47 protein-coding genes and 1 pseudogene (1 of these 48 running past the window's edge) are annotated in these 57,671 nt (G+C 50.2%); 24 read left to right on the top strand and 24 right to left on the bottom strand.

The window, feature by feature from the left end:
- Positions 1-506 carry the 3' portion of an alpha/beta fold hydrolase gene (locus tag AB1757_13665; protein MEW6128082.1) on the top strand. Its footprint begins 442 nt before the window's first position, so 506 of the gene's 948 nt are visible here — the last part of the coding sequence; its start codon lies beyond the left edge, outside the window; its stop codon occupies positions 504-506.
- Positions 507-789: 283 nt separating this feature from the next.
- Here the strand turns inward: AB1757_13665 and AB1757_13660 are convergent, their stop codons facing one another.
- The 4 genes from AB1757_13660 to AB1757_13645 all read right to left on the bottom strand — a co-directional run bounded on the left by AB1757_13660 (position 790) and on the right by AB1757_13645 (position 6,210).
- A complete protein-coding gene (locus tag AB1757_13660) occupies positions 790-1,956 on the bottom strand; it encodes a hypothetical protein (GenBank protein ID MEW6128081.1) in 1,167 nt (388 codons plus the stop codon).
- 240 nt (positions 1,957-2,196) lie between these two features.
- Positions 2,197-3,492 (bottom strand): hemolysin family protein, encoded by a 1,296-nt coding sequence (locus tag AB1757_13655; protein ID MEW6128080.1) that lies wholly within the window; start codon positions 3,490-3,492, stop codon positions 2,197-2,199.
- A gap of 187 nt (positions 3,493-3,679) precedes the next feature.
- A complete protein-coding gene (locus tag AB1757_13650) occupies positions 3,680-5,005 on the bottom strand; it encodes an ankyrin repeat domain-containing protein (protein ID MEW6128079.1) in 1,326 nt (441 codons plus the stop codon).
- Between the two features lie 26 nt (positions 5,006-5,031).
- A complete protein-coding gene (locus AB1757_13645; protein MEW6128078.1) occupies positions 5,032-6,210 on the bottom strand; it encodes an acetyl-CoA C-acetyltransferase in 1,179 nt (392 codons plus the stop codon).
- Between the two features lie 239 nt (positions 6,211-6,449).
- On the opposite strand from AB1757_13645, the gene AB1757_13640 reads away from it, so the two are divergent.
- Entirely contained in the window at positions 6,450-7,481 is a 1,032-nt protein-coding gene (locus tag AB1757_13640; protein ID MEW6128077.1) for an NDP-sugar synthase, read from the top strand.
- A 37-nt stretch (positions 7,482-7,518) separates the two neighbouring features.
- On the top strand, positions 7,519-8,688 hold the full coding sequence (gene waaF / locus AB1757_13635; GenBank protein ID MEW6128076.1) for a lipopolysaccharide heptosyltransferase II: 1,170 nt from the start codon (positions 7,519-7,521) through the stop codon (positions 8,686-8,688).
- A 12-nt stretch (positions 8,689-8,700) separates the two neighbouring features.
- Here waaF and AB1757_13630 read toward each other — a convergent pair whose 3' ends face one another.
- Together AB1757_13630 and AB1757_13625 are read right to left on the bottom strand one after the other, a co-directional pair.
- Positions 8,701-11,838, bottom strand: a complete 3,138-nt coding sequence (locus AB1757_13630; protein ID MEW6128075.1) for a hypothetical protein — start codon at positions 11,836-11,838, stop codon at positions 8,701-8,703.
- A gap of 112 nt (positions 11,839-11,950) precedes the next feature.
- The gene (locus AB1757_13625; protein ID MEW6128074.1) at positions 11,951-12,205 is read right to left on the bottom strand and encodes a UPF0175 family protein; all 255 of its coding nucleotides are present in this window, start codon (positions 12,203-12,205) and stop codon (positions 11,951-11,953) included.
- A gap of 169 nt (positions 12,206-12,374) precedes the next feature.
- On the opposite strand from AB1757_13625, the gene AB1757_13620 reads away from it, so the two are divergent.
- Complete coding sequence (locus AB1757_13620) at positions 12,375-13,607, top strand: cysteine desulfurase-like protein (GenBank protein MEW6128073.1); 1,233 nt, start codon at positions 12,375-12,377, stop codon at positions 13,605-13,607.
- A gap of 457 nt (positions 13,608-14,064) precedes the next feature.
- Here the strand turns inward: AB1757_13620 and AB1757_13615 are convergent, their stop codons facing one another.
- Positions 14,065-14,430, bottom strand: a complete 366-nt coding sequence (locus AB1757_13615) for a response regulator (GenBank protein ID MEW6128072.1) — start codon at positions 14,428-14,430, stop codon at positions 14,065-14,067.
- A 10-nt stretch (positions 14,431-14,440) separates the two neighbouring features.
- Entirely contained in the window at positions 14,441-17,005 is a 2,565-nt protein-coding gene (locus AB1757_13610; protein ID MEW6128071.1) for a PAS domain S-box protein, read from the bottom strand.
- 466 nt (positions 17,006-17,471) lie between these two features.
- On the opposite strand from AB1757_13610, the gene AB1757_13605 reads away from it, so the two are divergent.
- The 14 genes and pseudogenes from AB1757_13605 to AB1757_13540 all read left to right on the top strand — a co-directional run bounded on the left by AB1757_13605 (position 17,472) and on the right by AB1757_13540 (position 32,760).
- On the top strand, positions 17,472-18,638 hold the full coding sequence (locus AB1757_13605; GenBank protein ID MEW6128070.1) for a Gfo/Idh/MocA family oxidoreductase: 1,167 nt from the start codon (positions 17,472-17,474) through the stop codon (positions 18,636-18,638).
- Positions 18,639-18,701: 63 nt separating this feature from the next.
- On the top strand, positions 18,702-19,085 hold the full coding sequence (locus AB1757_13600; protein ID MEW6128069.1) for a GxxExxY protein: 384 nt from the start codon (positions 18,702-18,704) through the stop codon (positions 19,083-19,085).
- Positions 19,086-19,147: 62 nt separating this feature from the next.
- Positions 19,148-19,918: a ThuA domain-containing protein gene (locus AB1757_13595; protein MEW6128068.1), complete on the top strand. Its 771-nt coding sequence runs from the start codon at positions 19,148-19,150 to the stop codon at positions 19,916-19,918.
- 61 nt (positions 19,919-19,979) lie between these two features.
- Complete coding sequence (locus AB1757_13590; protein ID MEW6128067.1) at positions 19,980-20,219, top strand: hypothetical protein; 240 nt, start codon at positions 19,980-19,982, stop codon at positions 20,217-20,219.
- Positions 20,219-20,556: pseudogene (locus tag AB1757_13585) on the top strand (type II toxin-antitoxin system PemK/MazF family toxin). Before AB1757_13590 ends, AB1757_13585 begins: the two are co-directional and overlap by 1 nt.
- A 9-nt stretch (positions 20,557-20,565) precedes the next feature.
- Positions 20,566-21,687 carry a galactokinase gene (galK, locus tag AB1757_13580; protein ID MEW6128066.1) on the top strand — a complete coding sequence of 374 codons (1,122 nt, stop codon included), beginning with the start codon at positions 20,566-20,568 and terminating at the stop codon, positions 21,685-21,687.
- Between the two features lie 99 nt (positions 21,688-21,786).
- Complete coding sequence (locus AB1757_13575; GenBank protein ID MEW6128065.1) at positions 21,787-23,106, top strand: amidohydrolase family protein; 1,320 nt, start codon at positions 21,787-21,789, stop codon at positions 23,104-23,106.
- 316 nt (positions 23,107-23,422) lie between these two features.
- Positions 23,423-26,758 carry a TonB-dependent receptor gene (locus AB1757_13570; protein ID MEW6128064.1) on the top strand — a complete coding sequence of 1,112 codons (3,336 nt, stop codon included), beginning with the start codon at positions 23,423-23,425 and terminating at the stop codon, positions 26,756-26,758.
- A gap of 243 nt (positions 26,759-27,001) precedes the next feature.
- Positions 27,002-28,402, top strand: coding sequence for a Gfo/Idh/MocA family oxidoreductase (locus tag AB1757_13565; GenBank protein MEW6128063.1), 1,401 nt, complete (start codon positions 27,002-27,004; stop codon positions 28,400-28,402).
- Between the two features lie 269 nt (positions 28,403-28,671).
- A complete protein-coding gene (locus AB1757_13560; GenBank protein MEW6128062.1) occupies positions 28,672-29,112 on the top strand; it encodes a nuclear transport factor 2 family protein in 441 nt (146 codons plus the stop codon).
- 26 nt (positions 29,113-29,138) lie between these two features.
- Positions 29,139-29,588, top strand: coding sequence for a nuclear transport factor 2 family protein (locus AB1757_13555; GenBank protein MEW6128061.1), 450 nt, complete (start codon positions 29,139-29,141; stop codon positions 29,586-29,588).
- A gap of 106 nt (positions 29,589-29,694) precedes the next feature.
- A complete protein-coding gene (locus AB1757_13550; protein ID MEW6128060.1) occupies positions 29,695-30,756 on the top strand; it encodes a histidine kinase in 1,062 nt (353 codons plus the stop codon).
- A 382-nt stretch (positions 30,757-31,138) separates the two neighbouring features.
- Positions 31,139-32,023 carry an MBL fold metallo-hydrolase gene (locus tag AB1757_13545; GenBank protein MEW6128059.1) on the top strand — a complete coding sequence of 295 codons (885 nt, stop codon included), beginning with the start codon at positions 31,139-31,141 and terminating at the stop codon, positions 32,021-32,023.
- Between the two features lie 11 nt (positions 32,024-32,034).
- The gene (locus AB1757_13540; GenBank protein MEW6128058.1) at positions 32,035-32,760 is read left to right on the top strand and encodes a LytTR family DNA-binding domain-containing protein; all 726 of its coding nucleotides are present in this window, start codon (positions 32,035-32,037) and stop codon (positions 32,758-32,760) included.
- Between the two features lie 14 nt (positions 32,761-32,774).
- Here AB1757_13540 and AB1757_13535 read toward each other — a convergent pair whose 3' ends face one another.
- The gene (locus AB1757_13535; protein MEW6128057.1) at positions 32,775-33,437 is read right to left on the bottom strand and encodes an outer membrane beta-barrel protein; all 663 of its coding nucleotides are present in this window, start codon (positions 33,435-33,437) and stop codon (positions 32,775-32,777) included.
- 609 nt (positions 33,438-34,046) lie between these two features.
- Here AB1757_13535 and AB1757_13530 point away from each other — a divergent pair.
- On the top strand, positions 34,047-37,340 hold the full coding sequence (locus AB1757_13530; protein ID MEW6128056.1) for a hypothetical protein: 3,294 nt from the start codon (positions 34,047-34,049) through the stop codon (positions 37,338-37,340).
- Positions 37,341-37,569: 229 nt separating this feature from the next.
- Here the strand turns inward: AB1757_13530 and AB1757_13525 are convergent, their stop codons facing one another.
- Together AB1757_13525 and AB1757_13520 are read right to left on the bottom strand one after the other, a co-directional pair.
- Positions 37,570-38,484, bottom strand: a complete 915-nt coding sequence (locus AB1757_13525; protein MEW6128055.1) for a hypothetical protein — start codon at positions 38,482-38,484, stop codon at positions 37,570-37,572.
- Positions 38,485-38,727: 243 nt separating this feature from the next.
- Complete coding sequence (locus AB1757_13520) at positions 38,728-40,320, bottom strand: choice-of-anchor tandem repeat NxxGxxAF-containing protein (GenBank protein ID MEW6128054.1); 1,593 nt, start codon at positions 40,318-40,320, stop codon at positions 38,728-38,730.
- Between the two features lie 276 nt (positions 40,321-40,596).
- Between AB1757_13520 and AB1757_13515 the strand changes: the two genes are divergently transcribed.
- From AB1757_13515 to AB1757_13495, 5 genes are all read left to right on the top strand, one after another.
- On the top strand, positions 40,597-41,151 hold the full coding sequence (locus AB1757_13515) for an RNA polymerase sigma factor (protein ID MEW6128053.1): 555 nt from the start codon (positions 40,597-40,599) through the stop codon (positions 41,149-41,151).
- Positions 41,148-41,783: a hypothetical protein gene (locus AB1757_13510; protein MEW6128052.1), complete on the top strand. Its 636-nt coding sequence runs from the start codon at positions 41,148-41,150 to the stop codon at positions 41,781-41,783. The genes AB1757_13515 and AB1757_13510 overlap by 4 nt, the downstream gene beginning before the upstream one ends.
- Before the next feature lie 50 nt (positions 41,784-41,833).
- Positions 41,834-42,457 carry a DUF4252 domain-containing protein gene (locus AB1757_13505; protein MEW6128051.1) on the top strand — a complete coding sequence of 208 codons (624 nt, stop codon included), beginning with the start codon at positions 41,834-41,836 and terminating at the stop codon, positions 42,455-42,457.
- An 18-nt stretch (positions 42,458-42,475) separates the two neighbouring features.
- A complete protein-coding gene (locus AB1757_13500) occupies positions 42,476-43,108 on the top strand; it encodes a hypothetical protein (protein ID MEW6128050.1) in 633 nt (210 codons plus the stop codon).
- A gap of 188 nt (positions 43,109-43,296) precedes the next feature.
- Positions 43,297-45,627: a DUF5916 domain-containing protein gene (locus AB1757_13495; GenBank protein ID MEW6128049.1), complete on the top strand. Its 2,331-nt coding sequence runs from the start codon at positions 43,297-43,299 to the stop codon at positions 45,625-45,627.
- 204 nt (positions 45,628-45,831) lie between these two features.
- Here the strand turns inward: AB1757_13495 and rtcA are convergent, their stop codons facing one another.
- The 13 genes from rtcA to AB1757_13430 all read right to left on the bottom strand — a co-directional run bounded on the left by rtcA (position 45,832) and on the right by AB1757_13430 (position 57,534).
- Positions 45,832-46,851, bottom strand: a complete 1,020-nt coding sequence (rtcA, locus tag AB1757_13490; GenBank protein MEW6128048.1) for an RNA 3'-terminal phosphate cyclase — start codon at positions 46,849-46,851, stop codon at positions 45,832-45,834.
- A 147-nt stretch (positions 46,852-46,998) separates the two neighbouring features.
- Positions 46,999-49,809, bottom strand: coding sequence for an EAL domain-containing protein (locus AB1757_13485; GenBank protein ID MEW6128047.1), 2,811 nt, complete (start codon positions 49,807-49,809; stop codon positions 46,999-47,001).
- A gap of 755 nt (positions 49,810-50,564) precedes the next feature.
- On the bottom strand, positions 50,565-51,146 hold the full coding sequence (locus AB1757_13480; GenBank protein MEW6128046.1) for a DUF4291 domain-containing protein: 582 nt from the start codon (positions 51,144-51,146) through the stop codon (positions 50,565-50,567).
- Between the two features lie 77 nt (positions 51,147-51,223).
- Positions 51,224-51,586 carry a DUF5615 family PIN-like protein gene (locus AB1757_13475; protein MEW6128045.1) on the bottom strand — a complete coding sequence of 121 codons (363 nt, stop codon included), beginning with the start codon at positions 51,584-51,586 and terminating at the stop codon, positions 51,224-51,226.
- Positions 51,583-51,873 carry a DUF433 domain-containing protein gene (locus AB1757_13470; GenBank protein MEW6128044.1) on the bottom strand — a complete coding sequence of 97 codons (291 nt, stop codon included), beginning with the start codon at positions 51,871-51,873 and terminating at the stop codon, positions 51,583-51,585. Before AB1757_13470 ends, AB1757_13475 begins: the two co-directional genes overlap by 4 nt.
- A gap of 230 nt (positions 51,874-52,103) precedes the next feature.
- Positions 52,104-52,880, bottom strand: coding sequence for a slipin family protein (locus tag AB1757_13465; GenBank protein ID MEW6128043.1), 777 nt, complete (start codon positions 52,878-52,880; stop codon positions 52,104-52,106).
- A gap of 295 nt (positions 52,881-53,175) precedes the next feature.
- Positions 53,176-54,645, bottom strand: a complete 1,470-nt coding sequence (locus tag AB1757_13460; GenBank protein ID MEW6128042.1) for an RtcB family protein — start codon at positions 54,643-54,645, stop codon at positions 53,176-53,178.
- Positions 54,642-54,983 (bottom strand): hypothetical protein, encoded by a 342-nt coding sequence (locus AB1757_13455; protein ID MEW6128041.1) that lies wholly within the window; start codon positions 54,981-54,983, stop codon positions 54,642-54,644. Before AB1757_13455 ends, AB1757_13460 begins: the two co-directional genes overlap by 4 nt.
- Positions 54,984-55,199: 216 nt before the next feature.
- Positions 55,200-55,802, bottom strand: coding sequence for a hypothetical protein (locus AB1757_13450; GenBank protein MEW6128040.1), 603 nt, complete (start codon positions 55,800-55,802; stop codon positions 55,200-55,202).
- Between the two features lie 158 nt (positions 55,803-55,960).
- Positions 55,961-56,311 (bottom strand): DUF5615 family PIN-like protein, encoded by a 351-nt coding sequence (locus AB1757_13445; GenBank protein ID MEW6128039.1) that lies wholly within the window; start codon positions 56,309-56,311, stop codon positions 55,961-55,963.
- A 6-nt stretch (positions 56,312-56,317) separates the two neighbouring features.
- The gene (locus tag AB1757_13440; GenBank protein MEW6128038.1) at positions 56,318-56,674 is read right to left on the bottom strand and encodes a DUF433 domain-containing protein; all 357 of its coding nucleotides are present in this window, start codon (positions 56,672-56,674) and stop codon (positions 56,318-56,320) included.
- Positions 56,675-56,808: 134 nt separating this feature from the next.
- Positions 56,809-57,111 (bottom strand): hypothetical protein, encoded by a 303-nt coding sequence (locus tag AB1757_13435; protein ID MEW6128037.1) that lies wholly within the window; start codon positions 57,109-57,111, stop codon positions 56,809-56,811.
- A gap of 15 nt (positions 57,112-57,126) precedes the next feature.
- Positions 57,127-57,534: an EVE domain-containing protein gene (locus AB1757_13430; protein MEW6128036.1), complete on the bottom strand. Its 408-nt coding sequence runs from the start codon at positions 57,532-57,534 to the stop codon at positions 57,127-57,129.
- Positions 57,535-57,671 lie beyond the last annotated feature (137 nt).

The raw sequence follows: 57,671 nt of genomic DNA, 5'->3' as shown, positions 1-57,671 counted from the left end.
AGGCGCACCCGGAGCGCGTCGAAAAACTGGTGCTCGTGGGCGCAGCGGGTTACTGGCCTAAAATTAAAGGCGTCGAGGAACTGACCCGTGAACAACTCGCATTATTGAAAGTGTCGTCGCTTGCGGCTTACAGAGAAACCCTGAAGTGGATGTTATACGACGAGCAGATGATAACCGACACTTTGGTTGAAGACCTGTATGCGGCGCAACTCAAACGCAAGGATGGGTACACCATCGACCAGTTCATCGAAGCGGTTTTGCGAGGCGAAGACCGGCTGAGTGCTAATCTGCAAAAAATCAAAGCCCCGACCCTGATTATCTGGGGACGCGAAGATGAAGTGACGCCGCTTGCCATCGGTGAAGCGTTGGCGCAGGAAATTCCCAACACCCGAAAAGCCTTGATTGACGGTTGCGGGCATCTGCCGCAATTTGAATGCGCGGGCGCGTTCAATGCCGCGTTGCTCAAATTTCTCGACAACCCGTTGACCACGGCGGCGGGAAGATGAAGCGGTGAAAAGATGAGTGGGTGAAGCGATGCAATTATCTTCTCTTAAAACTCAAAGAGATAAATTAGAGCGGTTTGCGATTGAGTTTACTCAGCCTCGGTTGAGGAAGCGGTCTTTGACCGCGTATGACGGGAAACGCGGTCAAAGACCGCCTCCTCAACTTGAGTAAATCGTTTTGCAAACTGCTCTAGTGGTAAGGTGAGCCGCGCCGAGTCAATCAGCTTGAGCGGGTAATGCGAGAAGTTCAATCACCGCTTCACCTCATCACTGGCTCACCTGTTCATTAAAAATTCTTCGCTTCCCAGATGAGTTCATCTTTCCAATGATTGGTTTTCAAAAATGCTTGATACTCTTTCTGCCCTTTCAGGTAATAACCCAGGAAAGCGATGCTGTAGGCGTTGATGATTTTGTAAGTCGTATCCATCGGCAGGAATTCAAACTCCTCATTGCTGTCGCGGCGTTTGCCTTTACCGATGCCATCGCCGAATTGCTTGGTGATTTTGAACATATCGGTAAACGAAAAGTGTCCGCCATTTTTGAGTTCAAGCAAAAACGCCGGACCCTTGTGAATCTCGTGGTTGTGACGAATCAAGGCATTGCCCGCAACGCCTAACGTGCGGTCTTCTGTGCCGAGCATTCTCAAGGTCGGCACGGTAAGGTTGGTATGGGTTGGCGGCGCGCCGCTCATCGCCACGACGGCTTTAAATCGCGGGTCGGCGTCCGCTGCCCAGTGCGATGTGAACGACCCGAATGACATTCCCGAAATCGCCGCGCGGGTAGTGTCAATCTTGCCCGCAAAGCGTTTATCCGCGCCTTTATCCCATTCAATCATTTTGGTAAGCAGGAAACTGACATCCAGCGGACGGTCTTTGGCTGACTGCATGCGCTCGCTGTTTTGCATAGGGATAACTTTATCGTTAATGATGGTCATCCGCGCATTGCCTGTGTGGTCTGCCGAAACCACGATGTAACCGTGTGACGCGAGATAATCGCACCAGAAAGTGTTTTGATGGCGGGTGCCGCCGTTGCCGTGCGAAAAGACGATGAGCGGAAACCGCCCTTGCCGGATGTTGGCATTGCGCACCGCTTCATCTGTGAACACTTTGTCGAGCGCGGCAAGCGGAATGCGGTACATATTTTTGAGTTGCGTCTCGATTTCCGGAGTGATGGTGGTCGGAATGAAATCGGAATATTTATTCCTGGGTTTGCCGCGCGCCTCATCGGTTGCCGGATACCAGATTTCGGTAACCAGGGTGCGCGGTGCTTTGGTGATATTGTCTGTGCGGCTCTTATCAACAAACACCGTGGTCATTACGCCTACGGGAAATGGCCCTTCTGCCATTGGGTCTAAAAAAGCGCTGTTTTTCGGGGCTTTTTCCGCCGATGCGATGGGCGCAAACAACGCCGCAAGCAAAAGGGATTGTAAGGTCAAGGTGAAAATTTTTTGCATGTCGTCGTACTCCTCAATTCATTCAGGTCAATGATGATTTATGAAAACGGAATCAGCGAGGCAGACCAACCGGACGAAATTTATGCTAACTAACCCCTCAGGGCTTTTCAAGCGAATGAAAGATTGCTCGCGGATGAATCGCTTTCAGGCAATTTTTACCGAAATCCAATCGGAATATTTGGTCTTTCATTGGTTGCGCGTTGCGACCAATACCCAATGCTTCGCCGGAAACAGGCGTCTTTATCGGGTTTGAATAGATGAAACCAAAACCTGATTCACGCGGTTTCGATCCATTCCTAAAATTTCAAAGCGCAACCCATCCCATTCAAAAATATCTGCAACGGCAGGAATGCGTCCGAGATGCAGCATAATAAATCCTGCCAGCGTTTGATAAGTGCCACGGTCTTCGCCGGGCATTTTTCGCACAGAGAAAAGCGCTTTGAATTCATCTATGGGAATCGCGCCGTCCAACAACCAGGCGCCGTCTTCGCGCTGAACGGCATAGGTTTTCGCCTGTTGCGAAGCCAGTGCGATGTCGCCGACAATGGCTTCCAAAATATCGTTCGTGGTGACTAATCCTTTGATGCTTCCATGTTCATCGATAACCAGAGCCAGATGCGTGTGCGCATGTTTGAAGGTTTCGAGAGTTTGCAAAGCCGACCGGTTTTCAGGAACAAAAAGCGGCTGTTTTACATAACGCATCAAATCGAACTTTTCGTCTGACAACAGCAAATCTCTGGCTTTAACCATGCCAATGATTTTATCCAGACCGCCCTGACAAACCGGAAACCGCGAATAGGGACTGGCGATAATCTTTCTTTTAATTTCTTCTTCGGATGCCTGGTTATCTAACCAAATGACCTCTGGTCGCGGGGTCATCAGCGAACGGATGCGTTTGTCTCCCAGTCGCAGCACGCTTTCCAGTAAGTCCTGTTCTTTTTCTTCAAAAACGCCTGCCCGGGTTCCCTGCTCAATCATGATTTTGATTTCTTCTTCGGTAACCGCAGGTTCAGATGAGGGTTTGATACCGAATAACTTGAAGACGGTTTGCGTCGAAATACCGAGAATGTAGACCATCGGATAAGCGAGGGTGGATAGCCAACGCATCGGTTTGGCAACCAGCGCCGCGAGTTTTTCGGGATTGGTGAGCGCCAGGCGTTTCGGCACCAACTCGCCGATAACCAGTGAAAGATAAGTAATGCTCAAGACGACAACCGCGACGCTGATGGCTTCACTGTAACGAGCGATGGCAGGCATGGTTTTCAAGCGCAGGGAAAGCTGTTCGGAAATCGTTGCGCCGCCAAAAGCGCCCGCCAGTACGCCAACCAGCGTGATGCCAACCTGCACGGTTGACAGGAAGCGGTCTGGAGAAACCGCCAGTTCGAGCGCCGCTTCTGCCCGGCGGTTGCCTTCCGACGCCCATTGTTGCAAACGGGTTTTGCGCGCCGAAACAATCGCCATCTCCGAAAGCGCAAAGATGCCGTTGGCGATAACCAGCAGAATGATGAAAATAATTTCAAAAGTGATTTCACCCATTGACTTTTGCCCTTGAAAAAATTGGCGCAGACCGTTGGTTCAAGCCTACGCCAAATTTTTGTTTGAATTGAAAAATACTTTTTAAATTCAGCCGGTTGAACTTCAATTCAAATTCAACGCACCATCCAAACCCGAAAGAAATTTATCGCTCAACTGCTTTATTCTTCGTCTAAGGTTACAAATAACTTTACTTCCTATTCGCTTCAGCCTGCTTTAGTAATTGAACGACTTTATCTTGATTAGTTTCACGCGCCCACATTAATGCGGTTTTACCTTCAAGGTCTTTTATGGTTGGGTCTGCGCCTGCGTCAAGCAGCAGTTTGATTTTGTCTTCGGAGTAATTATTCATTGCGGCATAAATCAATGCAGTTTTACCTTTGCTATCCTTGGTATTTACATCCGCTCCGTTTTTCAACAGGAATTCCACTATATCCTCAGTATCTATGACAATGGATGCCATCATCAGAGCGGTCATGCCTTTATCCGTCTTTACGTTTACGTCTGCGCCCTTTTGAATTAACGCCTGAGCGGTTTTAAAGGAACGTTGCAACACCGCATCCATCAAAGGTGTAACGCTGTGCTCACCTCTGATATTAGGATTCATTCCTGCCGCAAGAAATAACTCTACCGCTTTCAGGTTGTCTCTTCTGATGCGCTCAAAAAAAGCTTGTTCGCTGAACTCAATGCCCATTTTTTGTAAAGCTAAACGCGCTCTTTCCTGATCTTTTATTTCAAAACCCGTTGATGGGTTGGATTCCGCCTCAGAAACCAATCTCACGATTAAATCGGTTGGTTTTTCTGAAAACTGAGCGTTTAGTTTCGGTTCGATTGCAACTTGCCCTTTCAACTTGAATTCAAGCTGCCAAAGCCCTTCGGGGATAGCAATCGAAATTCCTTCTTCTCTGATACTGATTCTGGGAATGCCGCCCTGACCAACCATATCGCCCCACGAGTTTCTGGTTTGTATCCAAAGATTTTTCAATTCGTCTTTATTACGAATGAGATTCCCGGTTTGATCTTGTAGTTTCAGAATAAACTGAGCGTAGCGAATTTGTAGAGGAACATCGCCTACATCTACCGCTTCATTTTTCTTGATTAGAATTTTTTGACCGAAAAATCTGGAATCTTTCTTTGCCAGTTCCAAATCATAAGGCGGACCCAATAAAACCTTATCGACGTGAAAACCGGAATCTGCCAAAGCCTGAGATGAGACAAACAACAATCGTTCTTCAGTTTCAAGTTGAGAGGCATCCTCAATTCGGAACTTTCCCTCTCCATCGGTCTCGAACATTTCCCCCGTACATCCTACTAAGACCCAGGTGTTCTCAATTGGAGGAGGCAATATCACTATCAAAGCATTGGCTACCGGCTTGCCGGTTTTATCAATGACTCTGCCTTTTACGACATACTTATATTCCTCATCCTGATATTTGTACTCTTGCGCTCGGATTGCAGATGCGCCACAAGTAATTCCAGTTAGAAAGAGAAATATCGTGACCAATACCCGGCTCATAAAACCTCCCTGGCAATCAATTATTTCTATCGCTCAACTGCCATCGCCACGGCATTGCCGCCACCTAAACAGAGCGCCGCGAGTCCGCGCCTCACATCACGGCGTTTCATTTCGTGAAGCAGGGTGATGAGAACCCGTGCGCCGCTTGCGCCAATCGGATGACCGAGCGCGACGGCGCCGCCATTCACGTTCAACTTCTCAGGGTTCAAGCCAAGCTCGCGGGTGATGGCGACCGCCTGTACCGAAAAGGCTTCATTGAGTTCAATCAAATCGACTTCGGCTAAATCCCAACCGGCGCGTTCCAGAGTTTTTTGAATGGCAATCACCGGAGCCATCATCACCATCTTAGGTTCCATGCCGCCGGTCGCCTGCGCGACGATGCGCGCAATCGGCGTTTTGCCTAAACGATTCGCCACTTCTTCGGAAGTAACCACCAGCGCCGCCGCGCCGTCATTGACCCCAGGCGCATTGCCAGCGGTCACCGTGCCATCTTTTTTGAATGCCGGACGGAGTTTGGATAAGGCTTCAAGGGTGGTGTCTTCGCGGGGTCCTTCGTCTGTGCGAATGACTAACGACTCGCCTTTACGTTGCGGGATTTCAACGGCAACAATCTCTTCATCGAAACGTCCGGCTTTCATTGCGGCTACGGCTTTACAATGCGAATTCAACGCGAACTCATCTTGTTCTTGCCTTGAAACCTGATATTTTTCGGCAACCACTTCGCCGGTGTTGCCCATATGCCAGTTATCGAAAGCGCACCACAAGCCATCGCCAATCATTGAATCGACAAGTTCGCCATTGCCCATGCGATAACCTTGCCGGGCATTCTTTAAAAGATAAGGCGCGGCAGTCATCGATTCCATGCCGCCCGCCAGCGCGATTTCGATTTCGCCGGTTTGAATGGCATTTGCCGCAAGCATCACGGCGCGCAGTCCCGAACCGCAAACCATATTGACGGTGAGCGCCGAAACTTTATCGGGAATCCCTGAACGCAAAGCGACCTGCCGCGCCGGGTTTTGCCCGTTACCGGCTTGCACGACATTGCCCATAAACACTTCGTCAATGAGGGCGGCTTCAATGCCTGCGCGTTCGAGCGCCGCGCGCGCCGCCACCACGCCCAAATCAATGGCGCTTAACTCTTTGAATTGTCCGAGTAATTTTCCGATGGGCGTTCGCGCGCCCGCTAAGATAACTGCATTGGTCATAATCATGGCTCCTGATGATGAATAATAATTTCCGAACTTTTAAATAGAAATTCTACTCTTTGCGATGGCGCTAAAAAAGCGGGCGCGAAGGTTTGTTGTGAAAATGTTATAAGACAATTTCGTATAGTCGGTTTTTACTTCAGGGTGGTACACTTGAACAACTATAACGCGTGCAGCAATGCAAAAAAGTTCATCAATGTCCCTGGGGATGACAGACCAATTCAGGAGTAATTACACGAATGCAATCATTAATTCTCGCAGGTGGTAAAGGCACAAGGTTGCGCCCGCTGACCATGCACACCCCGAAACCGATTGTGCCGATTGCCAATCGCCCCTTTCTGCTTTATCAAATCGAATTGCTCAAACGCGCCGGCATTCACGATTGTATCCTGTCGCTTTCCTATCAACCGCAACGCATCGCAGACAAGATGGGCGACGGGTCACACCTCGGCTTGCGCATCGATTACACGGTTGAAACCTCACCGCTCGGCACTGCCGGAGCCTATCGCCATGCCGAAGCTTTAATCAAAGATTCAACCCTGGTTTTCAACGGTGATGTCTTAACCGACATCGATTTGAATGAGGTCATCAAATTTCACAAAGAGAAAGAATCGCTTGCGACGCTGGTGCTCGCCCCCGTAGCCAACCCTTCGGCTTACGGTCTTGTGGAAACCGCCGAAGACGGACGCATTCAACGCTTTCTGGAAAAACCCAAACCCGAAGAGATTACCTGCAACACCATCAACGCCGGCATCTACATTCTCGAACCGCGTGTGCTCGATTACATTCCCGAAGGCGAACCGTTTATGTTCGAGTACGGCGTGTTTCCCAAATTGCTCGAAAATAAAGAGCCGTTCTATGCCTACATCTATAACGGCTACTGGCGCGACATCGGAACCAATGCCAGTTATTTGCAAGCCAATCTCGATGTGATGGCTGGTAAAGTTCGCATCATGGATTTGCCGGAAAAAATTCGCGGCGAAAAATTCGACGTAGCGGCGGAAATTGATGCGCTTTCGGTAGTCGATGAATCATGTACCATCAAAGCGGGCGCGCAAATCATCAATTCATTCATCAGCCGCAATTGTTACATTGGCGAAAAAGCCCGCATTGAAAATTCCGTGGTGCGCGGCGGCACACGCGTTGAAAACGGCGCATCCGTCAAAGATTCCATCATCGGCAAAGGTTGCCACATCGGACGCTCGGCAATCGTCGCACACGGCGCAGCCCTCGGCGATAAATCCGTGATCACCGATTACAGTCAAATATAAAGTCTGGAGTCCTGAATCTGGAGTCAAAACGAAAACGTTGTCTGAAAACCAAGCATACCAATTGAACACCAATACTGAAATGTCGGACACCGGACACCAGATTCAAGACTCCAGACTCGCCCCAAAAATTATGATTCGCCTGCCGAACTGGGTCGGCGATGCGGTGATGGCTCAACCGGCTCTTCGCGAATTGCGGCGCATTTTCACTGATTCGCATATCACCTTTGTCGCGCGCAACTGGGTCGCAGGTTTGTTTGAAGGCGAAGGTTTATGCGACAGCTTCATCGCTGTTCAAGAGCGGCGCGGCGTTGCGGGACTGTTCAAAGATGCGCAGCAGTTGAAGCCGGAAAAATTTGCCAGAGCGATTTTGCTCACCAATTCTTTCGCTTCAGCACTGACGGCGCGGTTGGCAGGAATAGCTGAGGTTACAGGCTATGCGCGAGATGCGCGGCGGGTGCTGCTTCACAGCGTCATTCCATTTGAAGAAAATCACCAGACCCGTCATCAGGTTTTCTACTATCTCAACATTGCAGCCGAAGTTGAAAAAAAAATGAGCGGCACAAGTCGCGTTGACTTATCGCAATCCGCGCCGCGCCTGCATGCAACACCATCAAGCGTCGAACCCATCAAATCATTACTTGAAAAGTTGAGCAGTCAATCAAACCAGCAACCGGATTCCGCAATCCGCAATTTAAAAATTTTAGTAGTGAATCCCGGCGCGACCAATTCACGAGCGAAACGTTGGCTCGCTGAACGCTTCGCTGAAACCGCCGACAGGCTTGCTGAACAAACCGGGTTGCAGACAGTGATTGTCGGCGCAGCAGGTGACAGTGAAGCGGCGCAGCAGGTCGAAAATCATATGCGCACCCGCGCCCTTAACTTGGTAGGGAAAACCACCATTGCCGAACTCAAAACGTTACTGGCAATGGCGCGGCTGACGATTTCCAATGACACTGGGGTGGCTCACGTTGCGGCGGCAGTTGGTACACCGACGGTTGTCATCTTCGGACCAACCGAACATTTCGTTACCCGACCGTTTAATGACTGCGCCGTTGTCGTGCGCCGGAATGTGGATTGCTCACCCTGCATGCACCGTGATTGTCCGATTGACCATCGTTGCATGACCGGCGTGCAGGTCGATGAGGTTTATCAGGCGGCGGTGCCGTTATTGAATGCCGGAAAAGGTGGCAATGTCTTTGACGTATGAAACCGGGTGCGCCTATAGAAAAGTGTTAAAAAAAATCCGGCGAATCTGTGATGTATGACAGGCATATTCCTGCTCGAATTCTTCGATTGAATTTAATGATAACGCCTTGCACAAATCATTCATCGCAAGATGCGAAGCCGGCAGCAGGGAAGTCGGACGGTCAAGTAAAATTCGCATCCAATGGTCAATGCGTCTGAGGAAGGTGTAACCGGCAAAAAGCCGATGCGCTGAATCGTTGTCAAGCGCGCCCTGCTCACCGAGGTGTTGAATCAACGCGGCAGTGCCCTGTTCGGTAGGAAAATAGAGGCGGTCACGCAGTTGCAAAAAGCGCGTGATGAAATAAACATCGGTCATGCCGCCTGCGCCCCATTTGATGTCACGTTGCTGATTTTTGGCTTTTTCATTTTCCAACCGTTTGCGCATGGCAAAAAGCTCAGCTTTGAGCGTTCGGTTTTTTGATGCGGCGTTGAAAACGGTTTCACAAATTGCCTCGCGAACCCGCGCGCCAAAGCTTAAATCGCCCGCGACTTCGCGAACTTTTAAATACGCCGAATGCTCCCATGCCGAGGCGCGTTCAGAAAGGTAAACCAGCAATCGCTCGAATCCTTGCGCCAGTTGTCCGTTTTTGCCTTCCGGTCTGAGTCGCAAATCAACCCGATAAATAAAGCCTTCGCGGGTAATCGTTGACAAAGTGTTTAACAACTCGGCGGTAAATTTGGCATAAAATTCCTGCGCCGTGCCAACTCCCTGTAACGTTGGATTTTCAAGTTTCAATTTTTCCCACTCAACTGCATCATCAAAGACAATCAATAAATCGAGGTCGGAACCATAATCCATGCCGGCGTGTCCGAGCCTGCCAAGCGCCATCACTGCAAACGGCAAATCGTGTGGCGCGCCAAACGCTTCAAGCGTCAGTTCAGTCGTCAATCTGAGCGAAACTTCAGCGAGCGCCGTCTGTTCGCGGTTGCTCTCGCGCAGTCGTCCGTTGATGAGTGATGAGTGATGAGTGATGAGTGATGAGGAGTTTTCTGACAATATGGAGTTTGTGTCAGCTTGACTATTTTCTGCTGAATCCTGAATCCTGAATCCTGAATCCTTTTTCGACTCCAGACTTTTTACATTCGCTAAATCGCAGTAGCCGATGCGAATAATCGCTTCGTGCCAGAGGCGACGCAAGCGGTCGGCTTTTGCCGGCAAGTCTTCGAGTGAACTGAGTGCCCGACGAAAAATTTGGGTGAAGCTTTCAACCGTTTGTTCGGTTTCAGATTGCATCAATGCTGCGGTGAGTTGCGGGCGCGATACCAGAATGCTCGATAGATATTGGCTGCTAAAAGTGGTGATGAGCCGCGCAAAAAAGCTTTGCAAATCGCCCTGCATGATTTCTAACACGGCGCGAATATGTTCTTGATTGTAAGTTGAAAAAGATTCCGCCCAGGCAATCAGATTTTTCAAAGCGCGCGTTGGATTGATAGTTGATGGCAGCGCGCGAGTGATGAGATTTTCGATAAATTGTCCGTCAAGCGGGCGCGCATTTTGCCAGTCGGTCGGCTGTGAAGCGATAAGCCGGGTGAGCGCCGCTCCGGCTTGATGAATGTATCGCAGGTTTTCTTCGTCGAACGGATGGCGAGGCGGTTTTTCAAGCGAAACGGCTTCACTGGCAGTTGCTTGAATGAGCTTTTGATTTTCAGCAAATGAGCCGTTGGCAAAAACCCGTTGATAAATTGCCCGCACATTCGCCGCATGCATCTCTGTGTCACGTCTGAAAGCGATTGCCGCATTGTGGGTTTCGGAAAGCACTTCATGTTTTGGCGAAAAAATATCGCTCGCCGTTTGATAGCCGCACCGTCTGGCTAAAAGTTCTAGTCGCTCTTCGGCAAGCGGCAGCGTGTGGGTTTGCGCGCCGTGTTCCATCTGTAAACGATGTTCGACCATTCGGAAAAATGCGTAAGCCGATGAGAGCGCCGCGCGTTCCGATTCGCTGAGAAACCCTTTTTCGGCAAGTCTCGCCAGCACGATCAAGGTTTGCGCAGCCCGCACCCAGGGTTCGCGTCCGCCGTGCTGAAGTTGTAAGCCCTGGGCGATGAATTCGATTTCGCGAATGCCGCCGATGCCTAACTTGACGTTGAATCCGCCGGTCTGTTTGGCGATTTGCCGATCAATTTTTTCTTTGGCGCGACGGACATCCATTAGCGCATCGGGCGCAGGTTCATTGCTGAAAACCCGGTCGCGTACCCGTTCAAAAAACTGCGTGAAAACCGCTTCGCTACCCGCCGTAGCTCTGGCGCGTATGAGCATCTGGCGTTCCCAGCTTTCGGCTTTGTTGTGGTAATAATCGGCGGCGCGTTCGATTTCCCACACCAAATCGCCATCGCGCCCGTAAGGTCTGAGTCGTAAATCAATGCGATAGACCGCGCCTTCGCTGGTCAGTCCGCTGATCGCTTTGATGACGTGTTGCGCGACTTTGATAAAGAAATCCTTGTTGTTGATTGAAGCATAAGGGTTGCGCCCGTCGCCTGCGGTTTCGCCACTCCCGCAGTAGAGAAACATCAAATCGATGTCGGAGGCATAATTGAGTTCGCGGCAGCCGAGTTTCCCCAAAGCGACGATGGCGAATTCCGCCTGCGTGATGCGCCCGCGTTCATCGCGCAGTTGCGGCGCGCCATGTTTATTGATGATTTCCTGCATGGCGATTTTCAAAGCGTATTGCAAAATCACGTCTGCAAGGTTGGATAACTCTTCGGTGACTTCGGCTAAGGTGGCAAGGTTCAGACAATCGCGCAGGTAGATGCGCAGAAATTCGCGGTTGCGGAATCTGAGCAGCAAAGTTTTTTCATCAGCGTTGAACATGCGCGTCAGGAAGCGGCTGAGGTCTTCCGACATCTGTTCAGTGGTTTTTACAAAGCCGAAGCCGCGTTGCATTTCGCGTTCAAACCAGTCGATGTCATCCGCGTGACGCAATAAATTTTCGGCTAAAAACGGACTGTAGGCGGCAATCGTCAGCAAGCGCGAAAGCAATAAAGGATGGCGACGACATTTCGCAGCATGTAAGGGTTGCTCAGTTTCGAGTCGCTGCAAAAACACCCGCGCGGTTTGCGGGTCAGGCAAAGAGAGAATCAAGGCTTCGATGTTGCTGCGATTACGATTAGTCATTAGATGGAAAATATAAACTAAACTGCCGCTATGCGGCAGTTTGAATTTAGGTGAGCATTTAGGATTTTCAGAGATGACGTTACTGCGAGGTTAATAATCGGGGAAGTATTGCTTACAACAATCCCAGCGATTTTATTTCCTTCAAGGTTTCAAGGTCTTTTTCAAAATCTCTGACCTCATAATGTATGGAAATCTCGCGGCTCGCTAACAATTTTTGAAATTGGAATTGATTTAACTTTGCCAGCTTGCCAGCCTGCCCGATAGTCAGTTTGTTTTGTTGGTAGAGGTAGACAGCAATCTCCTGTTGAAATTCATCATCTGACATTCCAACGGATTCTAAAATTTCATCGGAAATCGTTACACTCATATAGCCTCGCTATCAGTTCATCAAAGTAAGACTACTTTATCACCATAGTGCAAGGTCGCCATAAGGGTCATGGGGTCGCTTGCGAAGTGTTATTCTTTTCGACTTTCGCTGTCGGACATTTATAATACCCGCGAACTTTTGATGACCCTCAAGGAGATTGAATACTTATATGCAAAATGATACGCAGCGCGTCAAAACCGTTGAAGAAATACGCGCCGAGTTTCCCGCGCTTGAACGCGAGTTTAACGGATTTCCCGTCGCCTATTTTGACGGTCCCGGCGGCACACAGGTTCCGCGCGCCGTAGTCGTTGCCATGACCGATTATCTTTATCATCACAATGCCAATACCCATTGGGCTTATCCGACGAGCAGCGAAACCGATGCGATTCTGGCAAACGCCAGACAAGTCATCGGCGAATTTTTGAACGCTTCGGCTGATGAAATCGCCTTCGGGCAAAACATGACTTCGCTTACCTTTCATCTGGCGCGTGCCTTGGGCAGAAAATTCAAATCCGGCGATGAAATCATCGTCACCGAATTAGATCATCACGCCAACATTGATACCTGGCGCTCACTTGAAGTCGAACGTGGCGTTTGTATTCGCCAATTGCAACTCGACACCGAAAGCGGCCAGATTGATTTAAATGAACTGAGAAATTTATTGAACGACAAGACGCGACTCGTGGCTATCGGCGCAGCCTCGAACGCGCTCGGCACGATTAATGATGTGCGTCGCGCTGCGCAAATGGCGCGTGAGGCGGGCGCGCTCAGTTTCGTTGATGCGGTGCATTTTGCGGCGCACCATTGCATTGATGTGCAAGACATCGGTTGCGATTTTCTCGCCTGTTCGGCTTATAAATTTTATGGTCCCCACATCGGCATCCTTTACGGGCGCAAAGAGCTTTTGCAGGCAACCGATTTTCCGAGGCTCAGACCCGCGCCCGATTACGCCCCGGAAAATGCTGAAACCGGAACTCAAAGCCACGAATCGATTGCCGGAGCCGCCGCCGCGGTTGATTTCTTAGCGTCACTCGCAGAAGGCAATTCGCGCCGCGAACGGTTACAGGTGGTTTTCGATGAACTGCATCTCAGACAAAAAACTTTGACCCGAAGGTTGTGGGAAGGTTTATCGGAAATCAATGGTGTGCGCGTTTACGGGCTACCGCCCGATGCGCCGCGCACTTCGACGGTTTCGTTTACCCTGAAAGGTCACACCTCCGAAGCGGTTACCAGAGCTTTGGTAGAACGCGGGGTGTTCACTTCACACGGCGATTTTTACGCGATGACCGTGGTTGAGCGTTTAGGCGTTGAAGGCTTGGTGCGCGCCGGTTGCGCTTGCTATACAACGATGGATGAAGTCGAACGTTTGATTGAAGGCGTCAAAGACTTGGCGCAAGGATGATGCGTTTTGTTCACATTGGTGTTGGCAAAACACGCTTTAAGGAAGATAAAAATGGCCAATCATCCGCCGTTTCACTGTCGGGAGTGCCCGCCCAACTTTAAAGCCGCCAACGAGATCGCGTAAGCGGGTCACGAAAACGGTTTCAAGGCGTTTGCCGGGGATGTCTGTGGTTCACCTGGCGAATCCCGGACTCGAAAGTGCTTCCTCGTTGGTGTCGCCAATTTTCGTCTTTTCCGGCTGCGATTTACGGGTGTCTCTATTGACGGGCGTTCTCCAATGTATCAATTAAGTTTGCCGGGTCGAGTTTAAGGCGGCAATTTCAATTCAGGTTTACTGTCGCTCACGCCGAGGGCACACCTTGATTGACTCATGCAAGCCTGCCTGTGACATCTCGGAAAGCGATATTCTGAATACCCTCCAAGATAGTGCGCTTTTGTCAGCGCGATTGCAGCTCAGGCTATTTTAGAACTCTGTGAACCGTTTCTAGAAGTACAGCAAGAGGGAAGGGCTTTGCCAGAATCTCATGAGCACCAAACTTTTTCGCCACCGGCAGGTAAGAATCAGGCGATACCCGACCGCCGCCCGACATCGCAACAATCTTGACTTGGCGGTCTTTACGGCGGAGTTCGAGGATCGCCGATAGTCCTTCTCTGCCTGGCATTATCAAATCGGTAATGATGAGATCAAAACGATGGTGCTCGTGCAGCCGGAGCGCCTCATTGCCTTCACTCGCTTCCTGAACCCGAAAGCCACATTGTTGGAGGAAGGTCGACAACAGGGCGCGAAATTGTTCATCATCGTCAACAAGTAGAATATCCTTCATGATGTCCTTTCTATTTTTCTAGTGCGCGACTGACCGCGGCTCCCAACAATTGCCGAGTGACAGGTTTCATCACAATTTCTCGAATGCCGACCGTTTGAGCCTTTTCCGGCGTGATGGTTGGGTTATACCCAGTCACCAGAATAATCGGCAGGTCTGGGCGAAATTGTAAGAGATGCTTTGCCAGTTCACAGCCGTCCATCCCCGGCATCGTAAAGTCCGTTATCACCAGATCAAAAAGATGCGGCTTGGCGCGAAAGGTTTCCAGCGCCTCGTGACCGCAACTTTCCGTCACTACGGCGTATCCTTGACCTTCGAGAATCTCTTTGCCAATGCGAATCAATGGCTGTTCGTCATCAACAAACAGGATGCGCTCACCATCGCCTCGGCGAATCGGATATTTGTTCTCCTGTAGCGTAACGCAATCCCCAGCCAGTGCCGGAAAGTAAATGTTGAAAGCCGTACCCTTTCCTGGTTCGCTGTAGACCAGGATGCGACCTTCATGTTTTTTAACAATTCCGTGAACCACCGATAACCCTAGCCCAGTACCTTTGCTTTGATCTTTGGTCGTGAAAAACGGTTCAAATATGCGCTCGACGGTTGCCTGATCCATGCCATGCCCGGTATCGCTTACCACCAGGCGTACATAATGACCTTCCTGAAATCCAATGTTGCTGCGCGTGAAGGCTGCGTCGGCGTAAAAGGTCGTCAAGCGGATTGCCAGTACCCCGCCTTGCTCATTCATGGCGTGCAAAGCGTTGGTGCCCAGATTCATCATGATTTGATGAATCTGCGTCGCATCGGCAAGGACAGTCGGCACCTCCGCGTCAATTTCTAGACGAATCTCGATGGTTGCCGGTATCGATGGACGCAGCAGTTCAAAGGATTCCTTGATCACCGCTTGCAGCGAGGTCGGCCGGCGCTCTTGTTCCTGTTGCCGGCTGAAGGTCAGGATTTGGCGCACCAACTGTGTCGCCCGGTCACCTGCTTTGTGAATCTGTTTGAGGTACTCTTGCACGCCGTGTGTCGCTGGCAGGGCGGTTGCGGCTAATTCGTCGTAGCCGATAATCGCTGCCAGAATGTTATTGAAGTCGTGTGCGATGCCCCCGGCGAGCCTGCCGATAGCTTCAACCTTCTGCGACTGACGAAGTTGTTGCTCCAATCGCCGTCGCTCGGTTACATCGGTTGCCACGCCGAGCACCTGAATGGTGCCGCTCGAGGTGAGCAGGGGAACTTTGATGACTTGTAGCCAGCGGGATTGGTTGGCTGCGTTTGTCACTTTCTGCTCGTCAATCACCGTCGGTGTCTGCGTGGAGACAACCTCCCGGTCAATCGCTAACGAATCCTCGACCGCCTGCGCATCGGTATTGAGGTCGCTTTCGCGTTTGCCGATGATGCCGTCAACTGTTGTTCCATAAAGTTCGGCAAGGGCGCGATTGGCTAAAACATAATTGCCAGTGCCATCCTTGACCCAGATTAGGTTAGGCGAGGTATCGATGACCTGACGGAGAAATTCCCCCTGCGCTCTCAATCGTTCTTCCGACTGTTTGTGCAGGGTAATATCGGTGCAGGCACCAATAAACTTCGTCAGCTTGCCGTTTGAATCGCGAATCGGCAGACCGCGGTCTAAAAAGAACAGGTAGTTCCCGTTCTTATGGCAGATGCGATACTCTTCGTTGAAGGGTTCGCCGATGCGCAATGACCTGGCATAGGCTTCGACAACCCGTTGGCGATCCTCTGGGTGAATTAAGCGCCGTCGTTGCGAAGTCGCGGAAATTCCACCGGCTTCATAACCGAGCATTTTATCGAGATTGCCAAACCAGGTGATCTGATTCGAGGGTAACGTTCTGATGTAAAGCAGGTCACTGGCATTGAGTGCCATTAGCCGGAACTCCTCTTTGTTTTCCCGAACCGTTTCGGTCTGCTGTTTCGCCATGTCCAGGGCATTCCGGTAGGTATGACTGACACGAATCATCTGACGACGCGTAAACCATGCGAGCGCGCCACCCAAACACAAGGTCAACCCCCAAACCGTTGCCGTCGTTCGCCTCGTTGCCTGCTGAGTCGATGAGTTTAACTCATCGCGCAGCGCTTCTTCGGACTGGATAAAGAGGGTGAAGTTGTTACGCATATAGTCCATCACCTCTTCGCCGCGCCAGTTATTCTCATAGCTTTGGTACGCGCCTCCCTGACGACGCATCTCGATCAACTCCTGGCTCAAGCGATTCCATTGTTCAAAATCCTTGCGTATTGCCTGAAGCCGGCGCAGTTGCAGGTCGTTATCGGAAACGGCAACCGCCAGAGCATTAAATGAAGAATCAATCTGTTGACGTGCCTGATTCGTTGGATGGAGAAACACCGGCGCGCCTGTCAGCAGATAGCCTCGCAAACCGGTTTGCACATCCAACAGCAGCTTGTGAGTGCTATTCGCTTCGGCGATCACTTTATTGGCGCGGTTGCTCCATTCCGATAATGAAAGCAGCGTATTAATTTGCCAGAAGAGAATCAGCGCCAACGTGGTGACCAAAATTAGCGGTAGCGTGATAGTCTGGATCAGGAGACGTTTGAAGGTAGACAATCGAATGTTTTTCAGGTTCATGGGACACAAGGATTTGTCTGGTTCGCAGGCGCAACTTTTCTATAAGGACACGCTTATGTCGTGCCGGCAATAATCGGTGTTTTGTCGTCGGAGGGGCTAAGTCGAGTGTACGATTCTGAAAGCCTTCGTTACTCGATGCGATCCTAACACACGCAGAAAAGGCGATCTATAATCGTCGGGAAATTTAACCGAAATTTAAAATCAGCGCGGTGAATGTAACAAACTTCACCAAAGCTAAAATCAGCAATTCAATGATGGGTACGCTGCATATCAAAAAGAAGCCGTATTTATCGACCTGCTCGCTCTGCTGAGTGTACCAATGTCCGGTTTTCTGATTTGCAAAATCAATCTCCGAAAATCTAAATTGCCAGCTTTGGGCATCGAAAAGAACGGTCTATAATGCTTCGACCGTTCCGACTATTACAATCATTTTATTGAGGGACTTATGAAGAAAATTCGTGCTGGAATTATTGGCGCAGGTTTCGTCGGCCCGCTGCACATGGAAGCGGCGCGGCGTCTCGGTTATGTGGATTTTGTGGGCATTGCGACTTCCAAGCTTGCATCAGCGGAAAAAAAAGCCGCGCAATACGGCATCGACATTGCTTATGAAAATTATCAACACCTGCTCGAAGACCCCACCATTGATGTCGTCCACGTCTGCACGCCGAACAATTTGCATTACCCGGTGGTGATGGATGCGGTCGCCGCAGGCAAACATGTCATCTGCGACAAACCGCTTGCCGTGAGCGCCTCAGAAGCGCGTGAGATGCGTGACGCCGCAGCCAAAGCCGGGGTGGTCAATGCCGTCACCTTTAACTATCGTTTTAATCCGGTCGTGCAACACGCCCGCGCTATCGTTGCCAAAGGCGAACTCGGCGCGGTGCGATTCGCGCATGGCTATTATTTGCAGGATTGGTTGTTGTATGAAACCGATTTTTCCTGGCGACTTGAAGCCGATAAAGGCGGCGCGACCTCTGCCGTCGGCGACATCGGTTCGCACTGGTGCGACACCGCGCAATTCATCACCGGACAGAAAATCTCGCGTGTACTTGCGAGCCTTTCAACCATGATTCAGGTGCGCAAAAAACCGAAAGGCTCACGCGAAGCTTTTGCCGCAGCCGGTGGCGAAGAGGAGTACGAAGATTTTCTGGTGACCTCGGATGATCTGGGTTCGGTATTGCTTGAATTTGAAAATGGCGCGAAAGGTTCATTTTCGGTTGGGCAGGTTTGTCCCGGTCATAAAAACGATTTGCAGATAGAAGTGAACGGCGCGACTGGCTCGCTCAAATGGGTACAGGAACGCCCTGACGAATTGCATTTCGGCTATCGCGATAAGCCCAATGGTTTGTTGCTGCGCGACGCCAATCTCCTGGATGAAAGCGCGCGTTGGAGCGTCAACTTGCCGGGCGGTCACGGCGAAGGTTGGGCGGACGCTTTTAAAAATTTAATGGCGAGCGTCTATTCATTCATACGCGACGGAATGACCCCGGCGAGCGATGCGGATAAAATTAAATTCCCGACCTTTGAAGACGGTTATCGAATGAACGCCATCATTGATGCCATCATTCGCTCGAATCAAAACCGTTCCGTTTGGACGGAGGTTGATTATTGAAATTAAAGGATAAATTCACCACAGAGGCACCGAGACACAGAGAATTTTTTAGGGAGAGGATAAGTGGATAATTTTTCTCAGAAAGACTTATTGACGGAAAAGATTATCGGCTTTGCCATAGAAGTGCATCGCGCGCTTGGTCCCGGTTTATTGGAATCTGCGTATGAAGAATGCCTTTGTTACGATTTATCGCAAGCTGGTTTGAGAATAGAGCGACAAGTTCCTTTGCCCGTTGTTTACAAAAGCGTGAAACTGGATTGCGGTTATCGTATGGATGTTGTTGTTGAGGATGAAGTGGTCGTCGAGTTAAAAACGGTTGAGCATTTATTGCCGGTTCATCAGGCGCAGTTAATAACTTATCTGAGACTTGGCGGCTATAAAAAAGGCTTGCTGCTGAACTTCAATAATTCGGTATTGAAAAACGGCATTAAACGAATCGTTCTCTGATTTTATTTTCTCTGTGTCTCTGTGTCTCTGTGGTGAATTTTCTTTCTGAATAGGAATCGATTATGAAACGTAAATTACTAGGGCTTGGTTGTCTTGGCGCATTGCTAACGTTTGCGCTTGTTTTACCCAATACTTCGGCGAATAACGCTTCGGTGATTAAAAAACACAAAGTGCTTTACCTGACCCATTCCGCAGGGTTCAAGCATCAGGTGTTGCCCGAAAGCGAAAAGATTATGAAAGAGCTTGGCGAAAAATCCGGCGCTTTTGAAGCCGTCACCACGCAGGATTGTTCATTGATTAACCAGGAATCGTTGAAACAATTCGACGCGGTGATTTTTTATACGACCGGCGAGTTGCCGATTTCCGATGAACAGAAACAGGCGTTTATGGCGTTCATCAAATCGGGCAAAGGCTTCGTCGGTATTCATAGCGCCACCGATACCTTTTATAAATGGGCGGAATACGGCGACATGATTGGCGGTTATTTCGACCAGCACCCCTGGCATCAGGAAGTCACCGTCAAAGTGGAAGACACGAAAAGCCCGGCGACCAAACATCTCGGCGCGTCTTTTAAAATCACCGATGAGATTTATCAGCATAAAAATTTCTCACGCGACAAGGTTCACGTGCTGCTCAGTCTCGATGTCAATTCCGTAGATTTAACCAAACCCAATGTCCATCGCGCCGATAAAGATTTCGCGCTCGCCTGGTCGCGCAGTTTCGGCAAAGGTCGCGTCTTTTATACGGCGCTCGGACATCGTTCGGAAGTCTGGAACGACGAACGCTTTCAAAAATTGTTGATCGGCGCAATCAAGTGGGCGATGGGCGATTGACGATGAAGGGGTGACCTTGCAAACCTTGTCGCAGTAGAAAAGGCGGATTACACTCAAAGCCATGAAAAAGACTGCAATATCAATTTCTGACACGGTATTTTATCAGGCAGAAGAAAGCGCGCGGAGGTTGAATATGTCGCGCAGCGAATTCTACACCAAAGCAATTCTTGCTTACCTGCAAGAACACCGTGATGTAGATGTGACTGCCAAACTCAACGAAGTTTATGCCCAAAATTCGTCAGCAATAGACAAAGAATTGAGCAAAGTTCAAAACACCATATTAGTCGAGGAACATTGGTGATGCAGCGTGGCGAGATTTGGTGGGCGGATTTGCCAGACCCGGTTGGTTCGGCTCCGGGCTGCCGTCGTCCTGTTTTGGTTATACAGTCCGATTTATTCAATCGCAGTCGCATTCAAACAATCATTATTGCGGTTATTACGAAAACCTCGACCTGGCAGAAGCGCCTGGCAATGTGCTGCTGAGTTCACGTCGCAGTCGCTTGCCTGTAGATTCTGTCATCAATGTTTCGCAGGTTCTCACGATAGACAAAAACTTGTTGACCGAATAGGTTTCGACATTGACGGACAAAAAAATGAATCAGGTGGAAATCGGCTTACGGCTTGTGCTTGACCTCTAATTTTCAAGGATGAGAGTTTCCCCAATCAGAACCTTCTTTGCCCCCGGGCGCGTCAACCTCATCGGCGAACACACGGATTATAACGAAGGCTTCGTGTTGCCGATGGCGATTGAATGCGGCACCTTCGTTTCAGGTCGCGCGCGGGAAGATAGAACGGTGCGCGTCTTTTCACATTATTTAAACGAAGATGCCACGTTCGATTTAGACGCCGACACCCCGCCGCAACGCGGCATCTGGTTGGATTTTATCGAAGGCATCACCAGCACCCTTGAATCGGAAGGCTGTCGTTTGCGCGGCGCAGACCTTGAAATCAAAAGCACGGTGCCGATTGGCGGCGGGCTTTCTTCTTCAACCGCGCTCGATATGGCAGTGGCGCTTGCCATGCTCAGGCTTTCGGAAATTGAATTCGATAAACGCAGGCTCGCGCTCATGTCGCAAAAATCGAATCACACCTACGTCGGCACACGCGGCGGCTTGATGGATCAACTGACCATTCTTTTCGGACAGCGAAATCATGCCTTGCTCATAGATTGCCGCTCGCTTGAAATCAAGCCGATTCCATTCGCTACTCAAAACGTCGCGGTGGCGATTTGCAACACCAATGTGAAACACAATCTCGTCGCTTCCGAATACAATGCGCGCCGCGCCGAATGCGAAACCGGCGTTGAACGTTTGAAAAAATATCTGCCGCATATTTGCGCCTTGCGCGATGTCAGCGTCGAGGAATTTGGGCAGTATGAAAATGCTTTGCCGGAAATTATTCGTCGCCGCGCCCGTCACGTCATCACTGAAAATGTGCGAACCCTTGCAGCAGCCGGGGCGCTCGGCGCAAATGATTTTGAGAAGATGGGCGAATTGATGTACGCTTCGCACGCTTCTTTGCGGGATGATTATGAAGTCAGTTGCAAAGAATTGGATGCGCTCGTGGAAATCGCTTCGCAAACCGAAGGGGTCATCGGCGCGCGAATGACCGGCGGTGGATTTGGCGGTTGCACGGTAAATTTAGTGAAGCGCGAGGCGCTCGCGCAGTTTCAAAAGCGTGTTGCCCGTGAATACGAAAAAGCCACCGGCAGTCGACCGATGATTTTGATTTCCGAGGCGAGCGCCGGCGCAAGCGAGGTTGAAAGCTAAAAGTAAAAAGTAAAAAGTAAAAAGTAAAAGGGCAAAAATAAGCCAGTTTTATTGAGTTTCTGCATTCTATCCACTTCCGTTTATCTAAAAAGGAGACCTATGAAATATATGCGATTGATTTCCGGCTTGCTCATTCTCGTCTTAATGTTGGTTTGCGGGGTGTCCTCGACCATTACCCACGCGCAAGCCAGAGACATTGTTTTAATCAAAGCCGGACAGTTGGTTGATGTGAAGAGCGGGCGCGTGCTCGCAAATCAAGCGATTCTCATTGAAGGCGACCGCATTAAAGAGGTCGGCGACGCGGCGACGGTGAGTTCGCGCGCCCCCGCAAATGCCCGCCTCGTTGATTTATCGAACGCCACAGTGTTGCCCGGACTGATTGATTGTCACACTCATTTGACATTTGAACTCGGCGGCATCGCGCAAGGCTTCATGATTTCGATTCCGCGTCAGGCGCTGATAGGCGCGCGTTACGCCAAAGTGACGCTGGAAGCCGGTTTCACGTCGGTGCGCAATGTTCATGCCGCCGGTTATTCCGACATTGCGTTGCGCGATGCCATCACTGCGGGTGACGTTCCGGGACCGCGCATTTCGGCTTCAGGTCCAGCCATTGGGCCAACCGGCGGTCACGCCGATGAAAGTTCGCTGGCTCCCGAATTTCATCATCGCGCCGATGGCATCGCCGATGGTGTCCCGGCAGTGATTGCCAAAACCCGTGAAAATATTAAATACGGCGCGGATTGTATCAAGATTATGTCAACCGGCGGCGTGCTCTCGAAAGGCGATTCACCGGAAGCCGGACAGTACAGCGACGAAGAGATGAAAGCCATCATTGATGAAGCCCATCGGCTGCATCGCAAAGTTGCAGCCCACGCGCATGGCGCATCGGGTATGAAGCAGGCAATCCTGGCGGGCATCGATTCCATCGAACACGGTTCATATATCGATGAAGAGAATATGCGATTGATGAAAGAGCGCGGCGTTTATCTGGTGCCGACGCTCTTTCTCACGGACTGGTTTATGGAAAATTACAAACGCATCGGCGTGCCGCAATATATGGTTGATAAAGCCAATCAAGTGATGCCGGTGATGCGCCAGAATGTCGGGAAAGCGATTAAATCGGGCGTGAAAATCGCTTTTGGCACGGATGCGGCGGTCTATCCTCATGGACTCAATGGCAAAGAGTTTGCCGTTTATGTGAAACTCGGAATGACGCCCATGCAGGCAATGCAAACGGCAACCGTGAATGCGGCGGATTTATTGGGCTGGGCAGACCGCGTCGGCTCAATCGAAACCGGCAAATTCGCGGATCTAGTCGCCGTCACCGGCGACCCCACCAAAGATATAACGGTGCTGGAGCGCGTCGGTTTCGTGATGAAAGGCGGACAGGTTTTTAAAGACACCCTCACGAAAAAATAAGCGCACTTTGTAAGGGGCAGGGAATGTCTCTGCCCTTACTTGATAAGAGATTCGGCTATCCTGATTAATCATCTCCTTTGCTTTTCATCTCTCGTTTAATCATTAAAAATTCACAAGCTGTTCACACGCCTTTAACATCGCATTGTTATAAATCTTCATTCGCTATCTATCGAAGTAATTCCTGAGCGGTTTGACTCGCAACGGTTCTTTGTGATTAAAAAAGCACAACTGCGTTGGTGCCGATAAACGTCCTGCAATTATTCAAGGGGTCAAGCCGCAAGGCATTAAAAATCTTTGTCAAAATCTGAGGAGGCTTATGCTTAAAAGACTCGTTCACCTACCGGCTGTTTTTTTAATTCTTTCGATGCTGGCAAGCCTTACGGTTTTTGCGCAGGTCAGCACCGCCAGTCTCACCGGACTGGTCACCGATTCACAGGGCGCAGCGGTTGCGAATGCTGCGATTAAAGCCACTAACAAAACCACCAATTTCTCTCAAACCACCACCACCAATTCATCCGGCTACTACACCTTCGCTACTTTGCCCATCGGCAGTTATTCATTGACCGTCGAAGTGCAGGGCTTCAAGAAAGTAACCAACGAAGGACTCACTTTGGAAGTCGGGCAAAAAGCCCGCATGGATTTTTCACTTGAAGTCGGCGCACTTTCCGAAACCGTTTCGGTAACCAGCGACGCGCCGCTACTGACCAAACAGGAAGCCACGACCGGCGGCGTCATTGAAAATCGTCTGGTGCGCGATTTGCCCCTGAGCATTCGCAACTGGGATGATTTGCTCGGACTGGTTCCGGGCGTGCAGACCGACCGCTACACCGAAGAAGGCGGTGGCACTGCCGCAGGGCGAACGGGCGGCGCAAATGTCCACGGGGTGCGTTCATTGCAAAATAATTTCGTGCTCGACGGCGTCGATAACAATTCGATTTCCACCAATGTACAGGAACTGACCACTCAGGTGGCACGCCCTTCGGTTGATTCGATTCAGGAATTCAAAGTCAGCACCAATCCTTACAATGCCGAAAATGGGCGCAGCCCCGGCGCGCTCATCAGCGTCACCACGCGCGGCGGCACGAATGAATTTCACGGCACGATTTATGAATTTCATCGCAATCGCATTTTCGATGCCACCAACTTTTTCCTCAATCGCACAGGGGTTAAAAAAGGGCAGAATATTCAAAATCAATTCGGCGGCAATTTCTTTGGACCTATCATTCGCAACCGAGCTTTCTTCTTTTTCAACTATGAAGGCACGCGCATTCGCAAAGGAACCCTGAGACCCGGCAACGTGCCGCTGGCGAATGAACTCACCGGCGATTTTTCTGCCGCCGCTGCCGCAAAAAACCGCACCACCTACGCGACGTTGGTTGACCGCGTCGGCGATTGCGTCGGCAAAAATAATCCTTTCCCGAACAATCAAATTCCGGCGCGGTGCATCGACCCGGTAGCCGCAAAAATTCTCGGACTGTTGCCCGCCGCCAATGTTGTGCCGGGCACCGGTCCGTTGAATGCGCTTAACTTCATACGGGTTCCCAATATCATTGATGATACCGACAGTTTCACCTGGCGCGGCGATTATCAACACGATGCCAACAACACCTTTTTCATGCGCTACACTTACACCGACCGTTTTCGCTTTGTGCCCGGAACTTTTGGCGGCATCGTTGATGGCACATCGACCTCGGCATTCGGGCGTTTATTTATGAAAGCCCATTCGGCGGCAGTCGGCTGGACGCATATTTTCAGCCCGCGACTGGTCAATGAATTTCGCCTGGGTTGGGGGCGCAATGAATCGCACGGCAATCAAGACCCGTTCGGGCAGAACACGCTTGCCGATTTCGGTATCAAAGGCGTGAGCGATTCGCCGACCTTTAGCGGCGGTTTGCCCGGCATCGTCGTGGATGCGCGTGGCGGCAGTTTAAGACTTGGCGGCACGGCTGGCGGAACCGATAGACTCGGCTCGCCCGACTTTCTGCCGAAGTTTCAAATCACCAATCAATTTCAATGGGTCGATTCGCTGAGCTATACGCTGGGCGCTCATCAAATCAAATTCGGCGTCGATTTGCGCGCCCCGATGCGCAACATCTATCTGGATGTACCGGGACTGCGCGGTTCGCTCACCTTTGACGGACAACGCACAGGCATCGGGCTTGCCGACTTTTTGCTGGGCTATCCATCGGCGGCGCAGTTATCGAATCTGGCAGTAGTTGACCAACGTTTGTGGATGTATTCCAACTTTGTTCAGGATGATTGGAAGATTACGCCGAAACTCACATTGAATCTCGGATTGCGTTACGATTTCGCCACCTGGCCCTATGAAGGCGCAGACCGCATGGCGAATTTCGACCCGACAACCGGCACACGCTTTACGCCTGAAAATTCACCCTATGGCAGAAGCTTGATTAAAGCCGATAAAAATAATTTCGCGCCGCGCATCGGCATCGCTTATCAACTGACGCAAAAGACCGTGATGCGCACAGGCTATGGCAGATTTTATATGCTGCTCGAACGCGCCGGCAGCGAAGACCAGTTGGCTTTGAATCTGCCTTTTCTGGTGAACAATGTTGTGAGCGCCACTTCGACCGGCACAACCGTAAACAATATGCGACTGAGAACCGGATTCAATCTGTCGCTTGACCCGAGCGCCGTCAATCCTGCGTCGGTACGTTTACGCGCCGTCAACCCGGAAGCGGTTATGCCAAGCGTCGATCAATGGAATTTCGGTTTTCAACAACTGCTCACCAGCGACCTGGTGTTGACTGTGGATTATGTCGGCACGAAAGGAACCCACCTTTCGATTTTGCGCAATCTCAATCAACAGTTCTTTAATGCCAATGGTACAGGCACAGGGGTGATTCCCTTTCCGCAATTCGGGCCAATTGAATTTCGCGACAATGGCGGCAATTCGATTTATCACGGCGTTGAGTTGTCGCTTGAAAAACGTTTCAGTCGCGGGTTGTCGTTCCAGACCGCCTATACTTATTCAAAATCCATCGACCAGGCGCAGGAACATCTGTTTAGCGGCGGCTCAAATTCTTTCATGCAAAATGCGCGTGACCTCAGACAACAACGCGGGCGCAGCGATTTCGATTATCGCCATCGTTTCGTGGCGAGTTACCTTTATGAAATTCCGCTCGGTCGCGGACATAAATATTTGAGCAGCGGCATTGGCGATTATCTGCTTGGCGGTTGGCGCATCAGCGGCGTGACCAACATCCGTTCGGGCAGACCGTTCACGGTTTTCGCGAGCGCCAATAACGGATTGGTCGGAAATCGCGGCGGACTTGCAAGCGCCGTCGCTGATTGTTTACTAGATGGGACGTTGCCGCCAAGCCAGCGCACCATTGACAAATGGTTTAACCCGCTGGCGTATGCGGTGCCGACGCCTGCGCGACTCGGCAATTGCGGGCGCAACACCCTGGATGGTCCGGGACTGGTGAATTTCGATTTTTCGATGGCGCGGTCATTCAATTATTTCGGTGAAGGTCGCAGCCTCGAATTTCGCTGGGAAGTTTTTAATGTCTTCAACCACGCGCAATTCGGACTCCCGGAACGCAATCGCGCCAGTAGCGCGGTCGGTAGAATCTCTACTTTGGCGGGCGACCCGCGCGTGATGCAGTTCGCCTTGAAGTTTTATTTCTAAAATTTGTTGAGGGAGCGGTCTCTGACCGCGCTTCAACCAACGACGCGGTCAAAGACCGCTTGTTCAACCCCAGTAAATCGTTTTGCAATCTGCAATAGGAAGCGGTCTCTGACCGCGACACCTATTGGAGAAAAAGGACAGGATGAAAATTCCTGTCCTTTTTTTGCGACTCAGGTGCTGTGCATTTTTAACTCTTGAGGAGTACAATCATCACACAAAATTTACCAACCAATTGGAGGCATCATGAATAAACCATCGCGTAGAAATTTTTTGAAAGGCGCGGCAGCGGGAAGCTTTGTCGTGCTCACCTCAAAGAAGACCGCTGCCAAAGAATTTTTACTCAGCGCAGACCCGGAACCGCAGGCAACCGCGACCGGCGACAAAGTTCGCTTCGCGACGATTGGCGTCGGCGGGCAGGGAATGAGCGATACGCGCACCGCTTTGCAGACCGGCATGGCGGAACTCGTCGCCGTTGCGGACATCTACGACGGACGCCGCGAACGCGCGCAGGAAATCTGGGGCAGTCACATTTTTACGACTCGCGATTATCGCGAGATACTGACGCGCAAAGATGTTGATGCAGTGATTATCGGCACCCCCGACCACTGGCACGCGCAGATTGCGGTTGACGCTCTGAACGCCGGTAAAGATGTCTATTGCGAAAAGCCCATCGTGCAGATGCTTCCCGACGGTCACAAAGTAATAAATGCGGAAAAGCAGACCGGAAAAATTTTGCAGGTCGGCAGCCAGCGCGTCAGTTCCATCGTTTTTGCCAAAGCCAAAGAGTTACTGGCATCGGGCGCGATTGGCACTTTGAACATGGTTGAAGCGTGGATCAATCGCCGCTCGAACAATGCCGCGTGGCAATATTCGATTCCCCCCGATGCGCGTCCCGATAGAATTGATTGGGATAGATTTTTAGGCAACGCGCCAAAGGTGCCGTTTGAACCGATTCGCCTATTCCGCTGGCGCAACTATCGCGCCTACGGCACAGGTATCGGTGGCGACCTCTTCATTCACTTGTTTTCAGGTTTGCATTTTATGGTGGGTTCAAATGGCCCATCGCGGGTGTTGGGAACCGGCGGCTTACGATTTTGGAAAGACGGGCGCGATGTGCCGGATGTTTTGCTTGGGCTTTGCGATTACTCGGAAACCAAAACCCATCCCGGATTCAATGTCTCGCTTCGTGTGAATTTCGTTGACGGCAGCGTTGACCCGAATGCCTTTGAAGAATCGGGCTATCGCCTGGTAGGAAGCGACGGGGTGATTTCGCTTGGCAGTCGCGGACTCACACTCACGCGCAAGCAACGCTCGAAAGAGCCGGGCTATAACATCGATACCTTCCCGAAAGCGGTGCAGGAAGAATTTGTCAAAGCTTATCGCCAGCAATATCCGCCGCAACCGCCAAGCATCAGCCAATCGAGCGATGAGATTTATAACGCGCCATCCGGCTACAGCGATGGTCTTGATCACTTCCGCAATTTCTTCAAGGCGGTGCGTTCGCGTAACCCGGTGGTTGAAGATGCGACCTTTGGGGTTCGCGCAGCCGGTCCCGCGCTGCTGACCAATCAAAGCTACTTTGAAAACCGCATCATGAATTGGGACCCGGAAAAAATGAAACTCACGGACGACGGGGGAAGGTAGAACAGTAGGCAGTAGGCAGCAGGCAATGAGCGGTAGGCAAGCAGGCAGTTTCAAAAAGCGCCGGGATTCAGGTGATTCAATCTCGGCGCTTTTTTATCGAATACCTCCGCCGCTTATCGAATCAGGTGTCCACTCAACGATTGAGTTGCATTTTTCGGGAAAGTGTCTGGTAGTTTTCATAGGCTATTAGATTTTCTATTAAGCGAAAACCCTTCTGCGTTTCCAGCCGCGTAGAAATTCCAATTCTTTCAATGCTCAGGGAGATGATTGTGAAAAAACTGATGTCATTGACTTGGTTACTAATGGCATTTTGCTTTTATGTGCCGCTTACACAGGCGCAAAACCCCGAAGCGGTGGCGGCTCGCGTGCCGCTTGAAAATTATTTGAAAGGTCATGCCACAGGACAGGGCGACTACATCCGCAAAGCTTTTCACCCCGACGCCCGATTGCAATGGTTCCGCGACGGTAAATATCAAACCCGCTCTCTTGAAGATTTCATCGCCGGCTTTAAAGGCGAACCTGCGCCCGATGAATCGCAGCGCAAGCGCCGCATCGAAAGCCTCGACATTGCCGGTAATGCCGGAACGGCGAAAATCGTTCTGGATTATCCGAGCGTTAAATTTGTCGATTATATGTCGCTGCTGAAAATCGGCGATGAATGGAAAATCGTCAACAAGATTTTTTACGCCGAATACAAACCCAAGCCGTAAAGCGAATCTCTCAAAAAGGAGTTTTTATGAAAACAGTTTTTGCGATGATGGTATTGCTGCTCGCTTTACCCGCGAGCCTCAGCGCGCAATCAATGGATGACCGCGAAGGTGTCCGGCAAGCGGTGCTTGATTATGTCGAAGGTGTTTATGAAGTCGCGCCTTCGCGCATTGAACGAAGCGTTCATCCCGACCTGATCAAACGCGGCTTTTATACGGCAAAAGATAAAACCGGTTATCAAACCGGCGTGATGACTTATCAACAACTGGTTGATCTGGCGGGCAAATGGAACAAGACCGGGTGGCTGCCGAAAGATGCGCCGAAAGAGATTGTCGTGTTTGATGTTTTGGATCAAACCGCTTCGGCGAAACTCACGGCATACTGGGGCGTCGATTATTTTCAACTTGCGAAGTATGACGGCAAATGGAAAATCATTCACGTGCTCTGGCAATCACCACCACCGAAAGCCAAACCCTAAATTAATAGAAAGGTGACAGACCGGAATGAAGCCACGTCAACCGTTCGCGCATCAACGGGCACACTTCGCTGATGCGTGAGTCATTGGCGCGCGGGCTGATGAAAACATGATTTCAAACCACTGGAAAACCCGCCTGTCATCTTTCTGGACGCTGCAAATCATCGGTTGGTCGATTTATGCGGTGATGATTTATATCACCTTTCTGACCGTCGTTTCGACTGACAGGATGTTTCGGTTGTTTCAAATTAAAAGCTTTCGCGCGATTGTCGGCTTCGCTCTCACCTGCATTTTACGGCTGATTTATAAACGCTTTTCCAGTCGTCGCGATTTTCAAATCATCGCCGTGCTTGTCATTATCAATGCCATTGTCTTTGGTTCGATGTGGACGCTCATCGAATTCGGTTATTACTGGTTGACCGAAGCCAATTTCAGCTTTGTCAGAGAGTTTCAATCATTTCCCAAAGTTACACTTGATTACGCGGTTACTTTACTGGCGTGGAGCGCGCTCTATTTCGGCATCAAATACTGGCAGGCGTGGCAAGAAGAACGCGAACGCACCTTAGCCGCAAACGCCCTTGCGCATCAGGCGCAACTCGATATGTTGCGTTATCAGTTGAATCCGCATTTTCTTTTCAATGCGCTCAATTCGATTCGCGCTTCGATTGATGAAGACAGTCGCCGCGCCAAACGCATGATTACCGAGTTCTCGGAGTTCCTGCGCTATTCCTTGTTGCAAAGCAATTCGTCGAACATAACGCTGGGCGAAGAACTCGAAGCCATTAAAAATTATCTGGCGATTGAAAAGATTCGTTTTGAAGACAAACTTGATTACACCTTCGATATTGAAGCCGATGCCGAGGCGTATCAACTACCGGCGTTTTTAATTCATCCGCTGGTTGAAAATGCGATTAAACATGGAATGACCAATCAGGCGTCGCCTTTGCGCATTCAAATCAAGGCGCGACTGCAAGGCGATGGGCTTTGGGTTGAAGTCGCCAATACCGGCAAATGGAACGCGGCAACCATCGAATCCAACGGCACAGGCATCGGGCTTAAAAACATCCGCCAACGGCTCGAACAATTATTTCCCGGTCGCAGCGCTTTGAAAATTCATGAAAGGGAAGGTTGGATTCACGCGGCGATTGAAATCAAAAACCAACAGGAGTGAATCCGAAACAATCAGCAAAATCAGGTTGCAATGAAGGTTTTTGGGTTTGCCATCAAGGTAGATGCGAAAGCTTCAGGTTTATAAATCAAAGCTCGTTTCCCAGCGGATAATGCGGATGCGGACGGATTCTTCTCCGGCTGCCAAAATCGGTAGTGACGTGGAGACATCCGCAAATATCCGCTCGATCCGCCGCATCCGCCGGGAATGTCCATTCAAACTTAGTCCGGTTGCCTTTCATATCAACCCTCTCGCTTATCTTGAATAGGAATCGAGAAATGCTTTGCGGGAATTGAAAAATTGCGCGTAAGCCTTTAGTGTTTTTCATCAATTGCGGAATCACCGAAATCAATTTGAGTCAACCCATCAGCAAAGGAGAGTAACTATGTCGCGTTTTCTTGCAACTATTTTTCTAGCTGCAATACTTGGTTTTACCGTATCAGCCCAGCAGGATTTTTCCAAAGTACAGATGAAAGCCACCAAAGTCGCGGGCAACATTTATATGCTCGAAGGCGCAGGCGGCAACATCGGCGTATCCGTAGGCGCGGATGGCATACTGATTATCGACGATCAATTTGCGCCGCTTGCCGATAAAATTCGCGCCGCGCTCAAGGAATTGAACCCCGGCAAATTAAAATTCATTTTGAATACCCATTGGCACGGCGACCACACCGGCAGCAATGCGGCATTTGGACCGGAAGCGCCGATTATCGCTCACGACAATGTGCGCAAACGATTAGAGACCGGCAGCAACACAGCGGGTCGCGTCGTGCAACCTGCGCCCAAAGAAGCTTTGCCGGTGATAACTTTTGAACAATCGGTGTCGATTCATTTCAATGGCGAAGAGATTCGCGCGTTGCATTATCCGCACGGACACACCGATGGTGACAGCATCATCTTTTTTACCAAATCGAATGTCGTGCATATGGGCGACGATTTTTTTGCAGGTCGTTTCCCGTTCGTTGATATTGACAGCGGCGGCAGCGTCGAAGGCTTGGTGAAAAATATTGAAAAGGTCATCGGTAAAGTGCCTGCCGATGTGAAAATCATTCCCGGTCACGGGGCGATTTCCACGCTTGATGATTTGAAAAAATATCATCGCATGCTGGTTGAAACGACCGGCGTGGTGGCGAAGAAAATGAAAGACGGCAAAACCTTGCAGCAGATTCAAGCCGAAGGTTTCGCTGAAGAATGGAAAGAATGGGGCACGGGTTTTGTGAACGCCAATCGCTGGATTGAGACGATTCACCGCTCGATGTCGAAAAAGTAGCTATTGAGTTTATGCCGCAAACCTTTAAAACGCTCATCGTCGATGATGAGAGATTGGCGCGCAAAGAATTACGTTCGATGCTTGCCGAACATCCCTTGATTGACATTGTCGGTGAAGCCGAAAGTGTTGCGAAAGCCATCGAACTCATTGAACGGGAAAACCCGGATGTGGTTTTTCTGGACATTCAAATGCCGGGCGAAAGCGGTTTTGATTTGCTCGAACAAATCGCGGCGAATTTCAAAACCATTTTCGTCACGGCATTTGATGCCTTTGCGCTCAGGGCTTTTGAAGTCAATGCCCTCGATTACCTGTTAAAACCGATTAATCCCGAACGGTTGGCGCGCGCCCTTGAGCGATTGACTGCGGCAGAACCCATCGCGCAAGTTTCTCAACGCAAGCTCGAATACACCGACCGCTTGTTTATCGAAGCGGGCGAGCGTTCGGTATTTTTAAAAGTCGAAGCCATTGTCTGCATCACGGCTGCCGGTGATTATTCGGAAATCCTCACCAACAACGGGCAAAAATCACTGGTGTTAAAACCCTTGAAAGAATGGGAAGAACGTTTGCCGGAAAAATTTTTCACCCGCATTCATCGTTCGGCAATTGTCAATCTCGAATATGTCGAACGATTGGAGAGTTGGTTCAATCAATCCTATCGCGTCTATTTGAAAACCCTAAGTGAACCGTTGATGATGAGCCGCCGTTACGCCGCCAAACTCAAAAACAAATTCAGTTAATAGAGGAGAGTAGATTAAAATCGAAAACCGACTCCGGCGCTGATTTGCAGGCTCAATCCATTGATACCTTCTCTGGTGCTGATACGCGGACCTTGCTGGTCAATGACTTCAGTTTTTGTTGTGGAAGGATAGCGCAAATAGGTTCCTCCGACATCTGCTCTTACCATAAAATGTTTTGAAAGATAGCCCTCAACCACTCCACCAATATCAAAGGCAAATCGGGTTACTTTAATCTCCTGGCAATTCGCACCATTACAGCTTAATGTCGGGGTGTATTTGGTGAAACCGGGGCGCGCTTTAAAAAATATTCCGTAACGCTTATGTCGGACGCCTGTTTTGACGCCGAAAAAGCCCTGCACTTTTGGTTGAGGTAAGATTTCCTGGTTCCCGCCAAAAAATGGGTTGAGGTCATGGTCTTCAACGGAAAAGCGTTCAATCACACCTTCAATGGCAAAGGTTTTGTTGATGTTATAGGTCAATCTGCCACCGCCCCCTTTGAAGTTCTCTTTGGGTAAAGGATTACCCCCAACGAATATGCTATCCGGGCTGTAGTTCAAACGGATAAATGAAAATTGACCGCCGACTTCAAATTTTGGCACTTCAGATTGGGCATTTGCGGATTGAATGAAAAGAACTAGCGCGAAAAGAAAACTGAACCAACGAATAAATTTCGACATGAACGGGAACTCCTTCGGGAAACTTTTCTTTATATTTGAAATGTGAGGGACGGTTGTAAGCGCAAAAATGTTAATGATAGAAACAATATGCAGTCAATCTCATTTCTATGAAGGGCGAGTAGTTTTATGCCTGATGGTCAGGCTAATGGTTCGCTAGTCATAAACCCTTGATGCAATTCTCTTACGGAAAAAGACCGGGCTTAATATCAAGTTGAATTTCCCAGCGGATGCGGCGGATGCTGCGGATAAGGACGGATTTTTTCGCGGCACACAGTGAAATTGTTTCTTGATGTGGGGTTTTGTATCGTTGGAAATATCCGCGCTGATCCGCTCAATCCGCCGCATCCGCTGGGAAGCCAACCTTGATAAACCGCACAATGATTTTCCGTAACCACCATAGACAAAAACGACTTGCCGGGCATAGTCAAACCAGCCGAACAATGGTTGAAGTTAACTTCGTTCAGGTATTTAAAATTCTCAAACCGATTTTCGCGATTACCATTCACCTGTGACGAAAGCCTGAGACTTGACGTATAAGCCGACGTTGACAGAAAGTTTCAATTCGTCTGTTACCGCAAATCAAAAAAATCTGAAAGGATGACGTGAGTAATGAGAATCAGCTTGTATCAAGTGCGCGTGTTTCTGACGGCGTTTATCACCTTGACGCTTTTATCGAACACCCTGGTAATGGCTCAAGGCGGGCAACCGCAACCGACTTTACCCAATATCAACATGTCCGCCAATCCTTTGTTAAAACCCTTCAAATGGCGCGGCATTGGCCCTGCAAGCATGGGCGGGCGCATTGATGACATCGCTGTAGTCGAAAGCAACCCGTATGTTTATTATGTCGGGTTTGCGACCTCAGGCATCTGGAAAACCACCAATAACGGCACCACCTTTGAACCGATTTTCGACACCTATCCGGTGAGTTCGATTGGTGACCTGGCGATTTGTCAGCAAAATCCCAACATCATTTGGGTAGGAACAGGCGAACCGAACAACCGGCAAAGTTCGACCATCGGCGACGGCATTTACAAATCGACCGATGCCGGAAAAACCTTCGTCAATGTCGGCTTGAAAGATACCCAATCGATTGCTCGCGTGGTTTGCGACCCCAAAGATGAAAAAGTCGTGTACGTAGCGGCGCTCGGTCATCTGTTCGGCGCGAACGAAGAGCGCGGTATTTTTAAAACCACCGATGGCGGCGGGAGTTGGAACAAAATCAAATACGTTGATGAAAACACCGGATTCACTGACCTCGCGATAGACCCCGTGGATAATCGCATTTTGTACGCGGCTTCCTATCAGCGACGGCGCGCGCCCTGGGGATTCAATGGCGGCGGCGCAAGCAGCGCCCTCTGGAAAACCCTTGATGCGGGCAAGACCTGGACGAAACTTGAAGGCAATGGACTCCCGGATAATCCCGTGATTGGTCGCATCGGATTAGATGTATCGCGCTCGAATCCCAATGTGATTTATGCGCAAATCGAAGTCGGCACCAGTTCAGGCACAGGCGCTCCCGAAGAACGACCTGCTGCGCAACTCCAACGACCGACTAGCCCACCACCGACTTCCGCTCAACCCGCTGCTGCAAATGAAACGACAGCCGCCGAGAAAAAAACTGAAGAGAAGCCAACTGAGACGACTGCGACGCCACCGCGACGCACGCGGCGCAGAGCGCAAACGCCTGCCGAGAATGCTGAAAACACTGCTGCTGAAAAAGCCGCGACGCTTGCCAAAGATAAAAAATCCGCAGATAAAACCGAATCCGTGAAAGGCGAAACTGCAAAAGCGAAAAAAGAATCGAAAGCCAAAACTGAAACGGCTAAAGCCGAAAAAGATGCGAAAGCGACGACCCCTGCACAGGCTGCGCAAACCCCGCCGCAACAATTGCCGCAACCGGCAAGCAATGCTGACCCGACCAAAAGCGGTGTCTGGCGTTCCGATGACAAAGGCAAGACCTGGCGCGTGATGAGCAACAATAACAATCGCCCGATGTATTACAGTCAGATTCGCGTTGACCCGAAAAATGACCAGATTGTTTATACCTGCGGCGCGCCTTTTCATAAATCGACCGATGCCGGTAAAACTTTCAAAGTCGTGCAGGGCATCGCGCATAGCGACCATCATGCGGTGTGGATTGATCCCAACAATAGCAATCACTTAATCATCGGCAACGATGGCGGACTGGATGTGACTTACGATCAGTGCGAAACCTGGGAATTCATCAACACGATTGCGGCATCGCAGTTTTATGCGGTTAGTGCAGACATGCGACGACCCTATTATGTATGCGGCGGATTGCAGGATAACGGCAGTTGGTGCGGACCGAGCGCCACGCGCAGTCAATTCGGCATTATGAATTCCGAGTGGTATCGCGTAGGCGGCGGCGACGGATTCTATACGCAAATCGACCCGACCGATTACACTACGGTTTACGCCGAATCACAAAATGGCGCGGTAAACCGCATTGATTTAAAAGCCGGCAGAACCGTCAGTATTCGTCCGCGTGCCGCACGACCTCGCCCCAATCCCTCGCAAACGGCTACAGGAGCCAATCCTGAGGCGGCGACCCCGCCAACCGGGCAAGCGCCCGCCGGCGGGCAGGGACGCCAGGGCGGCGGTGGTTTTGGTGGCGGGTTCGGCGGCCCAACAACCTCAAATATTATTCCCGCGCCGCCCGCAGGCGAACAATATCGGTTCAACTGGTCAACGCCGGTTGTGCTTTCACCGCACAACCCGCGCACGATTTATGTTGGCGCAAATCGCCTCTTCAAATCCGTAGACCGTGGCGACACCTGGCGCGCCAGTCCCGATTTAACCAAACAGCTTGACCGCAGCAATCTGCCAATCATGGGCGTCGGCGGTAAAGAGCCAATGGCTTCAAAACATGATGGTGTTGCAAATTACAGCAACATCACCGCGATTGCCGAATCGCCCGCGCAAGCCGGGGTGTTGTGGGTGGGCACCGATGACGGCAATGTGCAGGTGAGCCTGGATGGCGGCGCGACCTGGAATAACGTGGCGAAAAATATTCAGGATATGCCGCAAAACAATCCGCAGATTTCTCGCGTCGAACCTTCGCGATTTGAAGCGGCGGTTTGTTACGTAGCGATTGACAATCATCGTAACAACGATTTCAAACCTTATCTTTTTGTGACGCGGGATTTCGGCGCAACCTGGATGCCGGTGATGAATAATCTGCCGCTCGGCAATGTCAACTGCATACGCGAAGATGCGAAAAATAAAAATCTGTTGTATGCGGCAACCGAATTCGGCTTTTATGTTTCGCTTGACGCGGGCGCAACCTGGCAGGCGTTTATGAATGGTCTGCCGGTGGTGCGTGTCGATGACATTTTCGTGCATCCGCGTGACAACGATTTGATTATCGCCACCCACGGACGCGGCATTTACATTATGGATGACATTACGCCGCTTCAGCAGTTGAGTGAAAAAATGATGAGCGCAGATGTGCATCTATTCGATGTGCGACCCGGCGTGCAGTGGTTGAATGATATAACCATGAGCCGTTCGATTGGTGGCGCTAAAAATTATCGCGCCGCCAATGCTCCGCCGGGAACCGCGATTAACTATTATTTGAAAGGCGTGCCCGAAGGCGAAGTGAAAATTCAAATCCTCGACATTGCCGGTAAACCGATTCGCAATCTCACCGGCACCAAAGAGGTCGGCATCAATCGTGTGCAATGGAATTTACGCGGCGATACGCCGCCGCGCCCGGCGGGCTTCAATCCGCAAGGTGGCGGCGGTCAAGGCGGTGGATTTGGCGGCGCTAATTTTCAACCACCGGTTGCGCCCGGCAGCTATCTCATCAAACTCATGGTCGGCGACAAAGAGTACACCACCAGGGTCGAGGTTCTCGAAGACATCTGGAAAGAGCAGTAGAACATGGACTCGGAATCAAGCCTTTCGGCGCTTGCCAGGGGTCTCGAAGCACTACTTCGCAGCAGACTATAGCCGTTTGCAAAACGATTTACTCAAGTTGAGGAAGCGGTCTTTGACCGCGTATGACGGGAAACGCGGTCAAAGACCGCTTCCTCAACCGAGGCTGAGTAAACTCAATCGCAAACCGCTCCAGACAGTCTGCTGTACATCCCTTGCGTAAGTCCTAAGCTTATTTGAGGGTGAATAATTTATCGGTGAGCGTCTCTTTGTGGGAAACCCCATTGATGGTCATGGTGTAATCAAAAAGCCGCGCTCCCTGTCCACCCTGGGCGCTGATTTGCAGGCGATATTTGGTTGGCAAAGTGAGTCCATCGGCTACGCGAAAATCATCGAAATCTTCGGTGAGTGAATAATAGGTTTCGGGATTTTGTTCGGGATTTTCCCGGCTGCCGACGCTTGCGCCGACTTGAAAACTGTAGATCGTGCGAACGTGCTGAAAGGTTTCGGGGTTGAAATATAAAAGAATTTTCAGACCCGCTGCGCCTTTGCGTGGGCGATAGCCGAGTTCGTGCAAGGGGCGTCCGTCAACCTTTTTCATGCCGCGATATTCCAATTTCGGTTGCAACTGTTCAACCCTTAACAGCGACCACGCAGTCGAAAGCACGCCGCCAAGCAAACCTTCTTTCAATGGCGATTCCTGTTGACTGAAAAAGGCGCTCAATTGTGAACGCCCGCCTTTGGGCAAGAGACTCGTTGCTGCATCTTTTCCGTCAAACGCCAAATTCTCGCCTGGGTAATCAATCGAAGGAAATTTCATGCTGAGACGCAAACGCGCGCCTTCCGAAGCGAGCAACACTTCGCCGGGTAAATCGACTGCGCCGCCAATACGTGTGACCAATCTAACGGTGCCGGAGGCGACCCGTGATTTAATGGCGGCGCGCGCATCCGTCTTGCCGATGGCTTCAAGATGACGGGCAATCAGGTCTTCGGCTTTGAGTGATTTGTCTTTGTCCTGTGCGGTTGAAGTGTTGAGTTGACCGGATGCGAATATCGCTATTGCGAGGCTGAGTGTCGAGACGAGTCCCGATTTTCCGAACGCTTTAAAAAATATTCGTGAGATGCTGATAGAAAATTTTTGCAGCATAGATTCTCCTGATGAACGCTTGAGGTTTATGGCTGATGTTGATATGAACGAGAAATAAGAACTGCGCGACAGTAGCGTTATGGTAAATCCTTAGCGCGGGCTTCTCAAGCGGAATGCATAGATTGATGTCTGTTGGTAAAGACGCCAAAGACCCGGCGGTTTTTTCGCTTCATATTTTTGCTTCTTTTTAGAAGCGAAAAACATCGCCGGGTCTTTGGCGTCATCCGATTCTTTGGAATTACGCTATCGCGTGATGATTTTCGCTTCACTGCGCCGATTCGTTAATGGATTGAAAACCGCGACCTCTACGCTTTGTCCGACAGGAAGTAATTGTTCAAGGCGGGCATCGCGGCTGATGATTTGCGTTGTGGTGCCGCCCGCTTCTCTGGCAGTTTCCGGGTAGCTCATCACCTCAAGCCTCACGCCATTGATTTCAATCACCGAATCGTTGGTAATCATGCCGTTGCCGTTGACCCGCAATTCCAAGCGACCATTTTTGTTTTTGAGTTTGACTTTTTTGATGACCGGTTGCACTGGCGTCGCTTTGTAAACGCCAAGCGGTTGGGTGTGATTTTTGCGACCATAGGCGAAAAACGCCACCTCGCCCAAATCATTCAAGGCGAAGGTATCAATTTCGCGAATGGTTTCGCCGGTGGGCACGGTGTCGCCGACTGCCACGACTTTGAGCATAGCGTTTGGTGAAGCCAGGAAAATCGCTGTGCCGGAACTGCCGTCAATGACTTTGGCTTTGAATGCCACGGCGCTGTTGGCATTGATGCGCGGTCTGAGCAACAGAAAACGCTCGATTAAATCCGGGTCATCGAGGGTAGAGAATTTGCCGCCAATCGGGGTGGCATCGCCTTGCGTCATAATTTTGCTGATTTGATTGCCGGAACGCCTGAAGATGCCGCTGTCGGCTTTGCCATCCAGTAAGACTGCAAAAGCGACTTCACCGTTATCATTCAAATCACTGGTGCCGATGGTGCGGTCTTTGACGCTCAAGCCGTCAACCAAGGGGTCAGCATCGATGAATATTTTTTTGATGCCGTCGTGAGTTTTAAGAAACCAGCCATAGCGTTCGCGCTCTAATGAATCAAGAATGATTTTGCCTTGAAAGAGGACTTCGCTGTTGTTGTTGATGTAGGCTTGTACAGCGGGAAAGAAATTGAAGTAGAACTTGCCGGGTAAAATGTCGGTGACATCTTCGTTGACGGCGATGGGAATGAGTTGTCCGTTGGCATGAACGAAGATACCGTCACGGAAAAAAGCTTGTCCGTCATTGGAGCACGCGCCGAAAGCGATTTCGCCTTTGTCATTGATACTTGGATCACTAAAGCCGCAATGTCTAAAAGTGGTGCCAAGCCCGGTGGCATCGCCTTCGGCAACGACTTTGGAAACCTGACCATTTGAGTAGCGAAGGATCATTCCTTGAATCGCGCCGTTCACCAATGGGCCAGCAATGAAAGCTGCTTCGGATTGATTATTTATATTTATTGGTCCCGTCAAAAAGAACTTACCCCAAGCAGTTGGTTGACAAAGATCTGCAACAAGGAAACTTCGATCTTTACTTGCTAAAAATAATCCGTCGAAGCAGGCTCCCTCGGTCTCAGCTGCAAGCCCTATTTCACCAAGGCTATTAAAAGCGTGCGCGCCATTGATGCGTCCTTCGCAATCGCCACAATTGAAAAACCGCCCGCCATCAGGGCTGGGGTCTCCACGTTTGACAATGGGAGCAAAAGTAAAGCCGCTGGTTTGTGCGAATATTGAAAATTCTTGAAAGGTAAACAGAATGGCGACAAAAAAGATCGTCCGCTTCACGATTACAAAATTGTTCATGAATCCTCTTGCCGTTTATGCGATTCTATCCGAGCCTGATTGCTGCAAAGTAACCTGACTGGACTACCCCCTGAAATCGTACTGTTATTGGCAGGAAATGTTTTATCACACCCATCCGGCTTCAATTGGCGCAGTTGACCGGTTGCTGATTTGACAGGCGCAATTATACCATTCATAAAAATTATGTCAGCAAAAATTTTGTTCGCAAAAAAAGTTTGCACTCGCCGGGCGAAGCCCTTGCGTACTTAGATTGTGGGGTGGGAAGGAATTGTAAATTTGAATCGGGAGATTTTATTCCGAGCGGAGGAACGACTTGCCAGCGCCGCTGCCGGTGATCAGTTGGCGTTTGCCGAAATCGTCGGTGAACAACAGGCAATGGTCTTCAGTTTAGCATTCCATTTCCTGCGCGACAGAGAACTGGCGGAAGAACTGGCACAAGAGGTTTTCCTTCTTCTCCACCAAAACCTGTCCTCCATAAAGTCTCCCGCCCACCTAACCTTTTGGCTCCGTAAGGTCACGAGCCACCGTTGTATTGACGCGACCCGGCGACAGCAGGCGCGACCGCAGGTTTATCTCGAAGATTTGCCGGAGCCGGTTGCCGAGACTCCAGACTCAGACCCGATGCTCAATCGCTCTTTGCACAAACTGGTTGCCGCGCTGCCGGAAAATGCGCGAATGGTTCTGGTGCTGCGCTATCAGGAAGATTTGGAACCGACCGAGATTGCCGAAGTTTTAGGCATGCCGCTGAACACTGTGAAAAGCCACTTGCGGCGGTCGCTGGCTACGCTCAGAGAAAAGTTGTCGCGTTCGATAGGAGAAGTAAACGTATGAGCCGTCTTGATGATGAATTGAAATTAATGTTTCGCCGTGAACAACCCTCTGCGGATTTTACCGCGCGGGTAATGGCGCGACTTGCCGAACAAGCGCCCAAGCCGAGTTTGTGGCAACGCTTGATCGGCTTGTTTCAAATGCCTGTGATGCGCTGGGCGATGGCGGGCGCGGCGATTTTACTGGTTGCGGGCATTGTGTTCGTTCAGTATCAACGCGACAGAGCCAATGATGTTTCGACCGGCACTGCAAATGTGAATCGACCGGCGGGCAGTAAAACAGATAATCGCAACCTCCAGGGCGAAACTGCTGGCGGAAATGAAAATGGCAATCGCGGCGGTGAGCAAAAGAACGACAAAGTATTCGCGCCGCCGAAAATCGCGCCGAAACCATTTGCGCCTGAAAGAAGAATTGTTGCGGTTGAACATAAACGAAAAGCCGCGCCCCATAAAGTTGAAAACGATTTACCTGAAGGACAGGTGGCGAAAGCGCATGACGCTTCGCAACGCAGCCCAAATATGACGATGTCAGAACGCGAACGCGGCGAACAGGCAAAAGAGCAACTTTTCAAAGCTCTGGAAATTGCCAGCAATCTGCTTGCGGAAGCCCGCAAAGTGGCAATCGGTGGAAAGTAAATTTTTCGAGCAATTTTGGACTGCGAATTTCACTGTTAATTTGAGGAGTTATGAACAACATTAAATCCATTTGCCAACAAATTTTCGGTATTGCGCTTATGCTTTTTGCCCTGAGCGCAATACCCGCCTACGGGCAAAACGCCAAACTCAACATCGACAATCTCAACTACCTGAACGACAAAGCTGTGCAGATCGTTGATATCACGTTGGGCAAGGAATTGATCCAGATGGCGAGTCAATTCATTCCCGGCAAAACGCCCGATGAGTTAAAAATCAAAGAATTGCTCAATACCATTCAAGGCGTATATGTCAAACGCTTCGAGTTTGAAAACGAAGGCGTGTTTACGGATAGTGATGTGAATCCGATTCGTTCACAACTGCAGAACCCGGCGTGGGCGAAAATCATCACCTATATCAACAAGAAAAAAGACGGCAACAAAATGAATGTCGAAGTTTTTCTGATGACCCAGGGCAGCATCATTCACGGTCTGTCGGTTCTCGCAACCGAAACCAAAGCCTTGACGGTCGTCAATCTGGTTGGCCCGATTGACCTGCAAAAACTTGCGGAACTCGAAGGTCGTTTCGGCATTCCCGATATTGGTCTCAGACAAGCCACCGGGCAACCCGCACAACAGGATGAAGCAAATAAAAAAGACCCGAATAAAAAACCATAAGCTCAGGAGCGACACGCTATGGCAAAAAGAATCATTCCCTTTATTGCGGCGATCATCGTTTTATCATTGGTTAATGTGAACACCCTCGCAGACGATAAACCCGATGATAAAAGCTACAGCACCTTTGTGAAGTATTTGAAGTCGAATTACAAAGCCCGCGGGCAAAGCGCTTTTGGCATGATTACCTTCGCGCGATTTTTAGTGAAGGTAATCAAACCGGCGGGCGTTAAAAATTTCAAAGTTTCGATGCTTCGCGATTTGCAATTCACGACCACGAAAGTTGATGACAATCTCGGCAACTTCATTCGCAAAAATGTCCATCAGGATTGGAACCCATTGGCACAGGTGGTTTCACTTAAAAATAATCAATACGTCTATGTCTATTCGATGACCGAAAAACAGGACGTGAAGTTTTTAATGGTCGCGGTGCAAAACCAGGAAGCCTTCGTTGTCCAATTCAAATTCGATACCGAACTCCTGGCGAAGTTTTTAGAAAAGCCCGAAATTCTTGGCATTTCGCTTACCGGCGACGATAATAAGAACCGGCAGGCGAATAACAACCCGGATAGTAATGTTGATGAGCAGAAGAAGAACCCCAACAACGATTCGGATAAAAAGAACGAAGAAGCGAAAAAATCCGATTCAAACTGAAGCCCCAAAAAAAACGAACCTGAGCGCGGATTTTTACGTTAAAGCAGACGTGCATTAACCAGTCCGCCTATATCACAAACATAAAACCCCGGCCTAAAAGAGACACAACAACGCTTTCGTAAAAAGCCTTGAGGAGTTTTATGCTTAAATTCTGCCGCGCTTTCTGCTGCTTCCTGGTTTTGTGCTGCTTGAGCATTGCAAGCCGCGCACAGGAAGAAGCCGCTAAAGCCAATCAACCCACACCACAACCGATTGCGAAATCGCAACCCGCGACCGAGTCGAATACGCAAACCCCGACCACCGGGCAACAGTCATCGCAACTTAAAAAACTTTCGGCAAATGAACCGCGTCCGATTACCGCGCCGCCTTCGATACACATTCCGCGAGTAACCCAAGCGCCGAAACTTGCAGATTATCTCGAAGGCAAATCGCGACCCGATGAATTGAAAATCAGCGGTTTTTTGCAACGCGAACCGCAAGACGGCATCCCCGCCAGTCAGGAGACCACCGGCTATCTTTCATACGACGATAAAAATCTCTATGTGATTTTTGTCTGCAAAGATGAACCCGGCAAAATTCGCGCCCACATGAACAAACGCGAAAACACCGGCGGTGATGACCTCGTCGGCATCACCCTTGATACTTTCAATGACCATCGTCGCGCTTATCTTTTCGGCAGCAATCCGCTCGGCGTGCAAATGGATGGCATCGTCGCCGAAGGGCAAGACGATGATATGAGTTTCGATACCGTCTGGTATTCCGAAGGCAAGGTCGAAGGCGATGGTTATGTCGTCTGGTTTGCGATTCCGTTTAAGAGTTTGCGATTCGATAATGCAGATGTGCAGACCTGGGGCGTAGCGTTGATTCGCGGCATTTCGCGCAATAATGAAACCTCTTTTTATCCGTATGTCACGCGCCGCATCGAAGGCTTTACACAACAGTTCGCAACCATGAACGGATTGCAGAAAATTTCTCCCGGTCGCAATATTCAAATCATTCCTTATGGCTTTTTTGCGCGCGCGCGTTTTTTGGAATTCGACCCGGCGCGACTGAAAACCGACACCGAGTTTCGCGGCGGTCTTGATGCCAAGATGGTGTTTCACGATTCGTTTACCCTGGATGTCACCATTAACCCGGATTTCAGTCAGGTCGAATCGGATGAACCACAGGTAACGGTCAATCAGCGATTTGAAGTCTTCTTTCCCGAAAAACGCCCGTTTTTCCTCGAAAATGCCGGGTATTTTCAAGCCTATGAAAATCTCTTTTTCTCGCGTCGGATTGCCGACCCGGATTTTGGCGCGCGGCTCACGGGTAAAGCCGGACCCTGGGAACTCGGCGCCCTCGCAATCGATGACCGCGCGCCGGGCAAACGCTTCAATCCGGGCGACCCGCTTTATAACAAACGCGCCGCCATCGGCGTATTCAGATTGCAAAGACAACTGCCCAATCAATCGAACGTCGGATTGATGGCGACGAGTCGCGATTTTGCTTCAAGTCATAACCGGGTTTTTTCTGCCGATGGGCGTTGGAAGTTAAATCAGAACTGGGTACTCAACGGGCAGGCGATTCAAAGCTACACCAAGCAACTGGATGGCGAACATCTGTCTGCCCCGGCATTCATCGTCAATTTGAACCGGCAGGGCAGATATTTCCAAAACTTTTTTAATTACACCGACCGCAGTCCTGAATTTCGCGCGCAACTGGGTTTTGTGCCGCGCGTCGATATTCGCCATGTGAATAATTTCATGTCCTATCGTTGGCGACCGAAAACCGGTAAGTTGCAATCGTATGGTTTCAATCTCTACACCGAAGGCATCTGGAATCATCAGGGTGATTTGCAGGATTGGCGAGTGAATCTGCCCTTTGTTGCGCAATTCAGCGGCGATACTTTTCTGTTCATTCGACGCGCCGAATTCGCCGATAGTTTCGCAGGCGTGCGGGTGCGCGAACACACCAACGATTTGCAATTCTCTACAAGCTTTTTACGGTGGCTGTCGTTTTTTACCAATTTGACGACCGGCGTGCAGGCTAATTTTTTCCCGAATGAAGGCGTGCCTTATGGCGCAAAGAGTTTGAACGGTCAGGCGGGGTTTACCCTGCGCCCGTCATCGCAATTTTCCTACAGTCAACTTTACATCTTTGACCGGCTGGCGACGCGCCATAATCATCTGCCCGCAGGCGAAAGCAAACCGACAGTGATTTACAACAATCACATCGTGCGCTCGAAAATCAATTATCAATTCAATCGCGCGCTTTCGGTGCGCGCGATTTTTGATTACAACGCGGTGTTGCCCAATGAACGATTAATTCGTCTGACGCGCGACAAACGCTTTGCGGCGGATTTATTGATGACCTATCTCGTCAATCCCGGCACCGCTTTGTATATCGGGTACACGGACGGTTATCAAAATCTGGCTTTGAGTAATGAGACGCCCGCAACGATTCGGCGCACGGGAGCGCCGACCTTTTCAACCGGACGACAATTTTTTGCCAAGATGAGTTACCTGTTGCGCTTTTAATAGATTTCCCAAAGGGCGCGAAAAGAGCTTGACCACCTGTGGGGGTAAGCAACTCTTTTCGCGCCCGATTTATTTGATTAGAGTCGCTTGCCAAACCATTGATTGAAGACGCGGTCAAAGACCGCTTGCTCAACTTCAGTCAATAGTCTCTGACCGTGTCACTCGGTGAATCGCGGTCAAAGACCGCTTTCTCAACCGCTCGCATCAATTTATCACTTCAACCTGCCAGCAATGTTTATTGATCTCCACTACCTGAATTTCAACATTGAGAAATTGTTTGATGACTTCGATATTGGTCTTCGTGTGCAGCGAGATTTCGCTGGCGGTAAATCTGCCGCCGCTGCCGATTGCCATCGGCAACAACAACTGGTCGGCAAGATGTTCACCAACTGCCGCATCGCTTTGCAAATAATTTCGCGTTTCGTTGACCGCTTTCCTGGCGACATCTTCGGCGCGGATGCCGCGCTCGCCAAACGCCGTGAAAATCTCTGTGATATTTTTGCTCTCGATTTCAATCATCAAGATATTGCCTTGCCCGTTGGCGTTCGCGGTCTCTTCAACAAAAAGCTGGTCGCGGTCTAAATCGAGTTTGCGACGCACGACATCGAGTTCGCGTTCGGCAATGTGACGCGGCAGGTTGGCAACGATAGCGCGGGCGCGTTTAATGGGCGATTCGCTGCGCCTGGTCAGTTCAAGCCGTGCAAGGTGTGTGCACGGGTGGATTTCAAACTGCGCTTTGCCGCCGCCCGCAGGATAAAAACCGTAGCGTTCGAGGCGCGCAGAAACCTTTGCGCCCATACGACTGACAACCGGCAAAAAAGTTTTCGCGAGAAAATCAAAGGGCGGCGCAAACGGATTATGGGTGCCGCCTTCAAGTGTAATGAGGCTTGGCGCATCGGTTGTGAGCAGCGCAGGCAAAATGGTTTGCAAAACCAGCATGGCGCTTCCGGCTGTGCCAATCGCGAAGGTGTATTCGCCGGCTTTAATGGCGCGTGGCGTAAAGGTGAGATATTGAGAGCCTAAGGTTGCGCCGTTCAATTCGGCGTCGCCAACGGTTGCCGCAGCCGACACGGAAGTCAAATGTTGTTTGAGCAAGCCGGGATTTTTTCGCCGGGCGCGAATTTTTTCGATGCGAAAAGCTTTTCCGGTAATCAACGAAAGCGCCAGCGCTGTACGCAGAATTTGCCCGCCGCCTTCGCCATATGAACCATCCAGAATAATCATAGACGAGATGATACGAACGATTATTTAAAAAGGCTCCGTAAAATTGAGAGCGGTTTGCGATGGCTGAAAGCCGGTTGAGAGAGCGGTTTTTGACGGCGATTCATTGAATGTTTTGTTTAACCTTGGTAAATGGTTTTGCAGTTCGCTCTAGTGGACTTGGTCGCGGATGATGTCTGGCTCGGTTTCATTCAAAGCGAGTAATTCAAACGATGGGATGAAACCGGATTGATGTCGCAGCGTTTCCAGGTAGCAGGCAATGGCATGAGCCGATAAAGGTTTGGAAAAATGAAAGCCCTGTCCCAATTCACAGCCTAAATCCTGCAAGGTTTTTATCTGTTCACAAAACTCTATGCCTTCGGCAACGATTCTAAGACGCAGAGTTTGTCCCAGCGTGATGATGGCTTGCACCAGTGCCGATTCATCCGCGCCGTTGCTGATGGCGTGAATGAACGAACGGTCGATTTTGAGAATATCAATCGGAAAGCGTTGCAGGTAACTCAGTGACGAATAGCCTGTACCGAAATCATCAATGGCGAGATGAATGCCGAGCGCCTTCAACTCGTTCAATTTATCGAGCGTCGTTTCGGTATCCTGCATCATCACGCTTTCGGTCATCTCCAGAATCAAACTTTCGGGCGGCAAACCGGATTTTTGCAAGGCATTGGCAATCGTTCGGGCAAGGTCAGGTTCCTGCAATTGTCTGCCCGAAAGATTGACGGTGATGGTGAGGGGCAGATGTGTGGGAAATTCGTCGTGCCAGCGTTTGCATTGCAGGCAAGCCTGTTCCAAAACCCATTGACCGATGGGGACAATCAAACCGGTCTCTTCGGCTAACGGAATGAAGTCTTTCGGAGCAACCATGCCACGGGTTTTGTGATGCCAGCGAATGAGCGCTTCGGTGCCGATAATTTTGCCGGATTTGAATTCGATAATCGGTTGATAGAGCAGGGTGAATTCCTGACGCTCGATGGCATAGCGCAAAGCGGCTTCGATTTCCAGACGATTGAGAGCGGCTTGATGCATGCTGGGTTCAAAGATTTCATAACGCCCCTTGCCGCGACTCTTGGCAGTGTACATGGCAGTGTCGGCGTTGCGCAGCAAAACATTGGCATGCTGCTCATCGACGGAACTCAAGGTGATGCCAATGCTGATTCCTACGAAGACTTCTTTGCCCTGAAGCACGACAGGTTTTTCCACGGTTTTATGAATCCTTCGGGCAATGGTGATGGCTTCAGCGGCAGTCGCGCAATCTTCGAGCAACAGCGCGAATTCGTCGCCGCCCAGTCGCGCCGCGGTGTCGCCTGTGCGCAGACAGGCTTGCAAGCGCGCGGCAATGGTTTTTAATAACAAATCGCCTTCGGTGTGTCCCATGCTGTCGTTGATGGTCTTAAAATTATCGAGGTCTAAGAACATAACGGTAATCGGTTTTCGGCTGCGTTGCGCGCGCGCCAGCGCCTGTTCAACCCGGTCATGGAAAAGTTCGCGATTGGCGAGTTTCGTCAAGGGGTCGTGAAACGCCTGATGAATCAACTGTTCTTCGAGCATTTTGCGCTCTGTAACATCGCGCGTGTTGATGACAATGCCCTGCACATTGGGGTCGCTGATTAAATTATTGCCGATGCTTTCAACATATACCCAATGTCCCAGTTGGTGTTGAATGCGCCATTCAACCGGCGAGGTGACGCCGAAACAGGACATCGCTTCGGTAAAAAATGCTTCGGTGGGTTCCAGGTCATCGGTGTGCAACAACTCCCGCAGATTGATTCCTACCAACCCGGCTGACTGATAGCCAAAGACGCGTTCGATAGATGAACTGACAAATTGAATGGTCATGCGTTCATCGGTAATGAAAATGACATCCGAAGAGTTCTGCACCAGCGAACTGAAACGCAGTTCGTTCTGGCGGCGGGTTTGAACGGTAAGCAACCGGGCATTTTCTCTGACCGCAATAATTTGTCGCGCCACGACCAGCGCGGTCAGACCGATGGCACAAAGGATTAACACATGCAGCGATTCGGAATGACCGGTATTCCAGGTCATATAGGTGACGCCAAGCAGCAAACCATAACCGGACACCACGCCTGTGTAGGGCAGCAACGCTAAAATTCTTCGCCGGGGATGATGAACCGGCTGCGATTTGTCTTTAAATTTCATGTGCCAGTATTGATACTGGGCGCTTACCGCCATCAGATAAAACGACAGGATGAAGAGTGCATCCACTGTGCCGCCGCCTGTATAAGCGCCCCGCAACATCAGGTAGCCAAATCCCAAATCCCCAAAGGCATTAATCAACAGCGAACAGATGAGCAGGTTGAGCGCGCCGGCAATATTATTTTCAGGTTGTTTGAGTAAAACGAAGGTGATTGCGAAAATCAATGCGAGGTCGCCAATCGGGTAGCTGAGCGCGGCAATCAGATTCCACCCTTCATGGTAAGGCGCAAGGGCAATCGGTTGCAGCAGGAAATACCACACCACCATGCCTATGCCAAGCATGACGCTTGCCGCATCCAACCCGAAGGTCAACCAGACCTTGCGCCCCTTTTGCTTCATCGGAAACCTCAACACCCCCCACAACAGCACAGGGTAATAGAGAATGTAAGGGATTTCCGACCAGTCATAGACCGCGTTGGAGGCTAAAATTACATCATGGTAAAACCCCACCCAATTCCCGGTGGCGCGAAGCAAAATGGCAAGGGCAATGATTCTCCATGCCCAACGGGCTTTTGGGGGCAGCGTGTTCTGGACTGACACGCGCAACGTAATGATGAACGAAATGATGCCAAGCGGCAGGAAGCCAAGATAAGAAATGAACAGTTTAAGTTTCTCGCCACCCCAACCGCCAACTGTCCACACGATATAGAGTGTGACAGAGATGCCGAGTGCAAAGGTGAGTTTACTGCCCCAATCACTCAACCAGTGTGCTTGGGTGAGACGTTTTAAGGGGATGATGCGTGTCATTCTTGCTTCCATTTCTTGAGAGGAAACCGCTATGCAAAACGAGAAGCAGTTTTAAATACCCGCCAGTTGTAGCGAAACGCGATTCTTCCAATTGTTGAAACTCTCATTTAAGTTTGGGTTGCGACTTTCAATCAACGGTTAAAACAATCCCATAGATTAAGGGTGACGAATTTGGTCCTCTGGTATCGCCATGAGAGGGGAGGGGGCAACCCGCACAACTTACGATAAGAGCAAGGTCTATGCCATTTTCCAGGTGAGCCGAACAGTGCATAGCAGATTCGAGTCGAGCTGTATCAACTGAGCGATTTGTTCCCTGAACAGGTACAAAAGGACAAAACATTGGTATTTTGATTAGCTCATCATAAATCAAAGACGATTGAAGACCTGTTGCAGGCGCATCGACCATTCGGTCAGATTGCATGAATGAACGAACCGCTGCGATGCAGATTGACAGGTCAAATTGATGCCGCTATCTCTGAAATTTTCTGAGTGCGCGTTTAACTTGCAGCATCCCGCAAACCGCTTTAGCGAGGCAAGCGGGTCTTTGGCAATTGAGTGGAGCGCCTTGCTGAGAGGATGTTGAGGGAACGGTCTTTGACCACGATTATCGACAGCCAGGACGGTTGCATCATCGTGGGATAGATGTTGAGGGAGCGGTCTTTGACCGCGACGCTTATGCGGCGGTGATGAGTATAAGCAATCGCAAATCGCTCTAAGCTTGAAAGGCGGCAGTTGCGGATTAGCGAAAGCTCGCTCTACGGATTGATGCCAAGTGAGCGTTGAAGTTCGGCGCTTACCGGATACTCGATTTCAATCGGCGCGACGGGTAAGTCGGTTTGCTGTTGGCGTATTGCCTGATGAAGCGCTTTTGCGAGTTGGGTGACTTCTTCAAGAGAGATAATCCAGTCATTCACGTAGCGTTTGACGGTCGCGCCGCGAATGCCGATTTGAATGGCGCGACGGTCTAATTTTTGCAGACGTAAATTGCGCTCGGGGTCCCATTGATGGCGCACCTCGCTGTGTTTGAGCGCCAGTGTCCAATCGGATTCGGATGAATAGATGCGCGGGTTGAACGAAGTTTCAACCGATTGGCGCAAAATTTCCAGAAAGCCGGCGTGCGTGAGCTTGATTTTCAAAATCGCTTCCTGATTATGTTTTGAAGCGTAACCGGAACGATACAGCATCCAGCCAAACGACGGTTTAATCCACGTCATGCGTTCAAGATTGAATCCTCTATCGAAGGTGCCGCGTCTAAGCGCCGACGCAACAGTCGAAGGCGTGAATGCCTGATAGACATAGACGCCTTCTCCGTCATAATTGGCAAATATTTTTCGCATATTTTCTCTCTGCCGCTTTGTGGCAACGAAAGCTAGCCATTGGCTTCGATTTGAAAGGGAGATAATCTTTTGATTGCTTAACCCCAGGCGCTCAAAAACTCTGCGCGAGTCTGCATATCTTCAGCAGAAAGTTTGGCGATCAATTTCAAAGTCCGGCGTAACTGTTCTCCTAAACTGAAACGCTTTTGATGAACCAGAATCATTCCCGCGTGAGTCTTGCCTTGCTGTATGCAGTCGGCGTGAATTTTGTAGAAGTCAGAGACATTAAAGGTGTAGATAACGCGCCCTTGTGCCTTAGCGAATTCGACTTGCTCTTCATCCGATTTGCCTAGCATCCCCTCGCTTGCTGCTGTTGTGACATCTATGCCGCGCGCGCGAAATTCTCTGGCGAGTGAGCGCGACCCCGCGTCTTCATCGAGGTAGAGGCGAATCTGGCTCATGCGATTTTCGGTTCTTGATAATGTTCTTGCTCAAGGCGTTCGACCTCTGCATCTTCGGCAGCCAGTTGCGCTTCAATCTCGGCTTGATTGGCGTGATAGTAAGCCAGCGCCGCGTAGACTTGCGCGAGGTTCAAGTGTTCATACTCATCAGCAATCTGCTCAGGCGTGAAGCCTTGTTTATACCAGGTCACGATACGATGAACGGTTATGGCGGTTCCGGCAATGCAAGGTCTGCCGCCTCTTAGGTCTGGTTGACTGACAATCATTTCTCCAATATCGGTCATGATTTTCTCCTCACTAGCCGTTAGCCTAATCAAGGCGATAAAGAATATCAAACCGTTCGCCTTGCGTTGAGATTATTGCTTAATATTTGAGCCACTGGGTCGAGTTTCGCAAATAGATTAGTCAACTTAAATTTTTAAACTATCTGTAAACCGGATTGACGAGGGTTGCGTAGCTAGTTGATGCCGACGCAACAATCGAAGGCGTGAATGCCTGATAGACATAGACGCCTTGATTAAACTTCTTTACCAAGCAAGCGAAGTGGCGAATCCGCCGGCAATCCGAAAACTATCGTGTTGTTTGAAGAGTCGCTGATGGCTTGCAGCAATTTGAGTTGCAGCAATGCCGGATGGTCTTCCAACAATTTCGCAGCGTTGGCAAGGTTGCGAAGCGCAGCCGTTTCGCCGCGCGCGCGCTCAAGCGCCGCCAAACCTTCCTGACGCGCTTGCGTGACTTGCGCGAACATTTTTTTGAATTCGCCCGCAAACATAATGTCACGAACGTTGACCGCGACCAGTTTTAAACCGAGTTGCGCGATATGCGCTTCGCTCAGTTCAAACAACTTCGCATCAATCGCCTTTCTTTGCTCAAGCAATTCATCAATCCTGAGTTCGCCGACGATACTTCTGAGCGCCGATTGCAACTGGATGTAAAGCGATTCTTGAAAATTCGCCACTTTGTTGTAAGCGATATTGACATCGGCAATTTCATATTGCGCCACCAAACTCAGGCGAATGTTGATGCCATCGGCGCTTAACACTTCTTGCCCGGCGACCGTCACCATACGCAATCGCACATCCAGTTTTTGAATCACTGTGCGATACGTATGTGCATAACGACCTGGCGACAGGACGTCGATAAACTTGCCGTTTTTGTAGCGCAAGCCTCTTTCAAATTCAAACACGACGGTGCGCTTAAAAAGACTCGCAAGCCATGCCGTGAGTATCAACGCCAGCATCACTGCGCCAATTATCAAAATTAAATTCATTAACATCACAACCTCATTAGTCAAAGGCTCTCCCTCAAAAAGTCACAGAGGGTTGGCGGAGGTTTAAACCTGCAAAGCCGTATTCTGTTGCCCGAAAGCTGACTTCAAAAGAGAGAGCCAGTCAGGGAGTTGAACCCAGCGCGTTTGCAGCACGCTTACCTGTTTGGCTGTAGAGCGCTGTATCGCAAAACCGCAATGAAGATTTCATCGCCGTTGCTTTCATCCCTACACTCTGAACTTTGAAGTTGAAACTCTGAAAAATGTGAACCCTTTTATCCATCTTCTGTTCATCGTTCCGACTTCATCGTTCCTCGTTTCTTTAATAGTGCTTGCTCGAATGCGGTTTGCCGCGGCGCTTTGATTTTTTCGGACGCGCGCCGTCCGTGCCTTTCAAAGATGCCAGAGGCCACAGCGTATATTCGATTTTCGCAAGCCCGGCACCCACGACTGCCGCGACCACTTCTTCAGCGGATTTGTAACACACGCCCGATTCATCAATCGGCACGCGCCCGTCGGCATTGACTAAAATTCCCGCTTTGCGATATTCGTCATCAATCTGGCGTTGATTCAAGGTTTTTGCCGCCGCGGCGCGCGACATTCTTCGTCCCGCGCCGTGATTCACGGAATAAGCGCTGTTTACTGCTTGAGCCTGCGGACGCAAAATGTAACTGAAATCTTTATTCGAGCCGGGGATCAACACCGGATGCCCGGCGCTCGCCCACATCGTGCCGGCAAGCGCCGGATGCCCGGCAGGAAAAGCTCGCGTTGCGCCTTTGCGATGCACCCACACATCGCCGAATTCCGGGTGCCACTCTTTCTGCACCAGGTTGTGCGAGATTTCATAAATCAATTCCAACGCCGCGCCAAAGACTTCTTTGAAAGCTTCGGCAACCTGTTCAAAAAGAATCAGGCGATTGATGATGGCGAAATTTCCGCCCGATGCTACGGCATTCAAATAGCTGCGATAATGCGCCGATTCGGGCGTGAAGTATCCGAGGTCAATATCGCTAATGACCTCGGGTTTTTCCAGGCGCGCCATCTCAAAATAGTTGGTCGCCAGGCCGTGTCCCCAACCGCGTGAGCCGGTATGCGCCTGCACGAAAAGCGTTCCGGTCTCTTCGGCGCGTTGCAACTCGATGAAGTGGTTACCGCCACCGAGAGAACCGAGTTGCTGAATGCCGCGTTCGGGTTGACCTTTGCCGCCAAGCGGCGGCGTCCAATCGTCATCAACCGGCATACGGTGACGCTCGGCGCGTGAACGATCAAATGCCGCGCCATATTTTTCGACATAGTATTCTGCCCCGCCGCGAATCAAGTGATCGAACTCCTTGCCGTCGAGATTTTTCAGGCGCACGCTTTTGCCGCCCGCGCCTAAACTCACGCGACGCATCACCGCGCGATTGAATTCCAATCGTTTATCCGGCGTCGCCGCTTCAGCCTCAACCTCAGATTTCGCGCTGACCATTCCGCAGCCAATGTCATAGCCCACCGGACCCATAGCGATTGCGCCTTCGTTGGCATCCGTGAGCAACACGCAACCGACCGGCACGCCGTAACCGTAATGCGTATCGGGGGTGATGACCACGAGTTTGGTTCCCGGAAAGCGCGTGGCGTTGACGATTTGCCGATAGAGCGTCGCTTCGGCATCGGCAAGCAGGTTCGGCGTGAGAAACAATCTCACTGGCACCTTGCCGGTGTCTTCGGTGTGCAGTTCGTAGTAGCCGTCGCCATGCCAGCGAGCCAGATGCTTCCAGTTATGCGCATTCTTTAGTTCTTTGGTTTTGCTCATAAATTATTAAATTTCTTTCTTTCGTGTTTTTCTTTCGAGCTTCTCACGCGAATTGGCGCGTCGGCTTGTTTGCGAACCCAACGGGTGAATTTTGCAATCGCCGGAAAGCTTAACAAGCGGTCAATGGTATTGAATTCATCAGCCAATTCGCGTTCGGTTAGCGCCGCGTGAAGGTTTTTGTGGCAAGGCGCGCAAATCCCAATCACGCGATTCAGTTCTTCCGGCGTTTTGTCTTCGCGTTTCTTTTTGAGTTTATGTTCGGCGCGCGGAATCAGATGATGCTGCGTCAGTTCACTGACCGCGCGTTCACATAACTCGCATCGTTTTTCGGTATTCATCAAACCGCATCTTGGCTCAGGACGCTTTCATTCGGCAAGCAAAGCCAAACGCAATGGTGATTAGTCAGGGCGGATATTCGAGCGTGAAGTGTGGATACGCACCCTCGGTTCAATTGGTTCACAATTTTTTCAAAGCAATAAAATGACGCAAAATAAATTGGAAACTCGAACCATCAACTTATTCTGCGTCATCTTTTAAATTCGTCATTTTCAGTCTTAGCTTTTTAACTTGACGTTCGTGAGTCTTGCCGGATAGATGCCGAAATTTTCGACCTCGATGGTTTTTTCGCCGAGGTAACGAACTTTGGCGGCGGGAATCAACCCACCATCGCCTTTGCCCTTGGTGTCAATGAACAGTTCGATGTAGGTGAAGGGATAATCAAGCGACCGCGAACCGCGTCGCGCTTCAAAGACGCCAATCCAGCGTTCAGCCAAAGCGGTGATCTGGCGTTCGCCTTCGGCATCGGTCGTCATCCAGATGGCATTGATGTCGAGTCCGATACCCGAATTGATTTGCAGCGTGCCGCGTTTTTGTTTGCGCAGGGCTTTCAACAAAGCGTCCTGCCCGCCATCTTTCAACGCGCCGGTGATGCCGACGACTTCGCTATCGGGCGTGTAACTGTCAACCGTTAAAGTAAAGATCGCCGTCGTCGTACCGCGTGTGCCGCCAAAATAGATAAGGTTTCCGGTATAAGTTTCCTTGGCGGCGCTCGTCGCCACTGCGTTACTGGCATTTCCCGGTTGCGGGTAAAAAGCGGTCAAGGTTACAAAGCCGATGGCGATAGTCAGATGAGTCAGTAAAAAGGTTTTTTTCTTCATGTGTTCTCCTGTCGTGTAAATGGGTTCTTACAGCACGGGGGAACCTTTATAGAAAAGCTTAATGATATGACGCGCGATAGGCAATCTTTTTCAAACGGCATTAGTCTTGGCGATACTGAAACTGATTGCGTGATTTTTCTGAATTCATCGCCGTTGCCTTATAGCGGCAATATGCAGATTCGCTTATGCCATTCAGCAGTTTCGCTACAAAGCGCAATGATTTCGAGTTCATCAATCGCCTGGTTAATCGTTAAGCTTCTCGGCACAACGATAATGCCGGTCATCGGTTGGTTTTCCGCAAGGCGGGTTGCCGCGTGTTCCGGCATGGTCTTTAGGTCATGCGTCAAGAGCAGCCGATTTTCACTCGCGGCATATTCCAATAACTCAAGGTCGCTGGCATTACTGAGCCCGACTTGATGCGCCGTAATGACATCAAGGTTAAGAACGCGACGTGACAGACCGCGCAGTATGTCGTGGTCAAAATCCTGGTCAATGAGCAATTGCAACATACGATTTTACTTTTTGTTTTGGTTGTGTGCTGACCGACGCTCAAGGAGTCGTTCACGCATCTCGGCTTTTGCAGATTGATATTCGGGGTTGGATTCGATGCGCTGCTGCGCGGCGGCAGCAGCAACTTCTTGATCGGATAAGTAATTTTCAATCGCTTCGCGGTTGCTCAGATAATAAGCGATGACTGCATAAATATCGGCTATGGAAACCGCAGGAAATTTATAAGCGATCTCTTCAGCCGTCGCGCCGAGTTTGAAATGATGGATAATCGAATCCAGGCTCACTCGTGAACCGGTTATGCGAATGGTTCCGTCTTCGGCCGTCATCAACGGAATCGTTTGCGTTGCTTCGATCCTTGTCATAGTGCTTTCGATTATAGCGCATCATTGATTCAACACACGCTAAAATTTTCATTCGATGAATTTGCTCATCAACCAACGCCAAGAGCGAAAAGTAATTCAGAAGCAAATTATATACTCAGCTATTCAGAATGTTTTTAATTGGAATTTACCCATTCCGGGATGTGTTTTCGGTATAACTTTGGCAATTCTTCTAAGACTTTTTCTTCATTGCCATAGATATTCAACAAAAATTCCCAAAGTGTATAACTTCTCGGCTGATTTAATTTTTTTGCAAGGAATCTAAGAAAGTTTGTAAAGGGTAAATGTCCACCAACATTGAGTGCATTACCAGCCCCATCTAGAAAAGCTACAACTTCAGCAAGCGTTCCATACCTCGTATACAGGCGATAACGCTTACAAATGATTTCGACGATTTCTGCGAATTTTTCTGGTGTCATTTGCCTGGAATAAAATCATAACCCCGCGAGTTCAACCAGTCGTTTGTATTCAACTTCGCTAACCGGCATCACCGATAGTCGCGGCAGGCGCGCCAGTTGAAACTCGGCAAACTCGGGCATCGCTTTAATGTCGGCAAGCGTCACCCGGCGCTTCGCTCGCTTTTTGGGTTTGAGATCAATGACCGCGAGTTTTTCATTATCGGCTTTCGGGTCGGGGTATGGATGGCTGGCGGCGATTGCGAGTCCGGCAAGCGATTTTTCGTCGCCGGTGTGATAGATCAAAATCAGGTCGCCTTTTTTGATTTTGCGAAGATTCTGCAAGGCGAGATTATTGGTCACGCCGTCCCACACGGCGAAACCATCTTTTATTAAATTCTCAAAACTGTAATCTTCAGGGTCGCTCTTGAGTAACCAGTAATTCATAACGATGAAGGGCTTTGTTGCATAAATAAAAATGGAAACAATCTTCCACAAGGTTATACTAGAAAACGCTTCATACGGCATAGCTGTCGGGCATTCCCAGATGGGTCATCCGGTTCAATGCCGCACAGCGCAACAGC

This window comes from Acidobacteriota bacterium (genome assembly GCA_040754075.1).
Taxonomy (GTDB): Bacteria; Acidobacteriota; Blastocatellia; order UBA7656; family UBA7656; genus JBFMDH01.
This window is presented reverse-complemented; position numbering and strand designations above follow the sequence as displayed.

Coding starts and splice junctions, on each gene's coding strand:
- AB1757_13660 (MEW6128081.1), bottom strand. CDS start 1,956: ATGCAAAAAATTTTCACCTTGACCTTACAATCCCTTTTGCTTGCGGCG.
- AB1757_13655 (MEW6128080.1), bottom strand. CDS start 3,492: ATGGGTGAAATCACTTTTGAAATTATTTTCATCATTCTGCTGGTTATC.
- AB1757_13650 (MEW6128079.1), bottom strand. CDS start 5,005: ATGAGCCGGGTATTGGTCACGATATTTCTCTTTCTAACTGGAATTACT.
- AB1757_13645 (MEW6128078.1), bottom strand. CDS start 6,210: ATGACCAATGCAGTTATCTTAGCGGGCGCGCGAACGCCCATCGGAAAA.
- AB1757_13640 (MEW6128077.1), top strand. CDS start 6,450: ATGCAATCATTAATTCTCGCAGGTGGTAAAGGCACAAGGTTGCGCCCG.
- AB1757_13630 (MEW6128075.1), bottom strand. CDS start 11,838: ATGACTAATCGTAATCGCAGCAACATCGAAGCCTTGATTCTCTCTTTG.
- AB1757_13625 (MEW6128074.1), bottom strand. CDS start 12,205: ATGAGTGTAACGATTTCCGATGAAATTTTAGAATCCGTTGGAATGTCA.
- AB1757_13620 (MEW6128073.1), top strand. CDS start 12,375: ATGCAAAATGATACGCAGCGCGTCAAAACCGTTGAAGAAATACGCGCC.
- AB1757_13615 (MEW6128072.1), bottom strand. CDS start 14,430: ATGAAGGATATTCTACTTGTTGACGATGATGAACAATTTCGCGCCCTG.
- AB1757_13605 (MEW6128070.1), top strand. CDS start 17,472: ATGAAGAAAATTCGTGCTGGAATTATTGGCGCAGGTTTCGTCGGCCCG.
- AB1757_13595 (MEW6128068.1), top strand. CDS start 19,148: ATGAAACGTAAATTACTAGGGCTTGGTTGTCTTGGCGCATTGCTAACG.
- AB1757_13590 (MEW6128067.1), top strand. CDS start 19,980: ATGAAAAAGACTGCAATATCAATTTCTGACACGGTATTTTATCAGGCA.
- galK (MEW6128066.1), top strand. CDS start 20,566: ATGAGAGTTTCCCCAATCAGAACCTTCTTTGCCCCCGGGCGCGTCAAC.
- AB1757_13575 (MEW6128065.1), top strand. CDS start 21,787: ATGAAATATATGCGATTGATTTCCGGCTTGCTCATTCTCGTCTTAATG.
- AB1757_13570 (MEW6128064.1), top strand. CDS start 23,423: ATGCTTAAAAGACTCGTTCACCTACCGGCTGTTTTTTTAATTCTTTCG.
- AB1757_13565 (MEW6128063.1), top strand. CDS start 27,002: ATGAATAAACCATCGCGTAGAAATTTTTTGAAAGGCGCGGCAGCGGGA.
- AB1757_13555 (MEW6128061.1), top strand. CDS start 29,139: ATGAAAACAGTTTTTGCGATGATGGTATTGCTGCTCGCTTTACCCGCG.
- AB1757_13550 (MEW6128060.1), top strand. CDS start 29,695: ATGATTTCAAACCACTGGAAAACCCGCCTGTCATCTTTCTGGACGCTG.
- AB1757_13545 (MEW6128059.1), top strand. CDS start 31,139: ATGTCGCGTTTTCTTGCAACTATTTTTCTAGCTGCAATACTTGGTTTT.
- AB1757_13540 (MEW6128058.1), top strand. CDS start 32,035: ATGCCGCAAACCTTTAAAACGCTCATCGTCGATGATGAGAGATTGGCG.
- AB1757_13535 (MEW6128057.1), bottom strand. CDS start 33,437: ATGTCGAAATTTATTCGTTGGTTCAGTTTTCTTTTCGCGCTAGTTCTT.
- AB1757_13530 (MEW6128056.1), top strand. CDS start 34,047: ATGAGAATCAGCTTGTATCAAGTGCGCGTGTTTCTGACGGCGTTTATC.
- AB1757_13525 (MEW6128055.1), bottom strand. CDS start 38,484: ATGCTGCAAAAATTTTCTATCAGCATCTCACGAATATTTTTTAAAGCG.
- AB1757_13520 (MEW6128054.1), bottom strand. CDS start 40,320: ATGAACAATTTTGTAATCGTGAAGCGGACGATCTTTTTTGTCGCCATT.
- AB1757_13510 (MEW6128052.1), top strand. CDS start 41,148: ATGAGCCGTCTTGATGATGAATTGAAATTAATGTTTCGCCGTGAACAA.
- AB1757_13505 (MEW6128051.1), top strand. CDS start 41,834: ATGAACAACATTAAATCCATTTGCCAACAAATTTTCGGTATTGCGCTT.
- AB1757_13500 (MEW6128050.1), top strand. CDS start 42,476: ATGGCAAAAAGAATCATTCCCTTTATTGCGGCGATCATCGTTTTATCA.
- rtcA (MEW6128048.1), bottom strand. CDS start 46,851: ATGATTATTCTGGATGGTTCATATGGCGAAGGCGGCGGGCAAATTCTG.
- AB1757_13485 (MEW6128047.1), bottom strand. CDS start 49,809: ATGACACGCATCATCCCCTTAAAACGTCTCACCCAAGCACACTGGTTG.
- AB1757_13480 (MEW6128046.1), bottom strand. CDS start 51,146: ATGCGAAAAATATTTGCCAATTATGACGGAGAAGGCGTCTATGTCTAT.
- AB1757_13475 (MEW6128045.1), bottom strand. CDS start 51,586: ATGAGCCAGATTCGCCTCTACCTCGATGAAGACGCGGGGTCGCGCTCA.
- AB1757_13460 (MEW6128042.1), bottom strand. CDS start 54,645: ATGAGCAAAACCAAAGAACTAAAGAATGCGCATAACTGGAAGCATCTG.
- AB1757_13455 (MEW6128041.1), bottom strand. CDS start 54,983: ATGAATACCGAAAAACGATGCGAGTTATGTGAACGCGCGGTCAGTGAA.
- AB1757_13450 (MEW6128040.1), bottom strand. CDS start 55,802: ATGAAGAAAAAAACCTTTTTACTGACTCATCTGACTATCGCCATCGGC.
- AB1757_13445 (MEW6128039.1), bottom strand. CDS start 56,311: ATGTTGCAATTGCTCATTGACCAGGATTTTGACCACGACATACTGCGC.
- AB1757_13440 (MEW6128038.1), bottom strand. CDS start 56,674: ATGACAAGGATCGAAGCAACGCAAACGATTCCGTTGATGACGGCCGAA.
- AB1757_13435 (MEW6128037.1), bottom strand. CDS start 57,111: ATGACACCAGAAAAATTCGCAGAAATCGTCGAAATCATTTGTAAGCGT.
- AB1757_13430 (MEW6128036.1), bottom strand. CDS start 57,534: ATGAATTACTGGTTACTCAAGAGCGACCCTGAAGATTACAGTTTTGAG.